Source organism: Amycolatopsis keratiniphila subsp. keratiniphila, from assembly GCF_001620365.2.
Classification (GTDB): domain Bacteria; phylum Actinomycetota; class Actinomycetes; order Mycobacteriales; family Pseudonocardiaceae; genus Amycolatopsis; species Amycolatopsis keratiniphila.
This window is the reverse complement of sequence record NZ_LQMT02000005.1, coordinates 149,499-206,385: the sequence shown is the minus strand read 5'-3', so window position 1 is coordinate 206,385 and position 56,887 is coordinate 149,499. Positions and strand designations below refer to the sequence as shown.

Annotated in this window: 50 protein-coding genes and 1 riboswitch (1 of these 51 running past the window's edge); of the genes, 15 read left to right on the top strand and 35 right to left on the bottom strand. The window is 69.2% G+C overall.

Annotated elements, in window-relative coordinates:
* On the top strand, window positions 1–850 hold the 3' portion of the coding sequence (gene mgrA / locus AVR91_RS02975; RefSeq protein ID WP_063276577.1) for an L-glyceraldehyde 3-phosphate reductase. The gene continues 185 nt to the left of window position 1, outside the view; 850 of the gene's 1,035 nt are visible here — the last part of the coding sequence; its start codon lies beyond the left edge, outside the window; the stop codon is at window positions 848–850.
* A 44-nt stretch (window positions 851–894) separates the two neighbouring features.
* On the top strand, window positions 895–1,641 hold the full coding sequence (locus AVR91_RS02970; RefSeq protein WP_063276576.1) for a class I SAM-dependent methyltransferase: 747 nt from the start codon (window positions 895–897) through the stop codon (window positions 1,639–1,641).
* Window positions 1,642–1,993: 352 nt separating this feature from the next.
* On the opposite strand, the gene AVR91_RS02965 is transcribed toward AVR91_RS02970, so the two are convergent.
* The 5 genes from AVR91_RS02965 to sigC form a co-directional block, all read right to left on the bottom strand.
* Window positions 1,994–2,806, bottom strand: a complete 813-nt coding sequence (locus tag AVR91_RS02965; protein ID WP_063276575.1) for an aldo/keto reductase — start codon at window positions 2,804–2,806, stop codon at window positions 1,994–1,996.
* A 9-nt stretch (window positions 2,807–2,815) separates the two neighbouring features.
* Window positions 2,816–4,057 carry a PucR family transcriptional regulator gene (locus AVR91_RS02960; RefSeq protein ID WP_063276574.1) on the bottom strand — a complete coding sequence of 414 codons (1,242 nt, stop codon included), beginning with the start codon at window positions 4,055–4,057 and terminating at the stop codon, window positions 2,816–2,818.
* Window positions 4,058–4,197: 140 nt separating this feature from the next.
* The gene (locus AVR91_RS02955; RefSeq protein WP_016335901.1) at window positions 4,198–4,653 is read right to left on the bottom strand and encodes a (2Fe-2S)-binding protein; all 456 of its coding nucleotides are present in this window, start codon (window positions 4,651–4,653) and stop codon (window positions 4,198–4,200) included.
* A gap of 26 nt (window positions 4,654–4,679) precedes the next feature.
* Complete coding sequence (locus tag AVR91_RS02950) at window positions 4,680–6,932, bottom strand: xanthine dehydrogenase family protein molybdopterin-binding subunit (RefSeq protein ID WP_063276573.1); 2,253 nt, start codon at window positions 6,930–6,932, stop codon at window positions 4,680–4,682.
* Window positions 6,933–7,112: 180 nt separating this feature from the next.
* Complete coding sequence (gene sigC, locus AVR91_RS02945) at window positions 7,113–7,682, bottom strand: RNA polymerase sigma factor SigC (protein ID WP_016335903.1); 570 nt, start codon at window positions 7,680–7,682, stop codon at window positions 7,113–7,115.
* A gap of 58 nt (window positions 7,683–7,740) precedes the next feature.
* Here sigC and AVR91_RS02940 point away from each other — a divergent pair, with 58 nt between their 5' ends.
* The 3 genes from AVR91_RS02940 (at window position 7,741) to AVR91_RS02930 (ending at window position 10,278) form a co-directional block, all read left to right on the top strand.
* Window positions 7,741–8,469 carry a zf-HC2 domain-containing protein gene (locus AVR91_RS02940; RefSeq protein ID WP_063276572.1) on the top strand — a complete coding sequence of 243 codons (729 nt, stop codon included), beginning with the start codon at window positions 7,741–7,743 and terminating at the stop codon, window positions 8,467–8,469.
* A gap of 208 nt (window positions 8,470–8,677) precedes the next feature.
* Window positions 8,678–9,880 (top strand): ROK family transcriptional regulator, encoded by a 1,203-nt coding sequence (locus AVR91_RS02935; RefSeq protein WP_063276571.1) that lies wholly within the window; start codon window positions 8,678–8,680, stop codon window positions 9,878–9,880.
* Between the two features lie 44 nt (window positions 9,881–9,924).
* A complete protein-coding gene (locus AVR91_RS02930) occupies window positions 9,925–10,278 on the top strand; it encodes a nuclear transport factor 2 family protein (protein WP_063276570.1) in 354 nt (117 codons plus the stop codon).
* On the opposite strand, the gene AVR91_RS02925 is transcribed toward AVR91_RS02930, so the two are convergent.
* Entirely contained in the window at window positions 10,275–10,781 is a 507-nt protein-coding gene (locus AVR91_RS02925) for a PaaI family thioesterase (RefSeq protein WP_063276569.1), read from the bottom strand. The genes AVR91_RS02930 and AVR91_RS02925 overlap by 4 nt on opposite strands.
* 72 nt (window positions 10,782–10,853) lie before the next feature.
* Here AVR91_RS02925 and AVR91_RS02920 point away from each other — a divergent pair, with 72 nt between their 5' ends.
* The 3 genes from AVR91_RS02920 to AVR91_RS02910 are packed head-to-tail and all read left to right on the top strand — an operon-like array spanning window position 10,854 to window position 14,545.
* Entirely contained in the window at window positions 10,854–11,411 is a 558-nt protein-coding gene (locus AVR91_RS02920) for a TetR/AcrR family transcriptional regulator (protein WP_228708195.1), read from the top strand.
* 42 nt (window positions 11,412–11,453) lie between these two features.
* Window positions 11,454–12,188: an HAD family hydrolase gene (locus tag AVR91_RS02915; RefSeq protein WP_063276567.1), complete on the top strand. Its 735-nt coding sequence runs from the start codon at window positions 11,454–11,456 to the stop codon at window positions 12,186–12,188.
* 56 nt (window positions 12,189–12,244) lie between these two features.
* Window positions 12,245–14,545 (top strand): glycoside hydrolase family 65 protein, encoded by a 2,301-nt coding sequence (locus tag AVR91_RS02910; RefSeq protein ID WP_143253868.1) that lies wholly within the window; start codon window positions 12,245–12,247, stop codon window positions 14,543–14,545.
* Window positions 14,546–14,618: 73 nt separating this feature from the next.
* Here AVR91_RS02910 and AVR91_RS02905 read toward each other — a convergent pair whose 3' ends face one another.
* From AVR91_RS02905 to AVR91_RS02890, 4 genes are all read right to left on the bottom strand, one after another.
* A complete protein-coding gene (locus AVR91_RS02905; RefSeq protein WP_037344936.1) occupies window positions 14,619–14,798 on the bottom strand; it encodes a hypothetical protein in 180 nt (59 codons plus the stop codon).
* Between the two features lie 39 nt (window positions 14,799–14,837).
* Complete coding sequence (locus AVR91_RS02900; protein WP_063276565.1) at window positions 14,838–15,794, bottom strand: Ppx/GppA phosphatase family protein; 957 nt, start codon at window positions 15,792–15,794, stop codon at window positions 14,838–14,840.
* Between the two features lie 368 nt (window positions 15,795–16,162).
* Window positions 16,163–17,203 carry an LLM class F420-dependent oxidoreductase gene (locus tag AVR91_RS02895; protein WP_063276564.1) on the bottom strand — a complete coding sequence of 347 codons (1,041 nt, stop codon included), beginning with the start codon at window positions 17,201–17,203 and terminating at the stop codon, window positions 16,163–16,165.
* Window positions 17,204–17,283: 80 nt separating this feature from the next.
* The gene (locus AVR91_RS02890) at window positions 17,284–20,595 is read right to left on the bottom strand and encodes a DUF885 domain-containing protein (protein ID WP_063276563.1); all 3,312 of its coding nucleotides are present in this window, start codon (window positions 20,593–20,595) and stop codon (window positions 17,284–17,286) included.
* 136 nt (window positions 20,596–20,731) lie between these two features.
* Between AVR91_RS02890 and AVR91_RS02885 the strand changes: the two genes are divergently transcribed.
* On the top strand, window positions 20,732–21,718 hold the full coding sequence (locus tag AVR91_RS02885; protein ID WP_063276562.1) for an AsnC family protein: 987 nt from the start codon (window positions 20,732–20,734) through the stop codon (window positions 21,716–21,718).
* A gap of 234 nt (window positions 21,719–21,952) precedes the next feature.
* Here AVR91_RS02885 and AVR91_RS02880 read toward each other — a convergent pair whose 3' ends face one another.
* The 9 genes from AVR91_RS02880 to ileS all read right to left on the bottom strand — a co-directional run bounded on the left by AVR91_RS02880 (window position 21,953) and on the right by ileS (window position 33,808).
* The gene (locus AVR91_RS02880) at window positions 21,953–22,879 is read right to left on the bottom strand and encodes an RluA family pseudouridine synthase (RefSeq protein WP_063276561.1); all 927 of its coding nucleotides are present in this window, start codon (window positions 22,877–22,879) and stop codon (window positions 21,953–21,955) included.
* On the bottom strand, window positions 22,876–23,439 hold the full coding sequence (lspA, locus tag AVR91_RS02875) for a signal peptidase II (RefSeq protein WP_016335917.1): 564 nt from the start codon (window positions 23,437–23,439) through the stop codon (window positions 22,876–22,878). Before lspA ends, AVR91_RS02880 begins: the two co-directional genes overlap by 4 nt.
* On the bottom strand, window positions 23,436–24,062 hold the full coding sequence (locus tag AVR91_RS42335) for a hypothetical protein (RefSeq protein ID WP_063276560.1): 627 nt from the start codon (window positions 24,060–24,062) through the stop codon (window positions 23,436–23,438). The genes lspA and AVR91_RS42335 overlap by 4 nt, the downstream gene beginning before the upstream one ends.
* Before the next feature lie 19 nt (window positions 24,063–24,081).
* On the bottom strand, window positions 24,082–25,425 hold the full coding sequence (locus AVR91_RS02865) for an aminotransferase class V-fold PLP-dependent enzyme (RefSeq protein WP_063276559.1): 1,344 nt from the start codon (window positions 25,423–25,425) through the stop codon (window positions 24,082–24,084).
* A gap of 32 nt (window positions 25,426–25,457) precedes the next feature.
* Window positions 25,458–25,572, bottom strand: a riboswitch (SAM riboswitch).
* Between the two features lie 128 nt (window positions 25,573–25,700).
* Entirely contained in the window at window positions 25,701–26,384 is a 684-nt protein-coding gene (locus tag AVR91_RS02860; RefSeq protein WP_063276558.1) for a M23 family metallopeptidase, read from the bottom strand.
* Between the two features lie 131 nt (window positions 26,385–26,515).
* Window positions 26,516–27,994, bottom strand: a complete 1,479-nt coding sequence (locus tag AVR91_RS02855; protein WP_063276557.1) for a potassium/proton antiporter — start codon at window positions 27,992–27,994, stop codon at window positions 26,516–26,518.
* 112 nt (window positions 27,995–28,106) lie between these two features.
* Window positions 28,107–28,790 (bottom strand): ArsR/SmtB family transcription factor, encoded by a 684-nt coding sequence (locus AVR91_RS02850; RefSeq protein WP_063276556.1) that lies wholly within the window; start codon window positions 28,788–28,790, stop codon window positions 28,107–28,109.
* A 43-nt stretch (window positions 28,791–28,833) separates the two neighbouring features.
* Window positions 28,834–30,435, bottom strand: a complete 1,602-nt coding sequence (locus tag AVR91_RS02845; protein WP_063276555.1) for a penicillin-binding transpeptidase domain-containing protein — start codon at window positions 30,433–30,435, stop codon at window positions 28,834–28,836.
* Between the two features lie 211 nt (window positions 30,436–30,646).
* Window positions 30,647–33,808 (bottom strand): isoleucine--tRNA ligase, encoded by a 3,162-nt coding sequence (ileS, locus tag AVR91_RS02840; RefSeq protein ID WP_063276554.1) that lies wholly within the window; start codon window positions 33,806–33,808, stop codon window positions 30,647–30,649.
* 333 nt (window positions 33,809–34,141) lie between these two features.
* On the opposite strand from ileS, the gene AVR91_RS02835 reads away from it, so the two are divergent.
* Complete coding sequence (locus tag AVR91_RS02835) at window positions 34,142–35,773, top strand: hypothetical protein (protein ID WP_063276553.1); 1,632 nt, start codon at window positions 34,142–34,144, stop codon at window positions 35,771–35,773.
* 72 nt (window positions 35,774–35,845) lie between these two features.
* Here the strand turns inward: AVR91_RS02835 and AVR91_RS02830 are convergent, their stop codons facing one another.
* On the bottom strand, window positions 35,846–37,102 hold the full coding sequence (locus AVR91_RS02830; protein WP_076857237.1) for an HNH endonuclease signature motif containing protein: 1,257 nt from the start codon (window positions 37,100–37,102) through the stop codon (window positions 35,846–35,848).
* 139 nt (window positions 37,103–37,241) lie between these two features.
* Between AVR91_RS02830 and AVR91_RS02825 the strand changes: the two genes are divergently transcribed.
* The gene (locus AVR91_RS02825) at window positions 37,242–37,643 is read left to right on the top strand and encodes a DUF4279 domain-containing protein (protein WP_083737328.1); all 402 of its coding nucleotides are present in this window, start codon (window positions 37,242–37,244) and stop codon (window positions 37,641–37,643) included.
* Between the two features lie 69 nt (window positions 37,644–37,712).
* Window positions 37,713–39,521, top strand: coding sequence for an FUSC family protein (locus AVR91_RS02820; RefSeq protein ID WP_063270985.1), 1,809 nt, complete (start codon window positions 37,713–37,715; stop codon window positions 39,519–39,521).
* Here the strand turns inward: AVR91_RS02820 and AVR91_RS02815 are convergent.
* The 11 genes from AVR91_RS02815 to AVR91_RS02765 all read right to left on the bottom strand — a co-directional run bounded on the left by AVR91_RS02815 (window position 39,518) and on the right by AVR91_RS02765 (window position 48,599).
* Entirely contained in the window at window positions 39,518–40,072 is a 555-nt protein-coding gene (locus tag AVR91_RS02815; protein ID WP_063270984.1) for a hypothetical protein, read from the bottom strand. The genes AVR91_RS02820 and AVR91_RS02815 overlap by 4 nt on opposite strands.
* 78 nt (window positions 40,073–40,150) lie before the next feature.
* The gene (wag31, locus tag AVR91_RS02810) at window positions 40,151–41,011 is read right to left on the bottom strand and encodes a DivIVA-like cell division protein Wag31 (RefSeq protein WP_063270983.1); all 861 of its coding nucleotides are present in this window, start codon (window positions 41,009–41,011) and stop codon (window positions 40,151–40,153) included.
* 54 nt (window positions 41,012–41,065) lie between these two features.
* Window positions 41,066–41,341 (bottom strand): YggT family protein, encoded by a 276-nt coding sequence (locus AVR91_RS02805; protein WP_005155180.1) that lies wholly within the window; start codon window positions 41,339–41,341, stop codon window positions 41,066–41,068.
* A 114-nt stretch (window positions 41,342–41,455) separates the two neighbouring features.
* Window positions 41,456–42,055: a cell division protein SepF gene (locus tag AVR91_RS02800; RefSeq protein WP_016335930.1), complete on the bottom strand. Its 600-nt coding sequence runs from the start codon at window positions 42,053–42,055 to the stop codon at window positions 41,456–41,458.
* A gap of 81 nt (window positions 42,056–42,136) precedes the next feature.
* On the bottom strand, window positions 42,137–42,868 hold the full coding sequence (locus AVR91_RS02795; RefSeq protein WP_063270982.1) for a YggS family pyridoxal phosphate-dependent enzyme: 732 nt from the start codon (window positions 42,866–42,868) through the stop codon (window positions 42,137–42,139).
* A complete protein-coding gene (gene pgeF / locus AVR91_RS02790) occupies window positions 42,865–43,572 on the bottom strand; it encodes a peptidoglycan editing factor PgeF (protein ID WP_063270981.1) in 708 nt (235 codons plus the stop codon). Before pgeF ends, AVR91_RS02795 begins: the two co-directional genes overlap by 4 nt.
* A 74-nt stretch (window positions 43,573–43,646) precedes the next feature.
* The gene (gene ftsZ / locus AVR91_RS02785; protein WP_063270980.1) at window positions 43,647–44,969 is read right to left on the bottom strand and encodes a cell division protein FtsZ; all 1,323 of its coding nucleotides are present in this window, start codon (window positions 44,967–44,969) and stop codon (window positions 43,647–43,649) included.
* A gap of 250 nt (window positions 44,970–45,219) precedes the next feature.
* Window positions 45,220–45,990 (bottom strand): anti-sigma factor, encoded by a 771-nt coding sequence (locus AVR91_RS02780; protein WP_063270979.1) that lies wholly within the window; start codon window positions 45,988–45,990, stop codon window positions 45,220–45,222.
* Window positions 45,987–46,595 carry an ECF RNA polymerase sigma factor SigK gene (sigK, locus tag AVR91_RS02775; protein WP_063270978.1) on the bottom strand — a complete coding sequence of 203 codons (609 nt, stop codon included), beginning with the start codon at window positions 46,593–46,595 and terminating at the stop codon, window positions 45,987–45,989. The genes AVR91_RS02780 and sigK overlap by 4 nt, the downstream gene beginning before the upstream one ends.
* A complete protein-coding gene (locus AVR91_RS02770) occupies window positions 46,588–47,328 on the bottom strand; it encodes a DUF1365 domain-containing protein (RefSeq protein WP_063270977.1) in 741 nt (246 codons plus the stop codon). Before AVR91_RS02770 ends, sigK begins: the two co-directional genes overlap by 8 nt.
* Window positions 47,322–48,599: an NAD(P)/FAD-dependent oxidoreductase gene (locus tag AVR91_RS02765; RefSeq protein WP_063270976.1), complete on the bottom strand. Its 1,278-nt coding sequence runs from the start codon at window positions 48,597–48,599 to the stop codon at window positions 47,322–47,324. The genes AVR91_RS02770 and AVR91_RS02765 overlap by 7 nt, the downstream gene beginning before the upstream one ends.
* Window positions 48,600–48,686: 87 nt before the next feature.
* Between AVR91_RS02765 and AVR91_RS02760 the strand changes: the two genes are divergently transcribed.
* The gene (locus AVR91_RS02760; RefSeq protein WP_063270975.1) at window positions 48,687–49,958 is read left to right on the top strand and encodes an SAM-dependent methyltransferase; all 1,272 of its coding nucleotides are present in this window, start codon (window positions 48,687–48,689) and stop codon (window positions 49,956–49,958) included.
* The gene (locus AVR91_RS02755) at window positions 49,958–50,743 is read left to right on the top strand and encodes a DUF1295 domain-containing protein (RefSeq protein ID WP_063270988.1); all 786 of its coding nucleotides are present in this window, start codon (window positions 49,958–49,960) and stop codon (window positions 50,741–50,743) included. The genes AVR91_RS02760 and AVR91_RS02755 overlap by 1 nt, the downstream gene beginning before the upstream one ends.
* Here AVR91_RS02755 and AVR91_RS02750 read toward each other — a convergent pair.
* On the bottom strand, window positions 50,730–51,239 hold the full coding sequence (locus tag AVR91_RS02750) for a DinB family protein (protein WP_063270974.1): 510 nt from the start codon (window positions 51,237–51,239) through the stop codon (window positions 50,730–50,732). The genes AVR91_RS02755 and AVR91_RS02750 overlap by 14 nt on opposite strands.
* A gap of 221 nt (window positions 51,240–51,460) precedes the next feature.
* Between AVR91_RS02750 and AVR91_RS02745 the strand changes: the two genes are divergently transcribed.
* Window positions 51,461–52,765 (top strand): wax ester/triacylglycerol synthase family O-acyltransferase, encoded by a 1,305-nt coding sequence (locus AVR91_RS02745; protein ID WP_211282616.1) that lies wholly within the window; start codon window positions 51,461–51,463, stop codon window positions 52,763–52,765.
* A gap of 75 nt (window positions 52,766–52,840) precedes the next feature.
* Here AVR91_RS02745 and AVR91_RS02740 read toward each other — a convergent pair whose 3' ends face one another.
* The 3 genes from AVR91_RS02740 to AVR91_RS02730 form a co-directional block, all read right to left on the bottom strand.
* Window positions 52,841–54,232 (bottom strand): class II 3-deoxy-7-phosphoheptulonate synthase, encoded by a 1,392-nt coding sequence (locus tag AVR91_RS02740; RefSeq protein WP_063270987.1) that lies wholly within the window; start codon window positions 54,230–54,232, stop codon window positions 52,841–52,843.
* An 80-nt stretch (window positions 54,233–54,312) separates the two neighbouring features.
* On the bottom strand, window positions 54,313–55,245 hold the full coding sequence (locus tag AVR91_RS02735; protein ID WP_063270972.1) for a trypsin-like serine peptidase: 933 nt from the start codon (window positions 55,243–55,245) through the stop codon (window positions 54,313–54,315).
* A gap of 128 nt (window positions 55,246–55,373) precedes the next feature.
* A complete protein-coding gene (locus AVR91_RS02730; RefSeq protein ID WP_063270971.1) occupies window positions 55,374–56,765 on the bottom strand; it encodes an alpha/beta hydrolase in 1,392 nt (463 codons plus the stop codon).
* Window positions 56,766–56,887: the final 122 nt, after the last annotated feature.

Below are 56,887 nucleotides of genomic sequence, written 5' to 3'. Positions count from 1 at the left end.
CCTCGCCAACAACTACGGCCCGCCCTACGGCTCGGCGGAGGAGAACTTCGGCAGGCTGCTGGCGTCGGACTTCAAACCGTACCGGGACGAACTGGTCATCTCGACCAAGGCGGGGTACGACATGTGGCCGGGCCCGTACGGCGAATGGGGCTCGCGCAAGTACCTGTTGTCCTCTTTGGACCAATCGCTCGGCCGGATGGGCCTGGACTACGTCGACATCTTCTACTCGCACCGGTTCGACCCCGACACGCCGCTCGAAGAGACGGTCGGCGCGCTCGACACCGCCGTCCGGTCCGGACGCGCGCTGTACGTCGGCATCTCTTCGTACTCGTCGGAGAAGACCGCCGAGGCCGCCCGCCTCCTTCGCGAGCTCGGCACCCCGCTGCTGATCCATCAGCCGTCGTACTCGATGTTCAACCGCTGGCTCGAAGGCGACAAGCTGCTCGACACGCTCGAAACCGAAGGCGCGGGCTGCATCGCCTTCTCGCCACTGGCACAGGGACTGCTGACCAGCCGCTACCTCGACGGCGTTCCCGAGAATTCCCGTGCCGCGCAAGGGAAGTCGCTCAACCCGGACACGATCACCGAGAGCACCCTCGGCAAGATCCGGGCACTGAACGAGATCGCTCAGCGCCGCGGCCAGACGCTGGCGCAGCTCGCGCTCGCGTGGGGCCTGCGTGACCCGCGGATGACGTCGGTGCTGATCGGCGCGAGCAGCGTCGCCCAGCTGGAGGACAACGTCGGCGCGCTGAAGAACCTGCACTTCACGAACGAGGAGCTGGCCGAGATCGATCGCTACGCCACCGAGGCCGACATCAACCTCTGGAAGCGCTCGACCGACGCCGGCTAGCTAATCGCGTTGCCCCACCGGGCCGGGGAGCCGAGACTGCGAGCATGACTTTCGAAGATCTACTCGCCGAAGGAGAGGCCGTCCCGGTCGAAGGCTGGGATTTCTCGTGGTTCGACGGCCGGGCCACGGAGGAACGGCCGCCGTGGGGTTACTCGCGATTGCTCGGCGAGCGGATGGCGGCGGCCGCCGCCGGGCTGGACCTGCAGACCGGCGGCGGCGAGGTGCTCGCGGGCATCCCGGAACCGCCGCCGGTCCTCGCCGCCACCGAAGGCTGGCCGCCGAACGTCGAGGTCGCGCGGAAGAATCTCGCGCCCCTCGGCGGCCAGGTGGTCGAGGCCGAGTACGACGCGCCCCTGCCGTTCCCCGACGAGTCGTTCGATCTGGTGAGCAGCCGTCATCCGATCGCGAATCCATGGCGGGAGATCGCCCGCGTGCTGCGTCCGGGCGGCACCTTCCTGTCGCAGCAGATCGGCGCGGGCACCGTGCGCGAGCTGAAGGAGTTCTTCCTCGGCCCGCAGGACTACGGCGGCTGGACGCCCGACGTGCTGCGCGTCGAGGCCGAAGCGGTCGGGCTCCGGGTGGACCGTCTCGAACCGGCGAAACTGAGGATGGAGTTCTTCGACCTCGCCGCGGTCGTCCACTTCCTCCGGAAGGTGATCTGGATCGTGCCGGGATTCGAGGTCGGGAAGTACCGCGACCGGCTCGCGGAACTCCATCGGATGATCGAGACCGACGGGAAGTTCGTCGCGCACTCCCGGCGGGTGCTCGTGGAGGCCGTCAAGCCTTTGTAAGTGGTAAGGACGAGCAGAACCAAGAGTCCGTGAAGGCCTCCTTGCCTACCTTGAAGGTAGGGAAGGAGGCCTTCACGGACTAGGCGATCGCCACCCGCAGCCTCAGCAACAACACCAACCCCAGCAGTCACGGTGGTGCGCGTGAAGGACCGGTCGTGAGTGTTTTTGGTCGTTAGAACGACCAAAAACACTCACGACCCCTCCGCAAAACGCCCGAATCGGGCTTAATCGCCTCAATAAGTGTCCCCTGTGGACAGTCCGCGTATCCGCTTGACCAGCGAACCGGCGACTTTGCCGGGGCCCTGGCGCCTAGGTACAGGAAGGGGGCCTTCATGTACATCAGAGGCACCACTCACGCGCCCAGCCGCTCCAGGTGTTCAGCAGTCAGCTTCACGTCCCCCGCGGCGAAGTTCTCCTCCAGATGCGGGATCTTCGCCGTCCCCGGGATCGGCAGGATCACCGGCGACCGCGCGAGCAGCCACGCGAGCCCGACCTGCGCCGTGGTCACCCCGAGCTCCGAAGCGACGGCCGTGAGCTCGACGCCGCCGGAAGACGCGGCGCCGAGCACCGGACGCCAAGGCAGGAAAGCGATCCCCGCCGCCTCGCACGCGTCCAGCACCGCTTCGTGCTCGCGGTCGAGGAGGCTGTAGCGGTTCTGCACGCTCGCGATGTCCACGATCTCCCGTGCCCGCGCGAGTTCGTCCACGGTGATCTCCGACAGCCCGATCCGGCCGATCTTGCCCGCGTCACGCAGGTCCCGCAGCGCGCCGAGCTGGTCGGCCAGCGGGGTTTCCGGGTCGATTCGGTGCAGTTGCAGCAGCTCGATCCGCTCGACCCGCAGCCGCCGAAGTCCCTCGTCCACCTGCACGCGCAGGGATTCCGGCCGACCGTCGTACTTCCAGTCGTCCCCGGTCCGCACGACGCCGACCTTCGTGGTGACCACCAGGTCGTCCGGATACGGGTGAAGCGCCTCGGCGAGCAGTTCCTCGTTCGCCCCGCCGCCGTAGAGGTGCGCGGTGTCGATCAGCGTGACGCCGAGCTCGACCGCGCGCCGGGCGACGGCGATCGCGTTCTCGCGTGCGGGTCCGGCGTCGGTGGGCAGATGCATGGCACCGAAACCGATACGGCGTACGGGCAGGTCTCCGCCGATGGCGAACTGTTCCATGGGAGGAACCTAGCGCAGCGGATCCCTCGGCGAGGGCAGATGCGAAGTATCCGGGAACATGTGGAGCGCACGCAGGGCCGCGCCGAGTTCGGCGATATCCGCCGGATCGGTCAGCGAACGGCCGAGCTCTTCGGAGATCCGCTTCAGCCGGTGCCGGATCGTGTTGGGGTGACAGAACATCCGCTCCGACGTCAGCTTCGTGGAGCCCTGGCATTCGAACCACGCCCGCAACGTCAGCAGCAGCACGTTCCGGTCGTCGCCGGGCAGGTCGAGGATCGGCCGGAGCACGTGGTGCGCGAGCTGGACCGACGCCTCCGGCGAGCTGGCGACGAGACCGGCGAGCGGGGATTCGTTGAACTGCACCATTCCCGTCGTCCCCGGCATCATGCTGGAGAGCGCGACCCGCGCGAGGTGCAGGGCGCGGGAGGTGTTCCCGAGTCCGGTGAACACCGGGCTGACGCCGATCCGGCCGGTCTGGTTCTCCCGCAGCAGTCCGATGATCACCTGCGACGCCGCCGGATCCCGCATCGAGACCACACCGACCTGCAGATCCGGCGTGAGCCGCCAGGCGGACGCGTGATGCCGGTCGCGAAGCCGGTTTTCGATCTGTGGCAACGGTTCGTGCCCGACGCGCGGGGTCTCCGCCGCGACGACCACATAGGTTCCGTCGAGCGAGAGTTCCAGCACACGCGCGATGTCCCACAGCGTGCCTTCGGTGGCCGCGCCGCCGGCGAACAGCGCCTCGACCAACGCCGAGCGCCGGCTTTGGTGCGCCAGCATGACTTCGGCGGTGGTGTCGCGGTAGGTCGTCGTCAGCGCCTCAGCGTAGTCGTCGATCAGCGCCCAGATCGCCGACGTCGCGGCGACGAGGCCGCGAAGGTCCTGGTGCTCTCCCGACGCGGTCAGTTCGACGAACCGGTTCCACACCTCGGTGAGCCCGATCCGGTAGGCCCGGAGGAGTTCCGGCAGCGGCGCGCCCTGCAACGCCCGCGCGCGCCCGGTCGCCCGCGCCTGCGCGAGGTCGGGTTTCTCCGTGCCGCGCAGGGTCCGCATGACGAACTCGAGGTTGTTCCGCACCGACGTCCGCAGTTCGGCGAGGGTGACGAACTGCGCGTCGCGGTACACCGGCATTTCGGCGCGGATCTGCTCGACGGTGCCGTCGATGAGCCCGGGAAGCTGCTTTTCGACCTCGACGGCCAGTTCGGCGACGATGACGGCCGAGCCTTCGCGGAGCACAGTTTCGTAGTGCATGGACGTCCTCCGGGGCAGGGACTCCTCGTCGAGTCCCTGGGGCCGTCATCTAACACGACTTGCCCGGAGGTGGCCTGTCGAAGCGCGAAGACTCCGCTGGTGCGGCAGGAAGTCGGGATTCCCGCCGCACCGGCGGTGGTTCACATCTTCGCGGCCGCGCTCTTGATGGCTTCGCGGATCCGGAAGTAGGTGCCGCACCGGCAGACGTTCTGGATCGCGTCGATCTCGGCGTCGGTCGGGTTCTTCGTCTTCTTCAGCAGCGCCACCGCGGCCATGATCTGCCCCGGCTGGCAGTAGCCGCACTGCGCGACGTCCTGCTCCAGCCAGGCCTCCTGCACCGGGTGCAGGTCGTCACCGTCGGCGAGGCCTTCGATCGTGGTGACCTCCTTGCCCGAGCAGTCGGACACCGGCGTCACACACGGGTTGAACGCCTCGCCGTCGAGGTGGCTGGTACAGGCCTTGCAGACGTTGATCCCGCAGCCGTACTTCGGGCCGCGGACGCCGAGTTTGTCCCGCAGCGCCCACAGCATGGGCAGATCCGCGGGCGCGTCGACGGTGACGGTCTTCCCGTTCACCGTGAAGGTGTAGTTGGGCATCGAAACTCCTTGGCGGGGAAGGAAAGTCAGCGGGGGAAGGGGTCGAAGTCGATCGGGAAGTCGATCGGGAAGCTGCGCGGTTTGATCCCGGTCGCCCGCGCGTAGGCGTTCCCGATCGCGCCGACCGGCGCGGGCACGCCGAGTTCCCCGGCACCGCCGATCTCGCCCGTCTCCGGCATGACGAACACCTTGACGTCCATCGGCGAGTTCTTCTGCCGCGCGTAGTGGAACTGCGAGTAGCTGCCCTCCAGCGGCAGCCCCTTGTCGATGTGCAGGCCCGCGGTCAGCGTGGTGGAGATGCCGTCGGTCAGGCCGCCGAGCATCTGCGCCTCGATCCCGCGCGGGTTGATCGGCTTGCCGACGTCGACCGCGATGGTCGCCTTGGTGACACGCGGCTTCTTCGGGTCGCGGGCGTCCATTTCGACGAGGCAGGCGGTGTACGACTTGTACTCGCCGTGCACGGCGACACCCTGAGCGAAGCCCTTGGGCATCTTCTTGCCCCACTCGCCGAGTTCCGCGACCTTGTCCAGCACGGCACGCTGCCGGTCGTTCTTGATGAACTCGCGCCGGAACTCCACCGGGTCCTTGCCGAGTTTCGCGGCGATCTCGTCGACCATGATCTCTTCGGCGCCGCGTGTGCTCGCCGAGTACACCGACCGCCAGGCACCGGTGTGGAAGTCCACGGGCACCTCGTTGAGCAGCTGCGTGGTGACGCCGAAGTTGTACGGCGACTTCACCGTCAGCAGGAACACCGTCTGCGCGAAGCTCAGGTTGCCGCCGACGGGCAGTTCGGAGGCGAACGCCGTGAGTACCTCGCCGAGCCCGTGGCTCCAGTCGGTCTCCACACTGGCGACGCGGTGTTCGAAGGTGAGCACCTGGCCGAGGGCGAAGGTGGCGCGGATCTTGTGGTGGCTCGCGGCCCGCGCGCGGCCGTGGCGCATGTCGTCGATGCGGCTCCACATCAGCCGCACCGGCCGCTTGAACGCCTTGGAGGCACGCGCGGCCTCGATGGCGCCGTCGGAGAACAGCCGCCTGCCGAACGATCCGCCCGCCTGCTGGACGTGCACGACGACCTTGTTCTCGGGCAGACCGAGCTCCTGCGCGATGTTCTGCTTCGCGAGGATCGGCACCTTCATCCCGGACCAGATGGTCGCGCCGTCTTCGCGGACGTCGGCGACGGCCGAGTTGGTCTCCAGCGGGGCGTGGCTGGCGAAGGCGAAGTCGAACTCGCCGTCGACGTACTGGGTCAGCAGCGGAGGCACGACGAACGGGAGCGCCGCGGCCTGCAGCTTCTTCTTGATCGTCGCGTTGTTCTCCCCGTCGACGGTGCCGCCGTTCCAGCTGACGTCGAGGGCGTTCTTGCCGTCCAGCGCCTGGCCGAAGGTCTCGGCCATCACCGCGACCCCGGTCTTGATGACCGCGATGTCGATGATGCCCGGCATCGCGCGGACGGCGGCTTCGTTGTTCACCTTCGCGACCGTGCCGTTGATCGTCGGCGGGCGGCGGACCATCACCGGCTTCGCGCCGGGGACGTCCAGGTCGAGGGTGTACTTCAGCTGCCCGGTGACCATCGCGCGGGCGTCCTTGCGCGATTGCGGCGTGCCGACCAGCTTGTGCGCGGACTCGGCCTTCGGGGTCGCGGTGAGCTTGCCGAGGTCGGCGCGGGCGGCGGGTTTGGCCAGCGCGCCGTAGTCCGCGCGGCGGCCGTCGGGGGCGATCACCGCACCGTCCCTTGTGGACAGCCGGTCGGCCTTGGTGCCCCACTGCTTGGCGGCGGTCGCGACCAGGCGGGCTCGGGCGGCGGCGGCCGCGGTCCGCACTGGGGTGTAGAGCGAGCGCATCGTGTTGGAGCCGCCGGTCAGCTGGTTGAACAGCAGTTCCGAGCGGGCGTCGGAGAGGACGACGTCGACCTGGTCGAGCGGGAGGTCCATTTCTTCGGCGACCAGCATCGCGTTCGCCGTGGTGATGCCCTGGCCGACCTCGGTCCGCGGCAGTTCCAGCCGGACCCGGCCGTCTTCGCGGACTTCGAGGACGAGCAGGTTGGCGGTGGGGGCGTTCGACAGGATCAGCACGTCGCCTAGGTCGAGGATCTCGGCCGGGCCCGGCGGGGTCGGGATGACGGCTTCGGCCTCTTCAGGCGCGACGGTGTCGATGCCGATCTTCGTGGCGATCGTGAGGGTGGGCGCGGCGACGAGGAAGGTCAGGAACCGGCGGCGGCCGAGGCCTCCGGGGTCCGGAGCCTCACTGCCGTGGCCCTCAGCGGTGGTGGGACTGGCCATCGGGAAGATCCCTTCGAGAGCGCGCGGAGCAGGCGGGGACCCTCGCGCGGCCTGGGGTTGGATGGCGACACGCTAGGCATCGGCATTCGGCCTAGTCAACGCGGAGTAGTCGTGTCGCCCCATCTGTGTGACGAGGTGACAGCGGAAGGGCTCAAATGTGTGACGCGCCACAGGCGGGCGTCAGATGGAGTCGCGCTCCCGGCCCGCTTCCAGCAGGTCTTCGCGGGCGCGCGCGACGCGTGAACGCACGGTGCCGACCGGGCAGCCGCAGATTTCGGCGGCTTCGGCGTAGGAAAGGCCCAGCACCTGGGTGAGGACGAGGACCTCGCGCCGCTCCGGGTCGAGCCCGTCGAGCAGCATCCGCAGCTCCACGAGATCTTCGAACCCGGCGACACCCTCGGCCTGGCGGGCGCCACGGCGTTCGGCGGTGGCCTCCCAGTCGACGTCGGCGAGCTTCGGGCGCGCCGAAGCCGCGCGGATGCGGTCGACGACCACGCGGCGCGCGATCGACAGGAGCCAGGTCCGCGAGGACGACCGGCCGGCGAACCGGCGCAGGCTGCCGAACGCGCGCAGGTACGTCTCCTGGGTGAGATCGTCGGCGGCGCCGACATCGGCGAGGTGCGCGACGAAGCGCCAGACGTCCGCCTGGGTGGCACGCACCCAGTCCTCGAGCGCCCGCCGGTCGCCGCGAGCGGCGGCGAGAGCGAGCTCGGTCACCCGCTCGTCGTCGTGGTTGCGCGCCCCGGCCATACGAGAAACGTAGCAGCGTCGCGGGAACCGGGGCAGGCCCGCGCCCGACAAGTGAGACGTGAAGTGCGAGACCTGCCGCGAGGCCCTGTCGGCCCGGCTCGACGGCGAAACCGAACCCGCCCCGCCCGAGGTGGTCGACCGGCACGTGGCGGGCTGCCCCGCGTGCCGGTCGTGGCTTGCGCGCGCCGAGCGGATGCACCGGGCGATACTGCTGCGGCCCGCTCCCGCGGTCCCGGACCTCACCGCCGTCATCCTCGAACGCACACCCGCCCCGCCGAGCGAGGGCTGGCCCGCCAGGATCGCGCTCGCCCTGGTCGCGATCGCGCAGCTCGGGCTCGCTTTCGCCCAGCTGCTGGGCGTCGAAGACCACACCGCGGGCCACGGCACGGAATCCCTGATCGGGCACCTTTCCCACGAAAGCAGCGCGTGGAACCTCGCCGTCGGCGTCGGACTCGGCTGGGCGGCCGTCCGCACGAAGGCGGCGGCCGGGCAGCTACCCGCGCTGACCGGTTTCGTCGCGCTGCTCCTGGCGCTGTCGGCGGGCGACCTCGCCACCGGGCAGGTGACCGCCGGACGCGTGCTCACCCACGGGTTGGTCGTCGCCGGACTGCTGTTGCTGTACGTGGTGAACCGGCAGCACCGGCTGCGCAACCGTCCCAGCCCGGCGACGACGGCCGATCACCCGGATTCCCACAGCGCCGAAACGGACCACGAGACCGGCGAAGCCCCCGAACGACCCCGGCAGCACAGGGGATTCCGGCGGCCCGCGAGCCGCCACGTCGCCTGACGACACCTGGTCTAGACCATTACCGGTCACTGGGAGCATGCGCCCGAATACCGGGTGAATCACGGTTTTCCGCGCGCGGCGTGCGCGATCCGCGGCGCGGGCACGTTTATCGTCGCCTGGGACCACCGAATGTAAACCTTCTTGCCCATATCGGGCCGGAGGCGGATAACTTTGGTGGAACACCTTGGTTCGACAGGAGGCGAAGCTCGTGGTTGGCGCAGAAAACCCACCCGTCGGCACCCCCGCCGGGATGCGGAAGATCAATCAGCGCGCCGTGCTGGACCTCCTGCGCCGCAGCGGCCCGGCGACGCGGCCCCAAGTCGCCAAGGACACCGGTCTTTCGAAACCCACGGTGAGCCAAGCGTTACTGGCGCTCGAAGCCGCCGGCCTCGCCAGGGCTACCGGGCACACCTCGACCGGCACCGGCCGGTCCGCCGTCCTCTACGAAGCGGATCCCACGGCGGGCTACGTCCTCGGTGTCGACATCGGACGCGAGCACCTCCGCGTCGCCGTCTCGGATCTCGGCCACACCGTGGTCGCCCGCCGTGACGAGCGGAACACCTCGCGTTCGGGCACCGCACTCGTCAGCGCCGTCGGCGCCCTCGCGTCGGCGACGGTGCGCGAAGCAGGACTGTCCCAGGCGGACATCGTCGTGCGGGTCCTCGGCTCCCCCGGCGTCGCCGACCCGGACAAACGCTGCTTCCGGCACGCGCCGAACCTGCCCGGCTGGGGCAAGGCGGGCCTGCTCGACGAACTCGAAGGCGTCCTCGGCCCGGATCTGATGGTCGAGAACGACGCGAACCTCACCGCCGTCGGCGAATGGGAACGCGGGGCCGCGCGCGGCGCGTCCGTGTTCGGCTGCATCACCATCGGCACCGGCGTCGGGATGGGCGTGATGGTCGACGGCCAGGTCTTCCGCGGCGCGACCGGCGCGGCGGGCGAAATCGGCTACCTGCCCTACGGCCAGTCGCACGCGGCGGGCGAGGGCGAGGACGCCCCACCGGTCCGCGGCCACCTCGAAGAGGCGACGGCGGCGCAGTCCGTGGTCCGCGGCGCGCGCGAACTCGGCCTCGGCACGGCGAAATCGGCCCGCGAGGTCTTCCGGCTCGCCCGCGACGGCGACGAGCTCGCCCTGCGTGCCGTCGAGGCGGAGGCCGACCGGCTCGCGTACACCGTGGCGTCGGTGGCGGCGGTGATCGACCCCGAGCTGATCGTGCTCGGCGGCGGCATCGGCACCGCGGCCGATCTGCTGCTCGACCCGATCGACCGCGCCCTCCGCTCGTTCACCCCCCTGGTCCCGGCGGTCGTCCAGGGCGAACTGGGCGACGACGGCGTGCTCACCGGCGCGATCAGCGTCGGGCTGCGCGCCGCCGAGGGCCTGGTGTTCGAACGCAAGGTCGGCGCGGCCTAGGGCATTACCTCCGCGGTAATCGACAGCGGGTGCACGCTGTTCCTATGACCACAGCCAAGAAGATCGTCCTAGACTGTTTCGAGAACATGTTCGTGCACAAGGACTTCGCCGCCGCGGGCAGGAACGTGCACCCGGATTTCGTCACCCACAGCCCGGGTTTCCCCTCCGGCCGTGACGCTTTCGTCGAAGCCATGCGCAATTCACCGCTGGCGGACGCGGAGGTCGCGGTGAAACGCGTGATCGCCGACGACGAGCACGTCGTCGTGCACCTGCACGTCGTCCGGCCGGGCGAGGAGCTCGGAGCCGCCATCGTCGACATCGTGCGCGTGGAAGACGGGCTCATCGTGGAGCACTGGGACGTCAAGCAGCCCGTGCCGCCGGGCGCCGAGATGTTCTAGGGCTTGATGATCAGGCAGGTGCTCGACGCCGTCGCGAGCACCTTGCCCTGCCCGTCGCGGAGGTCGCCCTCGGCGAACGCGACGCGCGAACCGGCCTTCACGATCCAGCCGTGCGCGCGGATCTCCCCCACCGAACCGGAAATCGCGCGCAGGTAGTTCACCTTCAGCTCCACCGAGGTGTACCCGACGCCGGCGGGCAGGGTCGAGTGCACGGCGCACGCCACCGCCGAATCCAGCAGGGTCGCCGCGACCCCGCCGTGCACGGTGCCGATCGGGTTGTAGAGCGACTCGTCCGGCGTCGCCGCGATCACGACGTCACCCTCGGCCACGCTCACCCAGCGCATGCCGAAATGCGCCGAGATCGGCGCGGGCGGGATCCGGCCCTCGGCGATCCCGGTCAGGTAGTCGAGCCCGGACAGTTCCCGGCCGAGCCGGGCGGTGGGCAGCGGATCCTGCCAGGTCACGGTCTTCTGCCTGGTCTGCCCGGTGACGTCGATGGTCATGGCTGCCTCCTAAGACGATCGTCCTAGGCTTTCCTAAGACGGTCGTCCTAGTCAAGGACTATGCTGGACCACGTGTCCGACACCACCACTCGCGAGCGGATGATCTCGACCGCGATGACACTCTTCCGCCGCGAGGGCTACCAGGCGACCTCGTGGCGGCGGCTGGTCGAGCAGGCAGGCACGCCGTGGGGGTCGGCGTACCACCACTTCCCCGGCGGCAAGGAGCAGCTCGCGGTCGCCGCGATCGAGCTCGGCACCGCTGTCGTGGCGAAGACGGTCCGCCGCGCTTTCGAACGCAACGAGACGGTCGAAGACGCCGTGGCCTGGTGGTATCGCAAAGCGGGTGAAGCGCTGGCCGCCGACGACTACCGCGGCGGTTGCCCGCTCGCCACGATCACACTGGAGATGGCGCACGCCTCCCCTGTCATCACCAAGGCGTGCCAGGACGCGTTCGCCGCATGGCACGAGCTGCTCGTCGAACTGCTCGGCGAGGTCGAGGATCCCGAAGACGTCGCGACGGCCATCATGACCAACCTCGAAGGCGCCCTGCTGGTGAGCCGGGTCCGCCGGTCTCCGGAACCGCTGGAGCGGGCCGCGCGGCACGTCGCGCTCGTGGTCCGCGCCGCCTGAGAGCCGAGCGAGTACCGGCGAGCGCGGGTAGCGTTGCCAGACATGATCGGTCTGCCCGACACCATCACGGCCTGTCTCTTCGACCTCGACGGCGTGCTGACCGGAACCGCGGCCCAGCATCGCGAAGCGTGGAAGCGCACGTTCGACGAGTTCCTGCGCGCCCGCGACGGCGACGCGTTCTCGCCGTTCACCGACACCGACTACGCGGCCTACGTCGACGGAAGGCCGAGGGCCGACGGCGTCCGCACCTTCCTCACCTCACGCGGGATCGAACTGCCCGAGGGAAACCCCGACGACGGCATCGACGCCGCCACCGTCAATGGCATCGGGAACCGCAAGAACCAGCTGGTGCTGAAGATCATCGACGAGGAAGGCGTGACCCCGTACCCGGGTTCCGTCCGATATCTGGAAGCGGCGAAGGCGGCCGGACTGCGCATCGGCGTCGTCACTTCGTCGGCCAACGGCGCCAAGGTGCTCGACGCCGCCGACCTGACCAGGTTCGTGGAAGCGCGGATCGACGGGATCGTGATCGCCGAGCAGAACCTGCGCGGCAAACCCGCCCCCGATTCCTTCCTCGCCGGCGCGGAGGCGTTCGGTGTCGCACCGGCGAACGCGGCGGTCTTCGAGGACGCGCTCGCGGGCGTGCAGGCCGGCAAGGACGGCGGTTTCGGTTACGTGGTCGGGGTGAACCGCGCGCACCAGGCGGGCGAACTGCTCGCGCACGGTGCCGACGTCGTGGTGGACGACCTCGCCGAACTCCTGGAGGACCGCAAGTGAGCGAAGCGCTTTTCCGTGGCTACGAGGTCGCGCCCTGGGAGCTGCGCTGGCACGGGATGGACGTCGACGCGTTGCAGCGCACCGAATCGGCGTTCGCGGTGTCCAACGGGCACATCGGCCTGCGCGGCACGCTGGAGGAGGCGGAGCCGCGCGGCCTGCCGGGCACCTACCTCAACGGTTTCTACGAACAGCACGACCTTCCGTACGCGGAAACCGGTTACGGCTACCCCGAAGAAGGCCAGACCGTCGTCAACGTGACCGACGGCAAGATCCTCCGGCTGCTGGTCGAGGACGAACCGCTCGACATGCGCTACGGCCAGGCCACCGAACACGACCGCGTGCTCGACTTCCGGAAGGGCACCCTCGCGCGCGACACCGTCTGGTCCTCACCGACCGGGCGCCGCGTCCGGGTGAAGACCGAACGCCTGGTCTCGTTCACCCAGCGCGCCGTCGCCGCGATCCGGTACGAGGTCGAACCGCTCGACGACGATCTCCAGCTGGTGGTGCAGTCCGATCTGCTGGCGAACGAACCGATCGAGTCCGACACGCGCGATCCGCGGGTCGCGGCGGCGCTGGAATCGCCGCTGGTCGGCGAATATCACCATGCGGAGGCGTATCACGCGGTGCTGGTGCACCAGACCCGGCGATCCGGGCTGCGGATGGCCGCCGCGATGGACCACAAGATCGACGTCTCCGACGGCGTGCGCACGCATATCGAGGCCGAGGACGATCTCGCGCGGCTCACCATCGCCGTCGACGTGCCCAAGGGCGGACGGCTGCGGATCACCAAGTTCCTCGCCTACGGCTGGTCCGCGCAGCGTTCGGTGCCCGCCGTGCGCGCGCAGGTCGAGGCCGCGCTGGCCGGGGCCCGGCAGACCGGCTGGAAGGGACTGCTCGCCGAACAGAAGGAATTCCTCGACGACTTCTGGGAGACCTCGGACATCGAGATCGACGGCGACCCCGAACTGCAGCAGGCCGTGCGGTTCGCGCTCTTCCATCTCCTGCAGGCCGGTGCCCGCGGCGAGACCAGGGCGTTGGCGGGCAAGGGTTTGACCGGCCCAGGCTACGACGGCCACGCGTTCTGGGACACCGAGACCTTCGTCCTGCCCGTGCTCACCTACAGCATCCCGGACGCCGCCCGCGACGCCCTGCGCTGGCGTCACTCCACTTTGGACAAAGCGCGGGAACGGGCGACGCAGCTGGGTCTACGCGGTGCCGCGTTCCCCTGGCGGTCCATCAACGGCGCCGAGTGTTCGGCGTACTGGCCGGCGGGCACGGCGGCGTTCCACGTCAGCGCGGACATCTCCGATGCCGTCGTGCGCTATCTCAACGCCACCGGCGACGACGAGTTCATGCGGACCTGCGGCGCGGAACTGCTCCTCGAAACCGCGCGGCTGTGGGTGTCGCTGGGGCATTTCGACCGGCGAGGCCGGTTCCGGATCGACGGTGTGACCGGGCCGGACGAGTACTCCGCGGTGGCGGACAACAACGTCTACACGAACCTGATGGCCCGCCGGAATCTCTTCTACGCCGCCGAAATCGTCGGCCAGCACGACGACATCGCCCGGCGGTTCGAGGTCGGCGACGACGAGGTCGCGTTGTGGCGCAAGGCGGCCGACGCGATGCTGGTGCCCTACGACGATGACCTCGGCGTCCATCCGCAGTCCGAAGGGTTCCTGGAGCACGACGAGTGGGATTTCGAAGCGACGGACCTGGATTTCTACCCGCTGCTGCTGAACTTCCCGTACTTCGACCTGTACCGCAAGCAGGTGGTCAAACAGGCCGATCTGGTGCTCGCGCTACATCTGTGCGGTGATTCCTTCACCCCTGAACAGAAAGCGCGCGACTTCGCCTACTACGAGGCGATCACCGTGCGGGATTCCTCGCTGTCCGCGGGAACGCAGGCCGTGGTGGCGGCCGAGGTCGGACATCTCGAACTGGCCTACGACTACCTCGCCGAGGCGGCGCTCACCGACCTGCACGACGTGCACAACAACGTCCGCAACGGACTGCACCTGGCGTCGCTGGCGGGTGCGTGGCAGGGCACCGTCGCCGGTTTCGGCGGGCTGCGCGACTACGGCGGACGGCTGACCTTCGCACCTAGGCTGCCGCCACAACTGCGGCGGATCGCGTTCCGGCTGACCTTCCGCGGCACGCGGTTCCAGGTCGAGATCGACGGCGAGGGCGCGACGTACCACGTGATCACCGGGGAACCGCTGGAACTGGCGCACCACGGCGAGACGTTCACCGTGACCGCGGAACCGGTGCGGCTGCCCATCCCGGCGATCGATCCGGGCCCGGCGCCGACACAGCCCGCGGGCCGCGCTCCGGCGAGGCGGCAGCCGAAGGACGCGTGACTCGCGAAATGTCATGAAAGGGTCGTTCAGGACGAAAAATGTCCTGAACGACCCTTTCATGACACTCGCAAGCTCAGTCCGGGGGTTCGATCGGGGCCTCGCCGCCGCCCGGTACGTCGTCGACCTCCTTGGTGCCGTGCGGCCCGATGTCCCGGTTGGGCGCGCTCGGCACGTCGGTCTTCGGCTGGATCCCGCGGAGGTCGTCGAGATCTTCTTCGTCGTCCTGCCCGAAGCTCTTCTTGCTTTCCCTCATGTGTCCGGGGTACCCGCTCGCGGCCGGATGCGCCAGTCCTCAGGCGGCTTTCGCCGGTTTGCCGTCCAGCGTGACCAGCCCGTCGAGCATGCCGAGCAGCAGTCCGTCCCTGGTGGACCACGGGCAGATGGCGACCTGACCACCCGAAAGCGTCAGCAGCGCCTCGGCGACGATCGCGCCCGCGAGTGCCTGATGGGACCGCTGCCGCGAGATGCCCGGCAGTTCGGCGCGGCGTTTCGCGGGCAGCTTCGCCAGCCGCGGGATCCACGCACGGAGGTCGTCGAGGTGCAGTTCCCTGGAGCGGGAGGGCCGGTCGCCCGCGAGCCGGGCGAGTTGCCGCAGCACCTTGGAGCAGCCGACGGCGCGATGGTCGCGGATATGCGGCAGGACGTCCTGCATCGCGTCGCGGACCTCGTCGAGCACGTGTTCCCGCATCGCCCGCACGACCTTGGGCGACGGGCATTCGGTGGCGAACCAGTCCCGGGTCAGCGAGCGCGCGCCGAGCGGCAGGGAATGCGCGAACCCGGCTTCCTCGGCGTCTCCCGCGGCGAGCTCGACGGTCCCGCCGCCGATGTCGAGCACGAGCAGTCGCCCGGCGGAAGCGCCGTACCAGCGGCGCGCGCCGACATAAGCCAATTCCGCCTCGCGGCGGCCGGTGAGGAAGCGCAGTTTGACCCCGGTGGCCTTCGCGACGTCGCAGACGACCTGCTTCACGTTGGCCGCGTCGCGGATCGACGACGTGGCGAGCGGGTACACGTCCTCGACGCCGTGCTTGGCGGCCATGGTCATCCCCGCCTCGACCGCGGAGGAGACCGCGTCGATACCACGCCGGGTCAGATTCCCGTCATCGTCGAGTTCCCGGTCCAACCGCAGCCGCGTCTGGTGGCTCAGCACGGGGTCGAGTGGCGAACCACCCTTGGCCAGGACCACCAGCCGTGCACTGAACGACCCGACGTCCAGGACCGCGGCGGACGGCTCGCCGATCTGCTTGCGCACGCGAGGCACCTCACCTTCGTCGCGAACGGATTCCCCCGAGGTCTCGCTTTCACTCCTGATAATGGCGGATTTTCCCGCCGTTCAGGCGTAATTCACGTTCTCTTTCCACCGGGAGGCCGTTTTTTGACCACGAAGGGGGTACACCGGCGCAGGTCAAGTATACCGTATCGATACAGGTGAGAGGTTCCCCTCCCCCGTGCGCGCCTAGGCCGTGTCCTGCAAGTCATGTTCGCGGTCTTCGCGCCCAGGCGGTCCCTGACGGCACGGGCGGGCTCGGCCGAGTACGACCCGGTACGAGGCCGACCCGCCCGCACCGCCAGGAACCACCTGGATCACGAAGCCCATCGAACAGACTTACAGGACACGGCCTAGTCGATGAGTTCGCGCAGCTTCGAAACCTGCGCGACGCGGGCCTCGCGCCCGGGCAGCAGCGGGTTGACCACCAGCGTGGTCGCACCGGCCTCGCGGAAGGCCGCCAGCCGCTCCTTGACGTAACCCTCGGGACCGATCAGCGAGATCGCCCTGATCAATTCCTTCGGCACCGCCGCGGCGGCCTCTTCCTTCTTGCCGTCCAGGTAGAGGTCCTGGATGAGCTTCGCTTCGGCTTCGTAGCCGTACCGCTGAGCGAGACTGTTGTAGAAGTTCTTGCCGCGTGCGCCCATCCCGCCGATGTAGAGCGCCAGCGTGCCGCGAAGGTGGTCCAGCATCCCTTCGACGTCGTCACCGATCGCCAGCGCGGTGCCGACGAAGGTGTCCAGCTCGCCCAGCGACGGGTCACGCTTCGCCTTGCCCTCGGCCAGCGACGCACCCCAGACGTCCGCGGCCTTCTCGGGGTGGAAGAAGATCGGCTCCCAGCCCTCGGCGAGTTCGGCGGTGAGCGCGACGTTCTTCGGGCCGATCGACGCCAGCAGGATCGGGATCCGCTCGCGCACCGGGTGGTTGATCAGCTTCAGCGGCTTGCCGAGACCTGTGCCCTGCTCGGGTGGCAGCGGGATCGAGTAGTGCGTGCCGGAGTGCACCACCTTCTCCCGCCGCCACACCTGACGGCAGATGTCGATGATCTCGCGCGTGCGCCCGAGCGGCGCGTCGTACTTCACGCCGTGGAAACCCTCGATGACCTGCGGACCGGAGGCGCCGATGCCGAGCGTGAACCGGCCGTCGGACACGAAGTCGAGCCCGGCTGCGGTCATCGCGGTCAGCGTCGGCGTCCGCGTGTAGATCTGGAAGATGCCCGACGCGATCTGGACGCGATCGGTCTTCGCCGCGACGTAGCCGAGCTGGCTGACCGCGTCGAACGAATAGGCCTCGGGGACGAAGACGATGTCCAGCCCGGCCTTCTCCAGTTCGACGATGTCGGCCACGCTCTCGGCGAATCCGCCGGCGTAGCTGATCGCGGTCCCGATCCTCATCCGCATCTCCTCATCGAGTTACTGAGCGCTCGCTTAGCGACAGTATGCGCCGGGAGCGCGCACTTCGCGTGTGTTCCGGCTCACTGCGCGGCCACCCAGGCCTTCACCACCTGGTCCAGCACCTCCAGCGGCAGGATCCCGTTGCTCAGCACGACCTCGTGGAAGCCTTTGATGTCGAACCGGTCGCCGAGCGCGGCCTCGGCCTCGGCGCGGATCCGTTCGATCTCCAGCCGTCCCACCATGTACGACAGCGCCTGCCCGGGAACGGCGGCGTAGCGGTCGATCTCGGCCTCGATCTCCACCCTGGCCATCGGCGTGTTCTCGGCCAGGTAGTCGACGGCCTGCTGACGGCTCCAGCCAAGCGCGTGCATCCCGGTGTCGACGACCAGCCGTCCGGCGCGCATCGAATCCTGGGTGAGCATGCCGAACCTGGTCAGGTCGCTCGAGTACAGGCCCATCTCGTCGGCGAGGCGCTCCGAGTAGAGACCCCAGCCTTCGACGTAGGCGTTGACGTCGGCGTGCCCGCGCAACATGGGCAGTCCCTTGAGCTTGTGCGCGATGCAGATCTGGAAGTGGTGCCCCGGAACGGCTTCGTGGAAGGCGATCGCCTCGCTCGTGTGCTTCGGGCGCTGCTCGGCCTCGTAGGTGTTCGCGTAGTAGGTGCCCGGCCGCGAACCGTCGAGCGCCGCCTCGATGTAGTACGCCAACGTGCCGCCGGGCGCCTCCGCGGGCGGAACCGGCTCGACCTGGCACCGCTCCTCAGGAACGGTCGAGAACCACTCCGGTGCGACGGCTTCGGCGCGGGTGATGGCGTCACGCGCGGCGTCGAGCAGTTCGTCGCCGTCTCGCCAGCGCAGTGCCGGGTCGGTGCGCAGCCGCTCGAAAATCTCCTCGAGATCCTTGGTGCCGAAGATCTTCTCGCCGAGCTCGCGGTACTGGTCGGCCAGTTTCGCGATCATGCCGAGGCCGGTGTCGTGCAGATCCCGCGCGGTGCGCTCGGTGGACGTATGCGCCCGGATCAGCGCGGCGTACTTCTCCTGCCCGCCGGGAAGCGCGCAGAGACCCGGCTCGGTTTCGGGCTTCGCCACGGGACGCAGCTCGTCGGCGAGGAAATCGCGATACCGCTGGTAGGCGGGCCGGACGACTTCGGCCAGCAGCCGGTCACGTTCGGCCTCGTAGCCGTCCACGGAAACGGACGCGGTGAGCGCCAGCGGATCCCCCGCCTCGTCGCCGAGATAGCGCTCCACGTAAGCGATCCCGCCTTCGACGAGGAAGCCGGGCGGGACGAGACCGTCGGCCGCGGCCGCGCGCTGGCGCACGATCAGAGCATCGAGGTAGGCGCCCATACCTTCCAGCCGCTTCAGGTAACCGCGGACCTTTTCCTCGTCGTTCAGCGACAGCACCGAAAGTTCGTTGAGCATGAACAGCGCGGGCGAGGCGAGCCCGTCGCTGACCGAGAACTCCGAGGCCCGCGAATCGATGACGTCGACCATCGCCTTCGCCTGCTGGATCACGACCTCGCGGGTGACCGCCTCGGCCGGGGAAAGTCCTTCGGTGGCAAGGGCTTCGGCCCGTTCGGCGATGGCGACCGCCGACGCGCGCTGTGCGGCCGCGGCCTCCGCGCTCGGGTCGGGCAACGCGCCTTCGTCGCCGGGGAGGCCGAGCAGCGAACGCCACAGCGGAAGCTCCTCGAACTTGAGCTCCATCAGCTCCTCGGCGAGGCCGTTCGGGGTGTCGCCGTGACCCTTCACCCAGTCGCGGACCACGCCGTCCAGCACCGAAAGCGGCAGCGACCCGCCACCGAGCACGACGTCGTGGAAGGCCTTGATGTCGAACCGGCCGCCCAGCGTCAGCTCGGCCGCGGCGCGGATGCGCTGGATCTCCAGCCGTCCCACCATGTACGAGAGCGCCTGGCCGGGGAAGGCGATGTACCGGTCCACTTCGGACTCGATCTCCACGAGCGCCATCGGCGTGTTCTCGGTGAGGAAGTCGATGGCCTGACGGCGGCTCCAGCCCAGCGCGTGCAGCCCGGTGTCGACGACCAGCCGTCCGGCGCGCATCGAATCCATGGTCAGCATGCCGAGCTTCGCGACGTCGTCGGAGTACAGGCCCATCTCGTCGGCGAGGCGCTCGGTGTACAGGCCCCAGCCCTCGGCGTACGCGGTGAAGTCGCCGACACGGCGGAGCAACGGGAGCTCGGTGAGGCCCTGCGCGAGGCTCAGCTGGAAGTGGTGGCCGGGGATGGCCTCGTGGAAGGCCGTCGCCTCGGCCGCGTGCCGGAACCGCTCCTCCGCCTTGTGGGTGTTGGCGAAGTAGATGCCGGGGCGGGAACCGTCGACCGCGGGCCACATGTAGTACGCGGCGGGCGCGCCGGGCGCGGATTCGGCGGGTACCGGCTCGACCGTCCACGGCTGCGGCGGGATCCGGCCGAACCAGTTCGGCGCCTCGGCCTCGGCCCTGGTGATGGCCGCGCGGGCGGAGTCGAGCATCTCCTCGGCGCTGGACCAGCGCAGATCCGGGTCGCTGCGGAGCCTGCTGAAGATCTCTTGGAGGTCGCTGGTGCCGAAGACCCGGGAGCCGTACTCGCGGTACTCGTCGGCGAGGCCGGCGATCACGTCGAGACCGGTCTGGTGCAGCTCACGCGGGGTGCGGACGGTCGTGGTGTGCATCTCGGCGAGCAGGGCGTAGAGGCGCTCGCCGTCGGGCAGCCAGCAGACGCCGGGTTTGTCCTCGGGACGGCCGTGCGGCGCGATCTCCTTCGCGAGCACCTCCCGGTACTCGGCGATCGCGGGACGGACGACGTCGCGCAGCAGTCCGGCGCGCCGGGTCTCGAAGTCCTCGTCGGGCGCGGGCTGGCGCAGCAGCGGATCGGCCGAGGGGTCGGCGAGATGCCGGTCGAGGTACGCGACGGCGGCGTCGACCAGGTAGGCGACCGGGACCAGGCCGCGGGCGACGCCGTCCCGGTGCCGCTGCGCGGCCTGCCGCAGGTACTCCGGGATCGCGGCTATCCGCCCGAGGTGGGCCTCCGCCTGCGCGCCCGCCCCGACCGACATCATCGGCAGCACGGTGAGCACCTCGGCGGCGGGTGAGATGAACAGGTCGCTGATGGTGAACTCGACGAACCGCGAGTCCAGCAGGGCGATCCTCGCCCGCGCCATCGCGATCAGGACGTCACGGGTGGTCTTCTCCTCCGCGCTCAACCCGTCGGTGGCGATTGCCTCGGCCCGCTCGGCGAGCCCGGCCAGCCGCGCGCGGAAAGCGTCTCCCGCGGCCTCGCTGAGATCGGTGAGGCCGGTCGATTCCGGACGGAAGCCCTGCAAAGCGGGCATGACCGGCTCGGCGTCGAAGAGGGCTTCGACGAACTCGTCGGCGAGGGCGGAGACTTGGCTCATGTTTGCTTTCCCCAGTGGTCGATGGAGGCGGTATCCCCGACCCTAATGGAGAGCGAGTACTACCGAAGCCGGGTTTTGCCGCGCTCGGGCGGCCTCTCCCCGCGGCGCCGGAGGCGAGACGGTAGCGTTCCCGGACGTGGCCGTGACCGATCCCGTGGACATCCGCCTGCTCGCCGCCCTCGCGGACCTGGGCAAGGCGGCCGTACACGAACTCGCGGCGAAGGTCGGGATGGATCCACGCGAGGTCGCGTACCGCCTGGTCGCCCTCTCGGGCAGCGGGTTGCCGCTGCTCGTGGGCGTGGAGAGCGACCCGAACGGGCTACGGTCCGCCATCGCGAGCGCGCCGCCCTCCTGGGCGCAGCAGCCCCCTCAACAACCCCAGCGCCCGCCGGGGCACTCCGGGCCGCACAACATCCAGGGCACCCCCTCGGGGCCGTACAACGTCCAGGGGACGCCTTCGGGCGCGTACAACGTGCACGGCACGCCTTCGGGCCGCTACCCCGGACCGCCGTCGGCCCCGGTACGCCAGCCGATGGCGCCGCCGCAGCCCCCGCCGCGTCCGCCCGCCCCGCCGCAGCAGCAGTTCGCCCCGCCGCCGATGGCGCCGGCCGACCCGGTGATGAGCACCTGGGGCGTCCCCCAGACCGCGTCCTGGGCGCGCGGCGACGAGCAGCAGGTGACTTCGCAGGCCGCCCCGGAGGGCAAGAAGGGCCGGACCGGCGACGTGATGGAGACCCAGGGCCTGGAGGGCGAGCAGCTCACCGTCCAGTTGCTCGAGGTACAGGACCCGGCGGACTACCTGTTCAGCGCCGCGGGCTACTCGCTGGAAGCCGGGGAACGGTCGGTCGTCGTGCACACCGAGATCACCAACCGCGGGAACATCCCGTTCGTGTCGCTTCCGGACAACTACCTCGAACTGCTCACCGCGGACGGCAAGCCGATCGCGAAGGCTCCGGTCTCGCTGACGTCGCGGCCGCCGCACAAGATCGGTGTCCGGCCCGGCGAGACCCTCGGCGGGCACACCGTCTACGTGCTGCCGGACGCCACCCGCGTGGTCGCCGTGCGCTGGTCGCCGCGGCCCGAACCGGACGAGCGCACGCTGACCTGGTCGATCGAGGACTGACGCACCCCTTGCCGCATTCAGAGGACTAAATGCGGCTCGCCTCAACGGTTGCGCGTGAAGGACCCCTTCACGCGGCTCAGCCGAGGAAACTCGACCTTCGCGGCTGCCCGGATGTCATGAAAGGGTCGTTCAGGACACATTTCGTCCTGAACGACCCTTTCATGACATCCGGCACTCCCCTCAAGTACGTGAAGGACCCCTTGCCGCATTCAGAGGACTAAATGCGGCAAGTGGCTAGTTCTCGTCCTGCAGGATCCGCAGCGCGTTCGCCAGGTCGTCCGGGTACTCCGATTCGAACTCGACCCAGCGTCCGTCGGCCGGGTGCGCGAAGGCGAGCGTCTTCGCGTGCAGCCACTGCCGCGAAAGCCCGAGCTTGCGCGCCAGCACGGGGTCGGCGCCGTAGGTCAGGTCACCGACGCACGGGTGCTTGAGCGCCGAGAAGTGCACGCGGATCTGGTGCGTGCGGCCGGTCTCCAGCTTGATCTGCGCCAGCGACGCGGCGCGGAAGGCCTCGACGACCTCGTAATGCGTGACGCTCGGCCGCCCGCCCTGTACGACGGCGAACTTGTAGTCGTGCCGGGGGTGCCGGTCGATCGGCGCGTCGATGGTGCCGCGCGTCGGGTCCGGGTGGCCCTGGACGATGGCGTGGTAGCCCTTGTCGACGGTGCGTTCCTTGAACGCCCGCTTCAGCACGGTGTACGCGTGCTCGCTCTTCGCCACGACCATCACGCCGGTGGTGCCGGCGTCCAGCCGGTGCACGACACCCTGACGTTCGGCTGCGCCCGAGGTCGCGATGCGCAGCCCGGCGGCGGCGAGCCCGCCGACGACGGTCGGCCCGGTCCAGCCGGGGCTCGGGTGCACGGCGACGCCGACCGGCTTCGAGATCACCACGATGTCGTCATCGTCGTGCAGGATCTTCATGCCCTCGACGGGTTCCGCGACGACCTCGACGGCTGACGCCGGATCGGGCAGCGTCACTTCGAGCAGTCCGCCGGCGGTCAGCCGGTCCGACTTCCCGGCGGGCCTGCCGTCCAGGTAGATCTCGCCGGATTCGGCCAGTTCCGCCACGACGGTGCGGGAAAGTCCCAGCAGCTTCGCCAGCCCCGCGTCGACGCGCATTCCGTCGAGCCCGTCGGGGACGGGCAGCATGCGCGCGCTCATTCGGTCGCCGCCTTCTTCTTGTCCTTTGTGGATGTTCCGTCGTAGTCCTTGCCCAGCAAGGAAAGAATCACGATGAGCACACCGCCGACGCAGATCGCGGAATCGGCGACGTTGAAGATCGCCCAGCCCTGCCCGTTCGGCGCGAAGGCGGAGATCATGTCGACCACGTGCCCCTGCAGCGGGCCGGGGGCGCGGAAGATCCGGTCGGTCAGGTTGCCGAGCGCGCCGGCCAGCACGAGGCCGAGGCCGATCGCCCAGCCGACCGAGCGCAGCCGCCGGGACAGCCAGACGATGGCGATCACGACGGCGATCGCGACCAGCGCGAGCACCCAGGTCAGCCCGGTCGCCATCGAGAAGGCGGCACCGGGGTTGCGCACCAGCTGGAAGTACACGAGCCCGCCGAGGAACTCGACCGGCTGCTTGCCCTCCAGCGTGGACACGGCGATCTGCTTGGTGAGGAGGTCGATCCCCCACAGCACCGCGGCGACGGCGAACACCACGGCGACGCGCTTCTTGGGCAGCGGCGGCGACGGTGGCGCCGTTTCGGGCTCTGTACTCACTCCCCCATTGTCCACGGAGCGTGTTCAGGCCTCGCCTTCGGCCTGCTCAGCAGGGCCGCGAACGCCCCGGCGAGCGCGACCAGCGACGACAGCACCAGCGCGAGCTGTCCGCGTGCGGGCACGACCGCGCAGAGCACGAACGCCGCGGCCACGGCCAGCACCAGCACGCTGCGGTCCAGCCAGGCGAGCAGGAGCAGGCCGATGGTCAGCAGGATCGCGCTCCGGGTGTCACCGCCGAGGTCGAACTCCCAGTACCCGACCAGGTCGGCCAGTGCGATGGCGACCAGGCCGCCGAGCGCGATCGCGGCGACCTTCCACCACCGCATGGTCTTCGTCCGAAGGGCGTAGAAGAGCACCGTGCCGAGGTAGACCGCGAACACGGCGAACAGCCAGCCGTCGTTCCGGCCTGCGATGTCGAACGACGTGTCCAGCGCGGCCGCGGTTTCGCGGCTCATCTCGACGCCGTGCAAGCTCACGTACCCGAACGAATGTCGTTCACCGGTGGGCGCGTAGGCGAACCAGCCCCCGGACCGGATCCCGCCCAGGGAAAAGGCCACCACGGCCAGCTGGGCGAATCCCAGTAACGCCAGCGGAAACCAGTAACGCGGTCGTTCGTTCCCCATGCGGGGTGACGGTAGTGGCTCAGGCGCAGAACGGGGGCAGTTCGCGCGGATCGTTTTCCGGCACCCAGCGGCCTTCCGGCTTCTCGTATTGCCAGCGCGCGCCGCGGGCGACGATCTGGCGCAGCGCCAGGACGATCCGGTCCACGTGCTCGGTGGTGCTGCCGAGGCCGAGGCTCACGCGCACGGCCTGCTGGCCCGTCGAACCGGCGACGGCGATCAGCCGTTTGGTCGCCACGTGCGCGCAGAACGCGCCGTCCCGCACGCCGATGCCGTATTCCGCGGAAAGGACCGCGGCGAGCCAGCCCGGGTCGAAACCGTCGACGACGAAGCTGAGCGTGCCGACCCGGTCGACCGGCGCGTCGAACAAGCGCAGTTCGGTGAAGCCGGGGATGGCGGCGAGGCCGCGGCGCAGCCGCGCGAGCAGTTCCTCTTCGTGGGCGACGATGCCGTCCCAGTTCGCTGCCAGCGTCTCGCAGGCGACACCGAGCGCGTACACGCCGACGGTGTTGGGGGAACCGGCTTCGTGCCGCTCCGGTCCGGAATTCCAGACCACGGAGTCACGGGTGACGAGCTTCGTCGCGCCGCCGCCGGCGAGGTACGGCTGGGCCGCGCGCAGCCAGTCGGCGCGGCCGATCAGCGCACCGGTACCGAAAGGCGCGTACAGCTTGTGCCCCGACAGCGCGACGTAGTCGACGTCGAGTTCGCGCACCGAGATCTTCCGGTGCGGCGCGAGCTGCGCCGCGTCGAGTGCGATGCGGGCGCCGTGCCGCCGCGCGACGGCCGCGATCTCCTTGACCGGCAACAGTTCCCCGGTCACGTTGGACGCGCCGGTGAGCACCACCAGCCGCGGCCCCTGCGGGCAGTCCGCGAGCGCTTCGTCCACAGCGGACACCGCGGCGAGGCGGGTCCGAGGGGTTTCGATCCGGCGGACGTTCGGCCCCTTCCATGGCAGCAGGGCGGCGTGGTGCTCGGTGTCGAACACGACGACCGATGTGTGCTTCGGCAGGCTGCGCGCGAGAAGGTTGAAGGAATCGGTGGTGTTGCGGGTGAACACGACGGTGTCGGTCGACCGCGCGTCGACGAAGTCCCGCAGGATCCCGCGCGTGCGCTCGTAAAGCTTGGTGGAGACCTGCGACGCGAACCCGGCGCCGCGGTGCACGCTGGCGTACCAGGGCAGGAATTCGTCGACCGCGGCCCGCACCTTGTCCAGACAGGGCGCGCTCGCCGCGTGATCGAGATTGGCGTAGCCGATGTCGCCGCCGGTGACCAGCGGAACCCGCAGATCGGCGCAGGCGACCGCCGGGATTTCGTGCGTGGCAACGGTTTCAGCAGGGGTGCTGGTGCGTTCGAGAGCGAGGGTCATCGTCATCCTCCGGGCCAGGGGACCCGCCGAGGATCCCGCGCTTGCCCGTCGCACCGCGCGACGAGCCAGGTCCTCACCCGGGGCACCCCACCGCGGAAGGAGGGTTGCCGGTCAGCTAGCCGGGGCTTGACGCTGACACTCGTGACCTACGGACGAAGTTAGCGGATGGTCGGCCGATCGAGCCAGCCCTCGTCCGCATCTTGAGACGCCGCTCACGTGCCCGATGAGCGGGAAACACCGTTGCCCGGCGCCGCGCCGCGCCGGGCAACGGCAGGTCAGACCCGGAATCGGCCGGGCAGCGGGACGGTCGAGCGGGAGGAGACCTCGGTCGCGGTGCCGGAGTACTGATCGGTGCCCGCGGTGAACTGCCAGCCGCCGAAGGTCTTGCCGTCGACCGCCTCGCCGTAGGCTTCGGCGACCTTGGTCGAGACCTCGTCGTAGGACTTGCCGTCCCAGTCGCCCGCGCCGACCCCGAAGTCGCGCGAGTCGCCGCCCTGTGCGGCGGCCGTGGGCAGGGTCCACAAGGTGAAGTGCACGTGGGCGCCGGTGCTGCTGCCACCGCAGGGCAGCGCGTTGCCGGTCCGGCCGAGTGCGTCGCCCGGGGCGACCTTCTGGCCGTCGGTGACCGAAATGTTCTCCATGTGGTAGTACCCGGTGCGCCAGCCGCCGTCGTGGTCGACGGTCACCCAGTCGCCGCCGGAGCAGTGCTGGATCCGGACGGTGCCCGCCAGTGGGGCGCGAACGGTCTTGTCGCCGGGGCTGAAGTCGATGGCGTTCTTCACGCCGGAGTTCCCGTTGTCCGAGTGGATGCCCGCCGAGTAGACCGATTGGCCCGTGTCGAAGGGCAGCCCGAACGTGGGAAAGGCACCGGCCGCTGTCGCCGTCGGGGCCGCGAGGACCACCCCTACGAGGGTCGCGGCGACCCCCAGACCGGCGAACCGCACAGGAAGTTTCGTCACCTTGCGTACTCCTTACCCCGTGACACTCACCCATTCGATGGAGTCGATTGCGGGGAAAGTAATCCAAAGGGAGTACAAAAGGGAAGAATTTTCGGAGATCAACCGACGAACAGCTGGTGCCGGTTCGTGACCTACTGGCCGGATTCGCCCTTCCACCTGGCCAGACGGCCGGCGCGGTCGACCGCCCGCAGGCGTCGTTCGGCCGCGTCGCGGGCTTCGGCGGTGGTCACGACGAGTAACTGGTCGCGTTCCTGCAGCCGGGTGTTCTTGTTCGGCGTGAAGCCGGCGCCGTCGCGGACTAGGAGGCTGATCGTCGCCCCCACCGGCAGCCGCAGTTCGGCCAGGTAGACGCCGTGCATCTTCGATCCGGTGTTGATCCGGACCTGCAGGAGTTCCGCGCCCATCTCGTCGAGCGGCGCGGAGTCGACGTCGATCTCGTGCGCTTCGGCGTGCTGGGCCAGCCCGAGCGCTCGCGCGAGCGGGGTCAGCGTCGCCCCCTGGAGCAGGGTCAGCACGATGACCAGCACGAACACCGCGTCGACCAGCTCCTGCGCACCGGGCAACCCGGACGACAGCGGGATGAGCGCGAGCACGATCGGGACCGCGCCGCGCAGCCCGGCCCAGGACAGGAACACCTGTTCCCGCCAGGGGATCTTGAACGGCAGCGCCGACAGGAGCACCGACAGCGGACGCGCCAGCAGCAACACGACCGCGCCCGCGACCAGGCCCTGGACCAGGCTTTCGAAGATCCTGCTCGGCGAGGCGAACAGGCCGAGCAGCACGAAGAGGCCGATCTGCGCGAGCCAGCCGAGCCCTTCGGCGAAGGAAAGCGTGTCCGATCGGTGCGGCAGCTTCGAATTCCCCAGCACCAGGGCCGCGACATAGGTGGCGAGCAGCCCCGACGCGTGGGCGAGTTGCCCGCTCGAGTACGCCACGACGCACACCGCGACCGTCGCCAGCGGGTACAGGCCGGTGGCGGGAAGCGCCGCCCGGCGCAGCGCGAACGCCCCGCCCCAGCCGAAGGCCAGGCCGATCACCAGGCCGGCGGCGAGTTCGTAGACCACCAGCAGCGGCAGCGACCAGTCGACGGTCGCCCCCTCGGCGAGGACGACGACCGCGATGTACGCCGGGGCGTCGTTGATGCCGGACTCGATCTCCAGCGCGCCGACGAGCCGCTTCCCGATCCCCGCCGATCTCAGCACGGAGAAGACCGCGGCGGCGTCAGTGGAGGCGAGTACCGCGCCCCACAGCAACGCCATCCGCCAGTCCAGGCCCAGCAGCCAGTGCAAGGCCGCGCCGGTGACCGCGATGCTCACCGCGACGGCCACTGTGGACAGTGCGATTCCGATGCCCAGCGAGGGTTTCACGGCCGTCCACCGGGTGGTGAGGCCACCTTCGGACAGGATCATCACCAGCGCGGCGAGGCCGAGCGACTGGGTGAGCTCGGGGTTGTCGTACTGGATGCCGAACCCGGCTTCGCCGAGCAGGACCCCCATCCCCAGGTACAGCAGCAGCGAAGGAAGGCCGACCCGGATCGACACCCGGACGGCGATCACGGCGACGAGAAGCACCGCGCCACCGGTGCCGAGGATGAGCGGGAGCTGCTCCATGTCGCCTCCCGTTCCGGTCGCCGTGAGGGCTCCAGAATAGTGAGGCGGTGATCGTCACACGTTCGTGTACCGGTCGAAAAGTGTCCGGATAACCTGTGTTACAGACTGTCCATTAGGGACTGCGCAGGGCCACCAGGTCGACACCGAGTTCCGCGAACGGTTCTTCCGCCGCGGGCAGGACTTTCACCGCGCGGTTGCCCTCACGGGACAACCAGCCGGCGCTCACTCCGTGAGACAGTAACGCCGCGGCGACCCGGCCCGCCAAATGATCACGGCGCACTGTCCAATCCAGACAGTCACGCAGCATCGGACGGCGGCCGCCGTCGATCTCCACCCCGAGCGCGTCGAGCACCTCGCGTCCTCGGCCGGTCAGCGTCAGTCCGCCGGCGTCGTCGATCAGCCCGGTGGTGAGCATCCCGTCCCGCAGCGCCACACCGACCGTCCCGGCGAGGTGGTCGTAGCAGGTCCTGGCGAACTCCAGCCGCTTCACCCGCACCGAGGACCGCAGCCCTTTCACCGGCCGATGCTCGGCGTGCTGCGCCAAATGCTCGATCAGCTCCGCCACCCGGGGGTCGGCTATCCGGACATAACTGTGCCTCCCCTGCTTCACCCGCACGACGAACCCGGCGTCGGTCAGCTTCGTCACGTGCTCACTCGCCGTCGACGCGGCCACCTCGGCCGCACCCGCCAGCTCGGTCACCGTCCAGGCGCGCCCGTCGAGCAGCGCGAGGCACATCGACGCGCGGCTCGGCTCGGCGAGCACGGCCGCGACCTCGGCCAGTGCGATCGTTTCCATGCCTTCACCGTAGAAGACGCACGGCTCGGCGGCGGCCGAAGCGTCAGCCCGCCAGGAACTTCGCCGCCAGCTGGACCGCGGGTTTGGAGTCGTTGGAACCTTCGAGCATGACGGCGAAAGCGACGTCGCCGCGATAGCCGACGAACCAGCCGTTGGCGTCGGCGCCCGAGCCGAACTGCGCCGTACCGGTCTTGCCGAAGACGGCTCCGCTGCCCTTCAACGCTTTCGCGGTCCCCGTCGTGCAGACCTCGCGCATCATCGCGCGGACCTGGTTCAGCACCCCGGCGGGCGGAGCCTGGTACCCGGCGTTGACCTTGGTCTCCAGCCCCTGCCACAGCTTCGGCACCACCGGCTTCCCGGTCGCGACCGTCGCGGCCATGAGCGCCGCGCCCAGCGGGCTGACCTGCACCCTGCCCTGGCCGATCCCGGCCTCGACCTGCTCGTCACCGCTGCCCGACGGCTCCACCTTCCCGGCCTCCGTCGCCAGTCCGGGGATCTCGAAGTCGGCATTGAGGCCGAGCTGGCTCGCGGCCTTCGCGAGGCCGTCCGCGGGCAGTTGCCCGGCGAGCCGCCCGAAGGTCGTGTTGCACGACGCGGCGAACGCCGTCTTCAGTGAGACGGTCCCCAGGTCGAACCCGTTGTCGTTCTTGAGCGTGCGGGTCCCGATCTGCTCGCTGCCCGGACAGGGCAACGGGGAGTCGGCGGAGACCCCGCCCTGCTGCAGCGCCGCGGTCGCCGTGGCGATCTTGAAGGCCGAACCCGGCGAGTACAGGCCGTTGAGCGCCTTCGGCTGGTTTCCGGCGGCACCGTTCTGCGCGACCGCCAGGAGTTCGCCCGAGGTCTTCATCGCGACGATGATCGCCGGCCCCGCGAAGCCGTCGACGGCCTTCTGAGCGGCGTTCTGGGAGGCCACGCTCAACGTCGAAACCAGCGGCTTGTCCGTCTCGGCCGCCTGTCCGAAGAGCGTCTCGACCGGTTTGCCGGAGACGTCGACGCGCGACACGGTGACGGTCGCTCCGGTGCCGCTGTTCTCCCCGGCGGCGACCTTGGACAACGCTCCCTGCAGGATCGGCGCGACGCCTGTCGCGTCACCGCCGACGAGTGCCTTGCCGTCGCGGTCGGCCACGATCGGCTTGGCCGCGACCGGCGCGAGCGAAAGCCGCTGCCCGGCTTCGAGCTTCGGATGGATCACCGACATCGCCCAGCGGACTACCCACTTCCCGGCGTTGCGCACCAGGTCCAGCTTGCCCTCGTATTTCCAGGCGCTGTTGCCCGCGAAGGCCCACGAGACGTGGAAGGTGGCCGACGTCGTGGTCGCGTTGCCCGGTGTCGTCGGGACCTCGCCGAGCGACGTCCTGACCGATGCCCCGTTGAGCGCCGCGCGCGTGCCCGACAGGGCGGTCGTGGCCGCCGCCGGATCGTCGACCGGGGCGGTGGTCAGGTCGCCGGTGTCGAACAGCCGCAGGAACCGGCCCGCGACCTGCGCCGGGCTCTCCTGCGCGCTCTCGGTGGCGTCGCCCTGGCCACCGCCGGAAGCCGCCGGCGCCCGGTCCTCCCTGACCAGCAGCACCACCGCGGCCACCACGATGGCGACCACCGCGAGCGCGGCGCCGATCAGGATCCCTCTTTTCCGGGCAGGACTCATGGATTCGCTCTCCCCCAGTGCGGCGCGCCCCTCGCGCGCCCCCGGGCGCCAGCCTGCCGATTTCCCCCGCGCAAGGCGCGCTTCGGGCGGGAAAGCGGCTGTTCCGAATCCGTTTCGTGATCCCGGTGATCGAGACCCGCCCCGGATGCAATGAACGGTCCGTTCCTTGCAAATTTTGCAAGGAACGGACCGTTCATAGCGCTCGCGAGGGTCAGGCCTTGGTGACCGCCACGGTCACCTTCGTGCCCTCCCCGACCGTCCCGGCCGATCCGTCGGCGACGTCGCCGTACGCCACCGAAGTCGCCAACGTCTCCGAAGCGATGAACTCCTCGTGCGTCTTCGCGGCCGTGACCACATCTTCCGGCGCGTCGACCGTCAGCGCGATGCGGTCGGCGACGTCGAGCCCGGCGTCGCGGCGGGCCTGCTGCACGACCCGGACGAGGTCGCGGGCCAGGCCCTCGGCCGCCAGTTCGTCGGTCACGTCGGTGTCGAGCAGCACCAGCCCGGCGCCGCCCGGCAGTTCCGCGGCCGCGCCGCCGCCCTTGGCGACCAGACGCCGGTCGTACTCGCCTTCGACGAGCTCGATCCCGGCCGCCACGACGGCACCGCTCTCGGACGTCGTCCACTCACCGGCCTTGACGGCCTTGATCACCGTTTGGACGTCCTTGCCCAGCCGCGGTCCGGCCGCACGGGCGTTCACCGCGACCTCGAATCCGCCGTGCGCGGCGACGTCCGTGGTCAGCTCGACGGACTTGACGTTGACCTCGTCGCGCAGGATGTCGGTGAAGTCGCGCAGCGAGTCGGCCTCGTGCGCGGCGACGACCAGCTTGGCCAGCGGCAGCCGCACGCGCAGCTTGTTCGACTTCCGCAGCGACAGCGCCGAAGACGCCACCTGGCGCACCCGGTCCATCGCCGTCACCAGCGCCGCGTCGGCGGGCAGGTCGAGCGCGTTCGGCCAGTCGGTCAGGTGCACCGAACGGCCGCCGGTCAGGCCGCGCCAAACGACCTCCGTGGTCAGCGGCAGCAGCGGCGCCACCACCCGCGAGGTGACCTCCAGCACGGTGTGCAGGGTGTCGATCGCGTCCTGCTCGCCCGCCCAGAACCGGTCACGCGAGCGGCGCACGTACCAGTTCGTCAGCACCTCGAGGAAGTCGCGGACGGTCGAGCAGGCACCGGCGACGTCGTAGGTGTCGAGCGCGTGCTCGACGTCGGTGACCAGTTCGTGCGTCTTCGCCAGCACATACCGGTCGAGGATGTGCTTCGAATCCGTGCGCCACTGGCCTTCCACGCCCTCGGCGTTCGCGTAGAGCGCGAGGAAGTAGTACGAGTTCCACAGCGGCAGCACGGCCTGGCGGACGGCGTCGCGGATGCCCTTGTCGGTGACGACCAGGTTCCCGCCGCGCAGGATCGGGCTCGCCATCAGGTACCAGCGCATCGCGTCGGAGCCGTCGCGGTCGAAGACCTCGTTGACGTCCGGGTAGTTGCGCAGCGACTTGGACATCTTCTGGCCGTCCGAGCCGAGCACGATGCCGTGCGAGATGCAGGTGCGGAACGCCGGCCGGTCGAACAGCGCGGTCGCCAGTACGTGCAGGACGTAGAACCAGCCGCGCGTCTGCCCGATGTACTCGACGATGAAGTCGCCCGGGTAGTGGTGCTCGAACCACTCGGTGTTCTCGAACGGGTAGTGCACCTGCGCGTACGGCATCGAGCCCGAGTCGAACCAGACGTCCAGCACGTCCTCGATCCGGCGCATGGTGGACTTCCCGGTCGGGTCGTCCGGGTTGGGCCGGGTCAGCTCGTCGATGAACGGCCGGTGCAGGTTCTCCAGCCGCACGCCGAAATCGCGCTCGATCTCGTCGAGCGAGCCGTACACGTCCGTGCGCGGGTACGCCGGGTCGTCCGACTGCCATACCGGGATCGGCGTGCCGAAGTACCGGTTGCGCGAGACCGACCAGTCGCGGGCGTTCTCCAGCCACTTGCCGAACTGGCCGTCCTTGACGTTCTCCGGGTACCAGGTGATCTGCTGGTTCAGCTCGACCATCCGGTCCTTGAACTCGGTCACGGCGACGAACCACGACGAGACGGCGCGGTAGATCAGCGGGTTGCGGCAGCGCCAGCAGTGCGGGTACGGGTGCTCGTAGGTCTCGTGGCGCAGCAGCACCGCGCCCTGGCGGCCGGCGGAACCGGTGCCGTTCTTGAGATCCTTGATGATGTTCGGGTTGGCGTCGAAGACCTGCTGGCCCTCGTAGTCCGAGACGGTCGCGTCGAACTTGCCCTGCGCGTCCACCGGGGTGACCGGGACGATGCCCGCCGCGTCGGTGACGACCTTGTCCTCTTCACCGTAGGCGGGCGCGATGTGGACGACACCGGTGCCGTCCTCGGTGGTGACGTAGTCCGCGGACAGCACGCGGTGGGCGTTCTCGTGTCCGGCGAAGTACGGGAACGGTGGGGCGTAACGGGTTCCGAGCAACTCGGTACCGGTGTAGTGCCCGACGACCGTCGGCTCTTCACCGAGTTCGCGGGCGTACGCGGCGACGCGCGCTTCGGCGAGCAGGAACCGCTTGCCGTCGCTTTCCACCACGACGTACCGCACGTCCGGGTGCACCGCGGTCGCCAGGTTGGACGGCAGCGTCCACGGGGTCGTGGTCCAGATCAGCAGGTACGTACCGTCGAGCTCGTTGTCGTTGCCCTCCAAGCGGAAACCGACCGTGACGGCCGGGTCCTGGCGGCTGGCGTAGACGTCGTCGTCCATGCGCAGCTCGTGGTTGGACAGCGGGGTCTCGTCGCGCCAGCAGTAGGGCAGGACGCGGTAGCCCTCGTAGACCAGGCCCTTGTCCCACAGCTGTTTGAACGCCCAGATGACCGACTCCATGTAGGACAGGTCGAGCGTCTTGTAGTCGTTGTCGAAGTCGACCCAGCGGGCCTGACGGGTGACGTAGTCCTGCCATTCGCCGGTGTAGCGCAGCACGGACTCCCGGCAGGCGTCGTTGAAGACGTCGATGCCCATCGCGTCGATCTCGGACTTCTCGGTGATCCCGAGCTGGCGCATGGCCTCGAGTTCGGCGGGCAGGCCGTGGGTGTCCCAGCCGAAGCGGCGCTCGACGCGCTTGCCCTTCATGGTCTGGTAACGCGGCACCAGGTCCTTCACGTACCCGGTGAGCAGGTGACCGTAGTGCGGGAGACCGTTGGCGAACGGCGGGCCGTCGTAGAAGACGTACTCGTTCGAACCGTTGACGCCGGGGTCGCGGGCGTCGATCGACGCCTGGAAGGTCCGATCGGCTTCCCAGTACGCGAGGACGCGCTTTTCCGACTCGGGGAACGAAGGCTGGGACGGGACGCCGGTCTCGCCGTCCACCTGTGCCTTGGGATACATCTTCGGTGCTCCTCGCGGTTCGTCTCTCTCGTACGGGCTTTCACCCACACGGGGACGAGACGGCCGTTTCCGGCGCGTTCCGCGGTACCACCCCGCTTGCCCGGCCGGTCGGTGTTTCCGGCTGGGCCGCTCATTCGACGGCTGTGACGGGCCGTACCCGTCCGGTTCTACTGAGGGCGCGGGCCCTGTTCTTCCGGAGGCTCCCCGGTGATGGCCGGATCGGTGCCAGTTGAGTCAAGGGTAGCGCGCGGGGGCAACCGGGTTGTCCGGGGTGGGCGGAAACTCGGAGGCGGCGGCCGGCGGCCGTGATTAGGCTCCTGCCCGAGGAGGGTGATGGACACCGAAGAACAGCTGTGGCGCCAGATCCGCGTCACCGACCGGATGTGGGAAGGCCCGGGGCAGATCGCCGCGCTCGAGAAGGTGACTCGTCGCGTGGACGCGCTCGGCTTGATCGCGCATCGGAACGAGGCGCGCGTCCGGCTCGCCACCGCGTACCTGCTCGGCGGCGAGCCCGCGAAGGCGTTCGAGCCTCTCTCCCTGTGTCTGGACTCCGGCGATCCCGAGCTCAGGCCGGTGTTCGACCACCTGGCCGAGGCGTTCGTCGAAGACCCGCGCGTTCCGCTCGCGGACACCCTCGCCGTGCTCGACGAAGGCGAACGGCTCTTCGGGCCGATGCCCGACAACCGCCTGATCATCGCGTCGCATCTCGGCACCGACGCGGACATCGGCTACGAGGCTCCCGCGGAAAGCTCGCGATGCGGCCAGTGCGACACCGGATTGAAGATCGACCACCTGCTCCGGATCGGCCGCGTCGACGACGCCGTCGAGCTCTTCTCCGACGACGACTACTGCTCCCGGCAGCCGCACGCGATGCTCGCGGCACTGATGCTCCCGTTCGCCCGAGCCGGACGGCTCGACGACGCGGTGGAAGCGTTCCGGGCCTCGTATTCGGCCTTCTGGACCGAACCGGCGGAGCTCGGCTCGCTGGCCCGGCACGTCGAGTTCTGCGCACACACGGGGAATCACGCCGCGGCCCGGAAATTGGTCGACCGGCACGGCGGGTGGCGGCCGACGCCTTTCGGGACGATGGAGTTCCACGCCGCGGCGGCCTTGGTGACGGACTCCCACGCGTCCCTCGCGCTGGAGATCGCCGCCCGGTTCGACGCCCGCAACGGCAACTCCGCGCAAAGCCGGCGGATCCGGGCGTCGCTCGCCGCGGAGCCGGCACCGGTCGCAGTGGACCTGGGTTCGGCGTTGCTGCCCCGTACCAAGCGAATGGGATCGCGCCTCGTGATCTATCCGACGACCGTGGAGGAACTGGCTTCCCTGGCCGAACGCAACGAAGACGATCCTGAGTTCGCCGCCGTCATGTGGGAACGGTTCGACGAGCTCCTGCCGAACCCCGAAGGTGAACTGCTCGCGCGTCGCCGTCGCGCCGGTTCCGGCGGACTTGCCGGGGCCACCGATCCCGGGGCAAGCGCGTTCCGGCGCGCTGCGCTGTATCTGGAAGAGGCCCCTTCGCGAGCCTTGACGTTCGCGCGGGATGCCATGGACCTCTTCCTGGCGAAGTTCGACTACGTGAACGCCGCCCGCGCACGGCTGATGGCGGTATGGATCCTGGCGTTCACAGGCGATCCGAAGACCGCTCTCGACTTGATCGACAAGCCCGACCCTGCCGGTGACAACCCTGAGGTGCAGGCCGAAGTGCTGTACACCCACGGAAAGCTCTCGCAGTCGTTCGGCGATCTCGACGAGGCCGCTTTCCGGCTGCTCATGGCCGCCGAAAGCTTCGAGTCCGCCGAGAACACCGACGCGCTCGGCTGGACCCGCGCCGATCTCGCGGAGCTCTTCTTGACGATGGAGCGTTTCGAGGACGCCGCCGATGCCGCGGAAGAGGCCGTCCGGCTGGCTCCCACGGCGCGGGCCAGGGCATTGCGGAATCGGGCTTACCTTTTGCGCGCTTAAGGGCAGGCCCCGATCGTTGAGCCGGCGGCCCTGAGCGCAGCCGTGTAGGTCGTTATACAGTCACCAAACGGCCTATGTCCTGAGGTGCATGCTGTTCCTCCTCGGTGCCCCGCTCGGGTCGAGGTAAGCGGGCGGGGTGAACTCCGGCAGTCCGTCTTGGGCGATCTGGACCTTCCATTCGCTGCGGTGGATCAGCCGGTGATGTTTGGTGCAGAGCAGGACGAGGTTGTCGATCTTCGTCTCGCCGTGATGCCGCCAGAAAACAATGTGGTGAGCCGTACAACGAGGTACGGGCATGTCGCAGCCCGGGAACGCGCAGCCACCGTCGCGGATGGTGAGTGCGTATTTCTGGGCCAGCGACACGGTGCGTTTGGAGCGGCCGATGTCGAGGGGTTCGCCTGCGGTGCCGAGGACGCCGGGGCGGACGCGGGCATCGCAGGCGAGGATGCGGGCGTCGGTCGCGCTGATCGGCCCGACTAGGTCGAGGTGGGCTTCGCCGATGTCGCGGATCAAGTCGTCGTAGGACATGGTGATGAGGATGTGAGTCGCTTCGCCGGCTTGGCCGGGGAGGTTGCGGCTGGTGGTCTTCAACCGCACGTAGTCGGTGAAGGCATCCCCGTAGCGTTCGTCCTGAGTCCGGGAATCACGGACTCCGTCGATGGCTTTGTGGGGTTTGGCCATCGGATCCAGATCGGACTTCAACCGGGCGTAGGTTTCCAGATCCAGGCGAGCCTTGAGACCTAAGGTGCCGTCGCGGTGCTTGACGAACCGCAGCTCCGGCCGAGTCTCCTTCGGATCCTCGTCACGGGGTTCCTTACCGTCCGGGTCGAGCTCGTCGAGCAGGCGACGTCCGGCACGGGCGATCTGGCGTGGCCCCGCACACCGGGCCAAGTCGACCAGGATCTTCTCCCCGGCCCGCACGTCCGCTTCGGGAACGCTCGACGGGATCCGGGCGAGTGTCTTGATGATCGCGTCGATCTGACCCCCACCGATCGCACCCTCCGCAGCCGCCTCGGCCGTCAACGGCGCCAACGACGGCTCGGGATCCCCGCCGATCGATGGGCCAGGATGCAGGGCCAGCACCCGATCGGCGCGGGCGGCGGCTTCCTTGTCCGACACCAGGAAATCCTCGAGAATCAACCCGGCCAACGTCGAATGACCGCTGCAGCCGCGGATCCCGCGGGAATTGATTTCGGCCAGGATCGCGCTCTGCTCGGCATCCAACTGGCGCTTCAGGACTTCGAGTTCCTGTTTGCGGACGTGCAGCGTCGCCGTATCGACGCGCCACCACTCGGTGGACGTCTTGGGGGAGGCTTCGTCGCTGGACACAAGATCAACGCTACGCCGGATCGAACACCTGTGCTATAGCATATTCAGACTACAAAGACCCGCGAAGAAGCCTCGCATCCACTGTCGTGGGCGGGCATTTCCCTCGCGGCAAAGGCATTTGCTACGCGACCATGTACTGATGCGGACACGAGCGACGTTTCGGATCTCTGGCGATCACGGTGGAAGCGCTACGTCGGTGACTCGACTACTCACTTTGGAACCGTCACAGGCGTTCGAGGTCGGGGAGCCGGTCGGATGGCGTTCGGGAACCGTCCGTCCGGTATCGCTGTGGCTGCTGTCGTCGGACTTACCGCCGGGTGGCGAGCTTGCCGATCATCTTCACTGGCTTCTCGATCGGCTTGAGCCCAAGGCCGACGCGGTATGGCAGTTGATCAGCGAAGGGTACGTGGCCGACTGGTTTTGCTTGGCGGCGTCGCATGCGACCGAACACGCGATTGAGCTCGACCGGCCGCTTCTCCGGCGGCTTCTGACACTGCCAGGTGACCTGCTCCTGGACGTCATGAGCGACGACGAACAGTAAGTCCAAGCCCCCGAGTTGCCGTCCCCGCCGCCGCATCTAGGTTGACGGTATGCCGATCTGCGGGGCCCGATGAAAGGGCCTGGACTCCTCATCGTCCTGCTGGTCGTCCTCGGTGGCGTCAGCGGGCTCGGGTTCCTCTTGGGACTGGGCAACGCGGCCGCCCTGGCCGCCCTCACCGCGCTCTTCTGCCTCATCGCGGCGGTCGGCGGGCCGCTGTGGGCGGATCTGCGGTTGCTGGCGTGGTTCGCGCCCGCGCTGATCCTCGCGGTCGGGGTGCCGCGGTTGCTGGGCGCGGTGTCGCAGTGGGCGGCGATCGGGCTGCTGGTGGCGATCGTGGTCGTGGCCGGCCTGCTGCCCGTGCTCGGGCCGCGGTTCGTGACGGTGGGGCTCGGGCTCGGGATGGCGTCACTGTTCGGGTACGGCTTCCAGTTGACGGGGACGGCGTCGGCGGGGCAGATCCTGGGCGCGCCCGCGCTCGCGGTGGGGGTCGTGATCCTGTTGCGGGTGCTGATAGGCGCGAAGGATCCCGCCAAGCCGACCCGTGACGCGCTGGCCGACGCGCTCTCGACGGATACTTCCGAGACTCAAGTGCGTGCGGCGAGGCTTTGGCTCGCGGACCGGCCCCGTCGCTGGACCGGCGGGGTCCTCGGCGGACTGTTCCGCTATCGCGCGGCCACCGGGCTGCTGGAGATCCGCCGGAAACGACTGAACAGCAAGGAAATCGGCGAAACACTCGACGCCGCCAAAGAAGAAGCCGCGAGGCTGGCCGAAGCCGTCCGAAGCCCCACCGCGCCGAACGACGTCCAACCGGTGCGGCGCAACGAAACCGGTGGGTTGCCCGGCGCCACGGCGAGGCTCGTCACCGCGCTCTGGGAGGCACTCGAAACCATCCGGGCCTCGGCGACCGAACGCGACGAGTCTCGTGTGGACGTTCCGAAGGGGCTCCGCAAGGAACTGCGCCGGATCGAGCTGGGCGGCGCGTTTTCCTGGCAGTCGGCGCAGTTCCGGCACGCGCTCCGCTGCGGGCTCGGCGTCGGGCTGGCGCTGGTGGTCGCGAGTTTCCGGCCCGGCGACCCGCTCACCGTGTCGTTCCTGCTCGGCACCTTCGCCATCCTGCAACCGGAATGGCGGGACAGCCTCGGCAAGGCATGGCAGCGGATCGGCGGATCGCTCGGCGGCGCCGTCGTGCTCGGTCTCGTTCTTTGGCTTCTGCCGCAAGGGTTTCTGCTGCCGATCGGGCTCGTCGCGCTCCTCGGCGGGTTCTCGTTCATGCAGACGCGGCCGGCGATCTTCAACGGTTGCATGGTCCTGATGTCGGTCGGCATGAACGCGACCACCCGGCATCTCGACCCGCGTTACGTCCTCGTCGAGTACCTGCTCCTGATGGTCCTCGCCGGCGTCATCGCGCTGCTGTTCGGGTTCGCCGCGATCCCCGGGGTGCCGAAACCCGGCCCCACGGAACGGTTCGAGAACGCCGTCGGCGCCACCCGGGAGCTGCTCGGCTCGGTGGCGCTGAAACTACGCGGCCAGGACGTCGACCCGCGGACGCTCGGCCGCGAGTTCCGTGCCGCCACCATCGCCCATCACGGGCTGCTCGCGGCGGAACCCGGCACCAAGGAACCCTCGCCCGGTCAACAAGACGCGCTGGAGAAGGCCGCCGAAGCGTTGCGTGGCCTGTCCGTCACGGCGTCATCGCTCTTGCTGCGGCCCGGATCGGCCGAAGCGGCGGATGCCGTCGACGAGGCGGCGCGCACACTCGGTACCGACGAAACCGCGGAAATCCCCGTGCCGCGGGACGCGGACGAGGAACAGCGCCTGGTGCTCGACACGATCGCCGCCGACGTCGTGGCGGTCGGCGAAGCGGCGCAGAAGTTCTAAGCCTTCTCGCGGTGCTTCCCGGCGATCTCGGCGTCGGGCGTGCACAGCGCGCACGGGGTGAACCCGAGCTGCCGCGCCTCACCGATGCCGAGCGGGATGGTGTCCCTTGCTTCGAGCCACTCGCACGAAGTCACGTGATAGCGCGGGTACTCGTCGACGACGACGACCTCGATCTCGAGTTCGGAGACGACGGCCACATCCGCGGGGTCGCTCTTCTCCTCGCCGGGGTCGCCGGTCTGCTGCGGCTCGGGGGTGTCCTCCGCATCGCCCAGCTCACCCGCGGCGGGCATCAAGACGGTCTGCTCGACGTCCTCGGGTTTCTTTTCCTCACCGTCGGCGGGCTCGTCCTCGTCGGACGCGTCTTCGGCCGCTTCTTCTTCAGCGGGGGCCGCTCGCTTCTTCCGGCGGCGCAGCCAGTCGAAGAGGAGCAGCAACCCCGCGACGACGGAGAGGCCGATGGAGATCCAAGCCCACAGGGAGTTCGCGGTGATGAGCGCCGCGACGAGCAGCCCCAGAGCCGCCAGTACCAGTACCAGGACGATGAAGAGCACGGTGAATTACAACACGAGCGCACAGCGAAACGGCCCCGACCCTCCGGAGAGTGCCGAGGCCGTTCCAGTGTGTAGAAATCAGCCCGCTTCAGCCCGCGGGCCGAACGAGTAGCCCTGTCCGCCACCGGAGGACGACGACTGCCCCGAGCTCGACGAGGACGCCGAAGCGGGAGCGGCCGAACCACGGTCGTCGAGCTCACGCAGCTGGGACTCGAGGAACCCGCGCAGCCTCGTGCGGTACTCCCGCTCGATCGTGCGCAGCTCTTCGATCTTCTTGCCCAGCGAGCCCTTCTCCGCGTTCATGTTGTTCATGGTCTCGGTGTACTTGCGCTGAGCCTCGCGCTCCATGGTCGTCGCCTTGTCGCGCGCCTGGCGCTCCAAGGTCTCGGCACGGGTCCGCGCGTCGTTCAGCATCGTCTCGGCACGCGTGCGTGCCTCGTTCACCATCGAGTCCGACTTGGACCGCGCGTCCGACAGCAGCTGCTCGGACTTGGTCCGGGCTTCGGCGAGCATGCCGTCCGACTCGGTCTTGGCCTCGGCGGTGAGCCGGTCGGCCATTTCCTGGGCCAGCCCGAGCACCTTCGCGGCCTGGACGTTGGGCTCCCCGTTGTCCGGCACCATCGAGTGGGCCTGGGTCTGCTCCATCGCCGACTGCGGCGGCGGCACCGGCGCCAGGCGGCGCGACGGCTCGTCGCGTACCTGCGGCGGCGGGCCGACGGCGCCGGCCTTGGCGTTCTCAAGCTCACCACGGGTGGTCTCGAGCTCGTTGTCGAGCTGTTCGACCTGCTGCCGCAGCTCGTTGTTGTCCTCGATCAACCGGGCAAGCTCGGTCTCCACCAGGTCGAGGAACGCGTCCACCTCGTCCTCGTTGTAGCCCCTTTTGCCAATGGGCGGCTTGCTGAACGCGACGTTATGCACGTCAGCGGGGGTCAACGACATCAGATCACCTCACGCACTCCATGGCCTGCAGGTCCACCGGGGCTTCCCCGAAAATCACCCTGGCGTTGCCAGCTGCATCGCGAAGAACACAACCAACAGCAGCACCATAATCGATAAGTCCAGTCCGACGCCGCCGATTCGTACGGTCGGGATGATTCGTCTGAACAGACGAACCGGTGGGTCGGTCACTGTGTAGATGGTCTCGAGCGTTACCGCAACCCCTCCGGCAGGACGCCACTCGCGAGCGAAAGCACGCACGAGCTCGACGACGATCCGTGCCGTCAGCAGGAGCCAGAAGGCGAACAGCACGTACCAGACGACCAGCAACACAGCATTCACGTAACCACTCTGCCATGCCTCGCGTCAAAAGACGCAGCTGACGGGCCGCGGATGCCGATGAGTCGACAAAATCACATCCGGCTGCGCTCAGCGGTCACCGGGTGATCAGCCGCGCAGGAATAATCCGCCTTCGGCGATCCGCCGACGGTCCTCCGCGGTGACATCCACATCGGGCGGTGAGAGAAGGAACACCTTGTTGGTGACCTTGTCCATCGAGCCGCGCAACGCGAAAGCGAGCCCCGCGGCGAAGTCGACGAGACGCTTCGCGTCCGCGTTCTCCATCTCCGTGAGGTTCATGATCACCGGGATGCCCTCCCGGTAGTGCTCCCCGATCGCGCGCGCTTCCGCGTAGCTCGTCGGGTGCAGCGTCGTGATCCGGCTCAACGGGTCACGCACCGCCGGACGCACCGGCTCGGTGACCGGCCGCAGCCGCGCGACCGGCTCCGGCTGACGGTCCATCGCCAGCGCTCCGTGGACGGCCGGCTCCGGACTGGCCACGGAGCGTGACCGAGGCCGGGGTGCGGGCTCGTCGTAAGTGTCAACTTCGTCCCGGTAACGTCCACCCCGTGACCGGGCCGGCGGCTCGTCGTCGTAGTCGTACTCGTCGTCGGCGTAGCCTCGCCGGTAGTCATCCTCGACGTCATAGCCGTCTTCGTCCGCGGGCACCATCCCGAAGTAGGCCTTCAGCTTCTGCAGCGCGCTCATGCCTCTCCCTAGCCTTAGCCGCGTCCCGCACGTACTCCCCCGCCCTCGCCGCCACTCCCCGTAACGACGGGACGGTATTCCCTAAGGCGAGGCTAAACCGCGTCCACCGAGCAACGCGGTTCCGACACGCACACAGGTCGACCCGTGCGCGATCGCCTGCTCGAGATCATTGCTCATTCCGGCGGAGATCTCACGGGCATTTGGGTGTTCTTCCCGTAGACGCTCCGACGCTCGGGCGAGTTTCCCGAACGCCTCCGCGGGATCAGTACCCAGCGGCGCGACCGCCATAAGCCCCCGGAGGCGAATATCACCCACATGGGCTATCCGCTCCGCCAAATGGCTCACTTCGCTCAACCGAATGCCCCCGCGCTTCGGATCGTCATCGAGACTTACTTGAATGAGGACGTCCAGCGGGTGCTCGCGTTGCCCTGATTCGAGGGCGGACTTGGTCGCCTTCGCGAGTGCTTCGGCCAGCCGTTCGGAGTCGACGGACTGGACCTCGTCGGCCCAGCGCACGACCGATTTGGCCTTGTTCCGCTGCAGGCTGCCGACCATATGCCAGCGGATCCGGGCGTCCGGCCGCAGACCGGCGACCTCTTCGGCCTTCGCGCCCGCTTCCTGATCGCGGTTCTCGGCGAGGTCGAGCGCGCCGAGGTCGGCGAGCAGCGCGGCGTCGAGCGCAGGGAAGGTCTTGGTGACCGCGAGCAGCTTGACCTCGTCGCGGGCCCGGCCTGCGGACTTGCACGCGGCCGCGATCCGCTCTTCCACTTCGGCGAGGGAGGCGGCGAGTTCCCCCTTGCGGGCGTCACTCACGACGCGTCCAGCCACGTGATTCCGGCGATCCGGCCCGTGGTGCCGTCGCGACGGAAGCTGAAGAGGGTCTTGTCTTCGTTGGTGCAGCGTGGATCCACACCGATCTTGCCGACGCCGAGGTCGGCCAGTTGCCGCCAGAGTCCGGCCCGCAGGTCGAGCCCCGGCGTGCCCTTGCGGGTTTTACAGGCGCTGCCCGGGACGTGCTTTTCGACGTCGGCGGCCATGTCGGCGGGGACTTCGTAGCAGTCGCCGCAGATCGCGGGACCGAGCAGCGCTTCGGTCCTGGCCGGTTGGGCGCCGAGCGAACGCATCGCCTCGACCGCGGCGGGGACGACGCCGACCCTGGCGCCGACGCGGCCCGCGTGGACGGCGGCGACGACACCGGCTTCGGCGTCGGCCAGCAGAAGAGGTACGCAGTCGGCGACGAGCACCACGAGCGCGAGGCCGGGCTCGGCCGTCACGAGCGCGTCGGTCGCTTCGGCGGCGGAGGCCTCCGAACCGTCCACGATGGTCGCGGTCCGCCCGTGGACCTGCTCCATCCACGCCAGCCTGTCCTCGGCGAGGCCGAGTTCGGTGGCGAGGCGCTTGCGGTTGGCGTAGACGTCGCCCGCGTCGTCGCCGACGTGATCACCGAGGTTGAAGGTGTCGTAAGGCGCGCGGGAAGCCCCGCCCGCCCTTGTCGTGACGACCCGCCGTACCCGCACGCTTTTCCTCCTAGACCTGAGTGAAGGCCCCCTCGACTGTAGTCAAGGAGGCCTTCACGGAACGTACTGGCGAACTACCGGCGCATGAACGGCGGCACGTCGACCTCGTCGTCCGACGGGTCGTCGTGCACCGGGGTGGCGCGGCCGGGCAGGCTGCCGTGGTTCGTGTTCGACCCGATCGGCGAGTAGCCGCGCGAACCGCCGCCGGGCTGCGGGAGCCCGCCGCTCAGCGAACCGTTGCCCTCGTTGCGGGCGGACGGCATCGGCGTGTGCGTGCGCGGCGGCGCGACCGGGTAACCGTTCGACCCGGTCGACGGAACCGGCGTTGCGCCCGAGGGCGGGCTCTGCACCGGAGTCGCCCCACCGGTGTTGACCTGGCCGGCCTGCGCGGACGCGGTCGAGTTCGTGCGGGAGCCGAACGCGGGCGGGTCGAGCTTCTTGTGGGTCGGGGTACCGGCGTCGAACCCGGCCGCGATCACGGTGACCCGGACCTCGTCGCCGAGCGAGTCGTCGATGATCGTCCCGAAGATGATGTTGGCGTCCGGGTGCGCGGACTCCTGCACCAGCGACGCGGCTTCGTTGATCTCGAACAGGCCGAGGTCCGACCCGCCCGCGATCGACAGCAGCGCGCCGTGCGCCCCGTCCATCGACGCTTCCAGCAGCGGCGAGTTGATCGCCTTCTCCGCCGCCTGGATCGCCCGGCCCTCGCCGCGCGCCGAGCCGATGCCCATCAGCGCGGAACCCGCGCCGGACATGACGCTCTTGACGTCGGCGAAGTCCAGGTTGATCAGACCCGGCGTGGTGATCAGGTCGGTGATGCCCTGGACACCCGAAAGCAGCACCTCGTCCGCCGAGCGGAAGGCGTCCATCAGCGAGACGCCGATGTCGCCCAGCTGCAGCAGCCGGTCGTTCGGGATCACGATGAGCGTGTCGCATTCGTTGCGCAGCTGCTGGATACCCTCTTCGGCCTGCTTGCTGCGGCGCTTGCCCTCGAAGGTGAACGGGCGGGTGACGACGCCGATGGTCAGCGCGCCGAGCTTGCGGGCGATCTGGGCGACGACCGGCGCGCCACCGGTGCCGGTGCCACCGCCCTCGCCCGCGGTCACGAACACCATGTCGGCGCCCTTGATGACCTCTTCGATCTCTTCGCGGTGGTCCTCGGCGGCCTTCTGCCCCACCTCGGGGGCGGCGCCGGCACCGAGGCCGCGGGTCAGTTCCCGGCCGATGTCGAGCTTGACGTCGGCGTCGGACATGAGCAGTGCCTGCGCGTCGGTGTTCACCGCGATGAACTCGACGCCCTTGAGGCCGACCTCGATCATGCGGTTCACGGCGTTCACGCCGCCGCCGCCGATACCGACGACCTTGATCACCGCAAGGTAGTTGTGCGGGGGCGTCATCGGGGCCGCCTTCCTGATCGTGTGTGCCCGTGCTGCCCGCCGGTCGCTGAGCCTGTGCCGAACCCTCGAGCTGAAGTTCAGATTGAGAGTTATGTCAACTGCCGACGTTGAAGCAGGACGGTATGCACCAGGCTGGCTTGAATCCAGTAGCCACGCCGTGTGTCGCAAAGGTGTTTTGCCACAACATGTTCGCGGGCGCAAGAGCGAGACCCGGTCGCGGCGGCGAACGGCGGCCTGGTAAAGAGCAAGATCAGGTGGGCATGGACATGACCATGACGACGTCCTTCGACGGCGCCCCGGTCGGTGATCCGCCCGCCTGTTCGACGCTGAGCGCGAATTTCTCGGCCCCGGCGAGCCCGTCGGCGACCAGCAGCGCACCGTCCTGACCACCGGAAATGAGCCCGGCGGGTTTGGGCGCGGCACCCGGGAACATGAGCCAGGCCTGGTAGACCCGGCCCGGTTCGTTCGCCGGCAGCTGCGCCGCCATGAACACCAGCCGGTCCTTCGCGCGCGACATCATCACGGTGCCACCGCCGCCGGCCGAGGTCTCGGCGTGCCCGGTCCGGAGATCGGCGGCCGAAAGGACGTCGGCGACCGGGGCGTATCGCTCCGCGTACTGCGCCGCACGCTCCCGCGCGGCCGTCAGCTGCGAGTGGTTGTCGTAGGCGATCCCGCCGAACACGGCGGTGCCCGCGAGCCCGACGACGGCCGCCGCGACCGCGGCGATCGCCCAGCGCGGGGCGCGGCGCCGGTCCTTGACGCGCTCCCCCGCGCCGAAGCGTGTCTTCGGCGGCAGTTGCCTGGTCGCCATCGCCTCGGCGAGCACGCGGCGCTTGAGTTCGGGCGGCGGGTCCTCGGCCAGCGCGGCACCGAGCCGGGTCGCCGTCATCTGCAGTTCGAGGACCTCTTGCGCGCACGAAGCACACTCGGCGAGGTGCCGCTGGAACTGCGCTCGCTCCACTTCGGACAGCGCGTCGACGGCGTACGCGCCGGTGAGCGTGTGCATCTCGGGCATGGTCATGCCGTCACCCCCAAACAGTCCCGGAGCCTGATCAGGCCATCCCGGAGACGGGTCTTGATGGTCCCGTGCGGCGTCTGCAGCACCTCCGAGACCTCGCGATAGGTGTAGCCCTGGTAGTAGGCGAGCAGCACGGATTCCCGTTGCAGCTCGGTGAGGGTGGTCAGGCAGCGGCGTACCTGCGAACGCTCCCATCGGGCCGCGACTGCCTCGGCCACCTCGTCGAAGGGCCGCGCGCGGGCGGCCTCGAAGGTCGCCTTGACCTCGCGGTCCGAACTGGCGCGTGCCGAGCGGACGCGGTCGACCGCACGGCGGTGCGCGAGCGTCATGGCCCAGTTCAGCGCGCTCCCCCGCTCCGGGGAGTAGCGCGTGGCCGTGCGCCACAGCTCCACCATGACCTCTTGCGTGACCTCTTCGGACTGCGCGGTGTCACGGAGGATCCGCCGCACGAGGCCGAGGACCGGCCCGGCGAGCCGGTCGTACAAGGCGTCGAAGGCCCGCTCGTCGCCCTTCGCGACCCGGACGAGCAGGTCCTCGGCCGTCGGACCGGCCGGTTCGCCGTCACCGGGGACGGGCGCCATCCGGCGCGGGCGTGCCGATTCATCCATCAAGCCTGCCTCCGGCCGTCTGGGGCGTCCGCTGTGTCATCGGCGCCTTCTTCAACCACAGTTTGACCCCATGCCGCCGGATCAGCGCGGAGACCCGGTGCGGCATGAGCGGACGGGTGATCAGCATGTGCGCCAGCCACTTGGCGGTGGCGGGACGTCGCACGCCGCGCAACGACGCGACCAGCGGTGTCCGCCCGCCCTGGTGGAGGGCGATCTTGACCGCGAGCAGCGACTCCGGCCTGGGCACCGACATCCGGTACTCGCCGTCCATCGACTGGAACGGCGAGACGTAGAACTCCTTGTCCGCGAAGGCGTTCCCGTCCGCGTCGGGCCGAAGGAGGTACGCGTGCCTGCCCCCGTAGGTGTTGTGCACCTCGGCGACGACGCATTCGAGTTCGCCGTCGGGCCGGTGGCACCAGTACAGGGTGATCGGGTTGAAGTTGTGGCCGAGCATCCGCGCCCCGGCCAGCATCAGCACCCGGCCGCCGCGGAGGTCCACGCCACGCGCCGCGAGCCAGCGGTCCAATTTGGACCGGATGCTGGAGGTGTCGTCGGGCGCGAAGTGGTCTCGCGAGTCGAAGCGGGCGAAGGGGCGAAGCCACCACGGCAGCTTCGGCGGCACGTCGAGGTCGACGAACCACAGGTAGATCCGGTGGGCGAACGAGATCGGCGGATCCAGGCGCCGGACATGCGCCACCGTGGAGTCGTAGAGCACGGCCATGACGGTCACCATCGCACCCCGAAGTTCTCGGCCGCGCGGACACCGGACGCGCAGCCGTCCTCGTGGAAACCCCAACCGTGGTACGCGCCGGCGAAGGCGACCGTGGCGTCGTTCAGCTCGCCCAGCCGTCGCTGGGCTGCCACGGATTCCGGCGTGTAGACGGGGTGTTCGTAGGTCATCTTGGCGAGCACCGAACCGTCGGCCGGGCCGGTGCCCGGGTTGAGCGTGACGACGTAGCCCTTCGGCTCGTCGAGCCGCATCAAGCGGTTCATGTCGTAGGACACCTGCACAGCGCCGTGGTGGGCACCGCAGAACGGGGTCGCGTAGTTCCAGCCCGCCCGCGCCGATTCCGCCGTCGGGAGCACTCCGGTATCGGTGTGCAGCCACGCCTCGTTGCTGGAGTACCGGAAGGAGCCGAGGACGTCGCGCTCGGCCGCGGTCGGCGACGCGAGCAGCTTCAGCGCCTGGTCCGCGTGCGTGGCCACGACGACCTTGTCGAGCCGGTGCCGTGTGTCGGCGTCGTCGCGGACCTCGATCCCCCGCGCGGTGCGCTTGACCGAGCGGACCGGGGTCGACAGGTGCACCGCGGTCAGCTGTTTGGCCGCCCGCTCGACGTACTCGCGAGAGCCGCCGACGACGGTGCGCCACTTCGGGGACCCGCCGACCGAAAGCATCCCGTGGTTGCGGAGGAACTCGAACAGGTAGCGCGCGGGGTATTTGAGCGTGTCGGTCCGGTCGGCGGACCAGACGGTCGAAACGACCGGGAGCATGAAGTGGTCGACGAAGTACTTCGTGTACCCGCCGATCGCGAGGAACGCGCCGAGGGTGACGTCCCCGGCCTCGGGCGCTTCGAGGACGCGCTTCGCGTGCCGATGGAAGCGCTTGACGTCGGCGAGCATCCGCAGGTAGCGGCCCCGTGCGACGTTGCGCGGCTGCGCGAACAGGCCCTTCAAGCCCTTCGCGCCGGCGTACTGGAGCCCGCAGCCGTCGCAGCGGATGCTCATCGACATCTCGGTGTCGCGGGTGGCGACGCCCAGTTCGGCGAACAGGCGGAGCAGGTTCGGATAGGTACGCTCGTTGTGCACGATGAAGCCGGAGTCGACGCCGACGGTGCCGCCGTGCGCGCTCGGGACGTCGTGGGTGTGCGCGTGCCCGCCCAGCCTGTCGTCGGCTTCGAACAGCAGTACCTCGTAGCGGCGTTGCAGGAGATAGGCGGCGGTGAGGCCCGCCACGCCGCTGCCGATGACCCCGATGCGTTGACTCTTGGTGTGCACGTGAAGCATTCGGAGCCGGCTCGGGCGGGGATTGGATCTCGTGAACCGGCTCGGCATCCGACCCATCCCTTTCCGGTCCGGGAGCGAATGACGACTATGCCGAACAGTCCCGTGTCCCGCCTAGCCCCGTTCGTCGAGCGGCTCCTCGGTGGTGCCCTTCCGGTCGGTCTGCGTACCTGGGATGGCGTACGCGCCGGTCCGCCGGATGCCCCGACCGTGGTGCTCCGCAACCGGCGGGCCCTGCGCCGTCTCCTCTACGCCCCCGGCGAATTGGGCCTGGCCAGGGCGTACGTCTCGGGTGATCTCGACGTCGAAGGCGACCTCGCCGACGGATTCCGCCGGATCTGGGCGCTGACCCGTTCGGGCGCCGTGCGCGGCGCGGGGCTCGGCCCGCGCGACTGGGCCGAGGCGCTGCGGCTCGCGGTGAGCCTCGGTGTCGTCGGGCCGCCGCCCAAGCCGCCCGCCGAGGAGGCCAGGCTGTCCGGGAAGCTGCACACCCTGCTCCGCGACAAGTCCGCGATCGCGCATCACTACGACCTCGGCAACGCCTTCTACCAGCTGTTGATGGACGAATCGATGGCCTACTCGTCGGCGTACTGGACGTCCGAGGAGGAGGGTTACGACCTCGCACAGGCCCAGTGGGACAAGCTCGAACTGATCTGCCGCAAGCTCGGCCTGCGCCCGGGGATGCGGCTGCTCGACGTCGGCTGTGGCTGGGGCTCGCTCCTCGTGCACGCGGCGAAACATCACGGCGTGACCGCCGTCGGGATCACACTGTCGGCGGAACAGCTGCAGCACGTCCGCGGCCGCCTCGTCCAGCACGATCTGGAGGATCGCGTCGAGGTCCGGCGGCAGGACTATCGCGAACTGCGCGACGAGCCCTTCGACGCGGTCGCGTCCATCGAGATGGGTGAGCACGTCGGCGAGGAGAACTACCCGGAGTACACGCGGACGCTGTACCGGATGCTCAAGCCCACCGGACGGCTGGTCCTGCAGCAGATGTCCCGCGGCGCGGTGGCGCCCGGCGGCGGCGCGTTCATCGAGCGCTACATCGCCCCCGACATGACGATGCGGCCGCTGAGCCGCACCCTCGGGCATCTGGAGACCGCCGGGTTCGAGATCCGCGACGTCCACGCGCTGCGAGAGCACTACGTGCGCACGGTCCGCGCCTGGGAAAGGACGCTCGAAGGCAACTGGGACGACGTCGTCGCGCTGATCGGTGAAACCGGTGCGCGGGTCTGGCGGCTGTATCTCGTCGGCGGTGCGCTCGCCTTCGAGGAGAACCGGATGGGCGTGGACCAGATCCTCGCGGTCCGTACTTCAGAAGAGGGCCTGAGCGCGCTGCCCGCCACCCGGGAGTGGTCCTGATGCCCCTCGGCGGGACCCTCGCGGTCACGGCGGGCACGACACTGCTGGCCTTCGTCGTCACCTTCGGCATCGCGCGGTGGCGGAAGCGGTACGACACCGTCGACACGCTGTGGGGGCCGGGCTTCGCGCTCGTCGCGCTGGTCGCGGCCCCGCTCGGGGACGGGCCGGTCGCGTTGCGCGTGGTCGCCGCGCTGCTGACCACGGTCTGGGGTGTGCGCCTCGGCGTCCACCTCCACCTGCGCAACCACAAGCTTCCCGAAGACCCGCGCTATGTGCGGATGGCCCAGAACGCCGGCCCGAATCCGGCGCTCAAGCTGTTCGTCCGCGTGTACCTCGTGCAGGCCGTGGTGCTCTGGTTCGTCTCGCTGCCCGTCCAGTTCGCGATGTACGGCGACACCTTCGGGGTGACGGCGTGGCTGGGCGTCGCCGTATGGCTGGTCGGCTTCGGGTTCGAAACGATCGGCGACGAGCAGTTGCGCCGCTTCAAGGCCGACCCCGGCAACAAGGGGAAGGTGCTCGACAGCGGGCTGTGGCGCTACACCCGGCATCCCAACTACTTCGGCGACGCGTGCGTGTGGTGGGGCCTGTACCTGCTGGCGTGTTCGAGCTGGGTGGGGGCGGCGACCGTGCTGTCGCCGGTCGCGATGACGTACACGCTGGCCAAGGGGACCGGAAAACCTTTGCTGGAGAAGGGTTTGCGGCGTTCGCGGCCGGGATACGCGACGTACGTCGAGCGGACCAGCGGGTTCTTCCCGCTGCCCCCTCGCCGCGTCACTCCCCGGTGAGACCGTCCGTCAGCTCGCGCAACAGGTCGAGGTGGCCGGCGTGCCTGCCGGTCTCCTCGATCATGTGCGCGACCACGAACCGGACGTTGACCTTGCGGTCGCCGCGGAAGGGGACCTCGTCGTCCAGCCCCATCGCTTCGACGATCTTGCGGCTCCGCTCGCACTCGGCCTCGTAGGCGGCGATCAGCTGGTCGATCGGGGTCTGCATGGCGACCCGGAACTCGGCGTCCGGATCGGCCTCCAGCGCCTCCTTCCAGACGTCCTCCTGTCCGTTGAGCACCACGTTGAACCAGTACTGCTCGACGAGGGTCAGATGCCCGAGCAGACCGGCGACGGTGGTCAGTTCGCTGGGGACGAGCGGCCGCCGGGCCTGCTCGTCGGTGAGGCCCGAGCACTTCCACACGACGGTGGCGCGGAGGAAGTCGAGGAAGCCGTTCAGCTGGGTGCGCTCGTCGCCGGTGAGCGGCGGTTCGGGACGCTTCGGTTCGTCGGTCATGGTCGTGCAGTCTGCCGGTTTCCTCGGATGATCCGCTAACGAGTTACCCCGGGACGCACTGTCCACCATCTGTCGCAGAGCGGTGGTCCATGTCCGAAGGTGATCCCATCGTTCGAGTGAAACCGGCGGTAGTTAGCGCCGAGGAAACATGACGACCACCCGCCCGTCATGTCAGGCTGGTGCAGTTGTGCCCATAGCCGGAGCACCGAGAAAGGTCACTGATGTCAGGCCTGCAGCTGAGCGCACTCGATGTCGCTTTCCTTTGCCTGGAAAGCGAAACGACGCCCATGCACATGGGGGCGGTGGTCACCTTCCGCCCGCACGGGCAGGTGCACGCGCGCGAGCTGACCACGCTGCTCGCCGAGCGGGCGGCGCGGCTCCCCAAGCTGCGTCAGCGTCCCCGCACCGCGCTGTTCCCGCCCGGTGCCGCTATCTGGGCCGAAGACCCGGATTTCGTTGCCAGTGAACATATTTCACATCACCACCTGAGCTCCCTGTACGAACCGGACCCGCTCTCCGCCTACGCGTCACGCTGGATGGGACGGCCGCTCGACACCGGAAAACCCTTGTGGGACTTGCATCTCGTCACCGGCCTGCCGGACGGCGAGTTCGCGTTGCTGCTGAAACTGCACCACGCCCTGACCGACGGGGCGGGCGCGTACGCCGTCGCCGTCGGCCTGCTCGACGAGCTCCCCCGCGCGCCGAGGCGTCCGCACAGCGGATCCGGGCCGCCCTCGCCTCGCTCCCCTGTGGACGCTGTCAAGGAAGCGGTCGGCTCGACGCTCACCCAGGCCGGGATCGCCTCCTCGGTCGTCCGCGCGACCCGTTCGCCGCTGTCCCCGATCAGCGCGCCGCCGTCGACCGAACGACGGCTCGGCCTCGTCCGGCTGGACACCGCCGAGATCCGGCGGATCCGCCGGGCCCACGGCGGGACCGCCAACGACGTCGTGCTGGCGATCCTCAGCGGCGCGCTGCGCGAATGGATGATCAACCGCGGCCAGCGCGCCGACGACCGGACACTGCGGGCGCTCATCCCGGTCAGCGTGCGCGGGCGCTCCGCCGAGCAGCTCGGCGGGAACAAGCTGTCCGGATATCTGTGCGACCTGCCGGTCGGCCTCGACGATCCGCGTGCGCGGTTGCTGGCCGTCCAACGCGAGATGAGCCGGAACAAGGCCGCGGGCCCGGCCCGGGGCGCGGGCGCCTTCCCGCTGCTCGCCGACCGGATGCCGCCGATGCTGCACCGGCTCGGTTCGAAGGCCGCCGGGCTGGCCGCGCCGCTGCTGTTCGATCTCGTGGTCACCACGGTGCCGGTGCCGCCCAACCGCCTCACCCTGGACGGGACGAGGGTTTCGGGCGTGTACCCGTTCGTGCCGCTGGCGCCGCGGCAGGCGATCGGGATCGCGGTGGCGACCTATCGCGACTCGGTCCACATCGGACTTCAGGCGAACGGGGCGGCGGTCTCGGACGTGGGTTCGCTGCGCGATGGGGTGCTCAAGTCCGCTTCGCGCCTGCTGGACACCGCCTAGCGAATGCAATGAACGGTCCGTTCCTTGCAAAATTTGCAAGGAACGGACCGTTCATAGCGCGCGTAAGGGGGCGGGTCAGCCGCGCAGCATCTCCGCGACCAGGAACGCCAGCTCCAGCGACTGCTGCGTGTTCAGCCGCGGGTCGCACGCGGTCTCGTACCGGCCCGAAAGGTCCAGATCCGAGATCTCCTGCGCGCCGCCGAGGCATTCGGTGACGTCCTCGCCGGTCAGCTCGACGTGGATGCCGCCCGGGTAGGTGCCGAGCTTGCGGTGCACCTCGAAGAAGCCCTGCACCTCGTCCACGATCCGGTCGAAGTGCCGGGTCTTGTAGCCGGTCGAAGACTCGTGCGTGTTGCCGTGCATCGGGTCGCACTGCCAGATGACCTTGTGCCCGGACGCCTCGACCTTCTCGACGATCGAGGGCAGCACCTCGCGGACCTTGCCGTTGCCCATCCGGGCGATCAGCGTCAGGCGGCCGGGCTCGTTGCGCGGGTCGAGCCGCCGGACGTATTCGACGGCCTGCTCGGGCGTGGTCGTCGGGCCGATCTTGAGACCGATCGGGTTGGCCAGCAGTTCGGCGAAGGCGATGTGCGCGCCGTCGAGCTGCCGCGTCCGCTCGCCCACCCAGAGGAAGTGCGAGGACAGGTTGTACAGCTTGGGGTTCGCCGCGTCCGCGCGGTCCATCCGCAGCATGGAGCGCTCGTAGTCCAGCAGCAGCGCCTCGTGGCTGGCGAAGATCTCGGTGGACTGGAGCGAGGTGTCGGTGACGCCGCAGGCCGACATGAACCGCAGGCCGCGGTCGATCTCCGAGGCCAGCGCCTCGTAGCGCTCGCTGGCGGGCGAGGACTTCACGAAGTCCTTGTTCCAGTCGTGCACCTGGTGCAGGTCCGCCATGCCGGCGCCGGTGAGCGCGCGGACGAGGTTCATCGCGGCGCCCGCGTTCGCGTAGGCGCGGATCATCCGGCCGGGGTCGGGCACGCGCAGTTCGGGCTTGGCGACGAGCGAGTTGATGATGTCGCCGCGGTACACCGGCAGGCCGAGCGCGTCGGTGGAGGCCGAACGCGGCTTCGCGTACTGGCCCGCGATCCGGCCGACCTTCACCACCGGCAGGCTCGCGCCGTAGGTGAGGACGACGGCCATCTGCAGCAGGGTGCGCAGGTTGGCGCGGATATGCGGCTCGGTGTTCGACTCGAACGTCTCCGCGCAGTCGCCGCCCTGCAGCAGGAACGCCTCGCCGCGGGCGACCATGGCGAGCCGGTCCGAAAGGCGGTCGATCTCGGCGGGGACGGTGATCGGCGGCACGCTCTCCAGCACGCCGCGGACGCGCTTCGTCAGCTCGGCGTCCGGCCACTCGGGCTGCTGGGCGGCGGGCCGGGAAAGCGCGTCGTCGAGCCGGTCACGCAGGCCGGGCGGCAGGGGTGGCAGTTCGGGGAGCGTGTCGACGGGAACGTCCACTGTCCAGTTCACGGGCACCAGGATATGCCGGACCGAAAGCCGCCCGCCCACCGGGACGAAAGTCCCAGAACGTGGACGGGCGGCGGAGGAGATCAGGCGGCCTGGGCCTTGTTGTAGAGGTTCTGCGCGTCCGTGCCGAAGTACGGGCCGAACATGTAGCCGGGCAGGAAGTTGTAGCCGAAGCTGTTCACCGAGGCCTGGATGCCCGCACCGGTCGCCTCGCTGAAGTTGAGGAACCACGGGCCGCCGCTCGAACCACCGGTCATGTTGCAGTTCATCCCGTGGTCCTTGGTGAGCAGGAAGTCGGTGAACGTGCTCCCGCTGCAGTAGATCAGCTTCGAGCCGTCGTACGGCGCCGCCGCCGGGTACCCGAACGTGTACATCGACTGGTTGCGCGCCTGGTTGAACGCGATCCCCTGCGCGCCGACGACGTCGGTCAGCTTCTGCCCGTTGAGCGGGTTCACGACGGCCGCGCCGATGTCGTAGTTCATGTCCTCGCTCGCTTCCCACTGCGGAGTGGTCAGCGTGCTCTTCGCGGCCCAGGTGCCGTAGGGCGTGTTGCCGTTGTTGTAGCCGGGAGCGAAGGTCCAGTTGGTGTGCCAGGCGCCCTGGTACTTCACGCAGTGCCCGGCGGTGATCACGACACTGCCGTTCGTGCTCGTGACCGCGTCACCGGAGCACGACGCGTTCCGCCCGCCCATGGTGAAGAACACCCGGCCCGCGGTCTGCACGACCTTGCCGGCGCCGGTCCACGCGCCCCCGCCGTTGGGGATGCTCTGGATGATCGTGCTCGTGCCCTTCGCGACATCCTTCGGGGTGAAGGCGGGCGCCTGGACCAGCTGTTCGATCGGCACCGCCGACCGCATCCGCTCCGGGGTCCAGTAGGCCGCGACCGCCTGCGCGTCGGTCGCTGCCTGACGCTGGACCGGCCCGGCATGGGCGGGACTCGCGACGGCGGTCAGCGCCGTCACCGCCAGCCCCACGAGTGCCGCCAGTATCCCCGTCCGGGAAGCCGTCCTCTTCATGGCGTACCACCTTTCGCCACCGGTGAATTGCCGTATGACTTGCACGACATTTCGAAAGTATTTGTCCTGCTACCAGGGGTACAAGCGGCCGTTCGGCCGCATCCGGGGTGACGTATGGGCCGTTCGGTCTAGCGGCAGTGCGCGTCGGCCGCCGGGAGGACACCGTCCCGCAGATACCGGATCACGAAGTCGTTTCCGCAGGCGTTGCCCATGGTGAAGACACCGTGCCCGCCGGCGTCCACGGTGACGAACTTCGCCCGCGCGCCCAGCGCCGACCGCATTTCGCGGGCGCCGACGAGCGGGGTCGCCGGGTCGCGGAGGTTCTGCAGCAGCAGGATGTTCGCCGGTCCGCGATCGTGGATCCGCACGGGTGGTTCGCGGCGCTCGACGGGCCAGAACGCGCACGGGGTGATGTTCGCGGCCGCGGGGCCGAACATCGGATGCGTCACGCGGGCGCGCTCGACCGCTTTTTGGTAGTAGCGAACGCTTTCCGGCCAGTCGGAGTCGTTGCAGAGCACCTGGAGCTGGAGCGCGGCGTGGTTGTCGGTGTCGAGCGGACCGCCTTGTGCCTGCGCTGCCGGAGCGACCCATCGCTCGGCGAGTCCGGGGAAGTTCGCGTCGTCGTACAGCGCTCCCCAGGTGTCCGTGCGGATTCCTGGGCGCTTTTCGGCCAGCTCGAAGAACTTCGCCGTCACCTCGGCCGGTGTCCGCCCGAGGTGGTAGACGTCGTCGCGCGCCGCCGCCCAAGCCGCGAAGTCGCCGAAGCGATCGTCGAAGCCGTCCGCGAAACGCTGATGCGCCCGGACGTCCAGTCCGTCGGGGCCGACCAGGCTGTCCAGCACGATCCTGTCCGTGCGCGCGGGGAACATAGACGCGTAGGCGGCACCGAGGTAGCTCCCGTACGAAACGCCGTAGTACGAGATCTTCCGCTCCCCCAGCGCCGCGCGGATCCGGTCCATATCGCGCGCGGTATTGGCGGTGGTCATGTGCGGCAGGAGATCCGCGGTCTTCGACCCGGCGCATTGCTTCGCCACCACGCGGGACTTCGCCGCCTTCTCAGCGACGTCGCGTGAGCCCTCCGCGTACGGGCCGACGAGGATGAACTTTTGCTCCTCGCTCAGGTCACAGGTCACCGGCGTGCTGTAGACGGTCCCGCGCGGGTCGAAACCGATCACGTCGTAACTGTCGAGCAGGCCGGACTGTCCCTGTCTCTGCGCGAGTTGCGCGGGCATCGCGAGGCCGGGGCTCCCTGGGCCACCCGGGTTCATCAGCAGCACGCCTCGCCGCTTCGGCGAATTGCTCGCCTTGCGGGAAATGGTGAGCTCGATGGTCCGGCCGCCGGGATCGGCGTAGTCCAGCGGCACCCGGAGTTTCGCGCATTCCAGGCCCTCGGTAGGCGAGGGCGTCACGCCGTAGTCCGGGCACGGCGACGTCCAGCGCAGTGCCGGAGCCGCCTCGGCGGTCGCCGGGATGGCCATGGTCAGTGGCAGGAAAGCCAGTATCGCCAACGTTTTTCTCATGCGGAAAGCGTGGCGTGACCGGCCATCCTACCGCGTCGGACCGGAGCCTGATCCGAACCCTCCACCTTCGGGAGGAGCCGTCCCCTGCCGTTCGTCGCCCCCAAATGTCAGGAAAGGGTCGT

Coding starts and splice junctions, on each gene's coding strand:
- AVR91_RS02955 (WP_016335901.1), bottom strand. CDS start 4,653: ATGCCCAACTACACCTTCACGGTGAACGGGAAGACCGTCACCGTCGAC.
- AVR91_RS02825 (WP_083737328.1), top strand. CDS start 37,242: ATGCGGACACGAGCGACGTTTCGGATCTCTGGCGATCACGGTGGAAGC.
- AVR91_RS02855 (WP_063276557.1), bottom strand. CDS start 27,994: ATGGAGCAGCTCCCGCTCATCCTCGGCACCGGTGGCGCGGTGCTTCTC.
- AVR91_RS02760 (WP_063270975.1), top strand. CDS start 48,687: ATGCCGAACAGTCCCGTGTCCCGCCTAGCCCCGTTCGTCGAGCGGCTC.
- AVR91_RS02960 (WP_063276574.1), bottom strand. CDS start 4,057: ATGCACTACGAAACTGTGCTCCGCGAAGGCTCGGCCGTCATCGTCGCC.
- AVR91_RS02850 (WP_063276556.1), bottom strand. CDS start 28,790: ATGGAAACGATCGCACTGGCCGAGGTCGCGGCCGTGCTCGCCGAGCCG.
- AVR91_RS02765 (WP_063270976.1), bottom strand. CDS start 48,599: ATGCTTCACGTGCACACCAAGAGTCAACGCATCGGGGTCATCGGCAGC.
- AVR91_RS02895 (WP_063276564.1), bottom strand. CDS start 17,203: ATGAGGATCGGGACCGCGATCAGCTACGCCGGCGGATTCGCCGAGAGC.
- AVR91_RS02970 (WP_063276576.1), top strand. CDS start 895: ATGACTTTCGAAGATCTACTCGCCGAAGGAGAGGCCGTCCCGGTCGAA.
- AVR91_RS02750 (WP_063270974.1), bottom strand. CDS start 51,239: ATGACCGACGAACCGAAGCGTCCCGAACCGCCGCTCACCGGCGACGAG.
- AVR91_RS02755 (WP_063270988.1), top strand. CDS start 49,958: ATGCCCCTCGGCGGGACCCTCGCGGTCACGGCGGGCACGACACTGCTG.
- AVR91_RS02835 (WP_063276553.1), top strand. CDS start 34,142: ATGGACACCGAAGAACAGCTGTGGCGCCAGATCCGCGTCACCGACCGG.
- ftsZ (WP_063270980.1), bottom strand. CDS start 44,969: ATGACGCCCCCGCACAACTACCTTGCGGTGATCAAGGTCGTCGGTATC.
- AVR91_RS02890 (WP_063276563.1), bottom strand. CDS start 20,595: ATGAGCCAAGTCTCCGCCCTCGCCGACGAGTTCGTCGAAGCCCTCTTC.
- AVR91_RS02925 (WP_063276569.1), bottom strand. CDS start 10,781: ATGACCATCGACGTCACCGGGCAGACCAGGCAGAAGACCGTGACCTGG.
- AVR91_RS02735 (WP_063270972.1), bottom strand. CDS start 55,245: ATGAAGAGGACGGCTTCCCGGACGGGGATACTGGCGGCACTCGTGGGG.
- AVR91_RS02915 (WP_063276567.1), top strand. CDS start 11,454: ATGATCGGTCTGCCCGACACCATCACGGCCTGTCTCTTCGACCTCGAC.
- sigC (WP_016335903.1), bottom strand. CDS start 7,682: ATGGCCGGGGCGCGCAACCACGACGACGAGCGGGTGACCGAGCTCGCT.
- AVR91_RS02950 (WP_063276573.1), bottom strand. CDS start 6,932: ATGGCCAGTCCCACCACCGCTGAGGGCCACGGCAGTGAGGCTCCGGAC.
- AVR91_RS02845 (WP_063276555.1), bottom strand. CDS start 30,435: ATGAGTCCTGCCCGGAAAAGAGGGATCCTGATCGGCGCCGCGCTCGCG.
- wag31 (WP_063270983.1), bottom strand. CDS start 41,011: ATGTCGTTGACCCCCGCTGACGTGCATAACGTCGCGTTCAGCAAGCCG.
- AVR91_RS42335 (WP_063276560.1), bottom strand. CDS start 24,062: ATGGGGAACGAACGACCGCGTTACTGGTTTCCGCTGGCGTTACTGGGA.
- AVR91_RS02865 (WP_063276559.1), bottom strand. CDS start 25,425: ATGACCCTCGCTCTCGAACGCACCAGCACCCCTGCTGAAACCGTTGCC.
- AVR91_RS02965 (WP_063276575.1), bottom strand. CDS start 2,806: ATGGAACAGTTCGCCATCGGCGGAGACCTGCCCGTACGCCGTATCGGT.
- AVR91_RS02770 (WP_063270977.1), bottom strand. CDS start 47,328: ATGGTGACCGTCATGGCCGTGCTCTACGACTCCACGGTGGCGCATGTC.
- AVR91_RS02910 (WP_143253868.1), top strand. CDS start 12,245: ATGGACGTCGACGCGTTGCAGCGCACCGAATCGGCGTTCGCGGTGTCC.
- AVR91_RS02800 (WP_016335930.1), bottom strand. CDS start 42,055: ATGAGCGCGCTGCAGAAGCTGAAGGCCTACTTCGGGATGGTGCCCGCG.
- AVR91_RS02820 (WP_063270985.1), top strand. CDS start 37,713: ATGAAAGGGCCTGGACTCCTCATCGTCCTGCTGGTCGTCCTCGGTGGC.
- AVR91_RS02745 (WP_211282616.1), top strand. CDS start 51,461: ATGTCAGGCCTGCAGCTGAGCGCACTCGATGTCGCTTTCCTTTGCCTG.
- ileS (WP_063276554.1), bottom strand. CDS start 33,808: ATGTATCCCAAGGCACAGGTGGACGGCGAGACCGGCGTCCCGTCCCAG.
- AVR91_RS02730 (WP_063270971.1), bottom strand. CDS start 56,765: ATGAGAAAAACGTTGGCGATACTGGCTTTCCTGCCACTGACCATGGCC.
- sigK (WP_063270978.1), bottom strand. CDS start 46,595: ATGGATGAATCGGCACGCCCGCGCCGGATGGCGCCCGTCCCCGGTGAC.
- AVR91_RS02880 (WP_063276561.1), bottom strand. CDS start 22,879: ATGAGCGCGCGCATGCTGCCCGTCCCCGACGGGCTCGACGGAATGCGC.
- AVR91_RS02780 (WP_063270979.1), bottom strand. CDS start 45,990: ATGACCATGCCCGAGATGCACACGCTCACCGGCGCGTACGCCGTCGAC.
- AVR91_RS02905 (WP_037344936.1), bottom strand. CDS start 14,798: ATGAGGGAAAGCAAGAAGAGCTTCGGGCAGGACGACGAAGAAGATCTC.
- AVR91_RS02930 (WP_063276570.1), top strand. CDS start 9,925: ATGACCACAGCCAAGAAGATCGTCCTAGACTGTTTCGAGAACATGTTC.